At 62.3% G+C, this 56,236-nt stretch carries 55 protein-coding genes and 1 pseudogene (1 of these 56 cut by a window edge); 39 read left to right on the forward strand and 17 right to left on the reverse strand.

Annotated elements, in window-relative coordinates:
- Positions 1-154 precede the first annotated feature (154 nt).
- Genes cobU through cobO form a run of 4 tightly spaced genes read left to right on the forward strand, consistent with a single transcriptional unit; the run spans position 155 to position 6,185 of the window.
- Positions 155-679 carry a bifunctional adenosylcobinamide kinase/adenosylcobinamide-phosphate guanylyltransferase gene (gene cobU / locus BS629_RS28400; RefSeq protein WP_018242398.1) on the forward strand — a complete coding sequence of 175 codons (525 nt, stop codon included), beginning with the start codon at positions 155-157 and terminating at the stop codon, positions 677-679.
- A 4-nt stretch (positions 680-683) separates the two neighbouring features.
- Complete coding sequence (gene cobW / locus BS629_RS28405) at positions 684-1,733, forward strand: cobalamin biosynthesis protein CobW (RefSeq protein ID WP_018242397.1); 1,050 nt, start codon at positions 684-686, stop codon at positions 1,731-1,733.
- Positions 1,734-1,737: 4 nt separating this feature from the next.
- A complete protein-coding gene (gene cobN, locus BS629_RS28410; RefSeq protein WP_018242396.1) occupies positions 1,738-5,538 on the forward strand; it encodes a cobaltochelatase subunit CobN in 3,801 nt (1,266 codons plus the stop codon).
- On the forward strand, positions 5,535-6,185 hold the full coding sequence (gene cobO / locus BS629_RS28415; protein ID WP_018242395.1) for a cob(I)yrinic acid a,c-diamide adenosyltransferase: 651 nt from the start codon (positions 5,535-5,537) through the stop codon (positions 6,183-6,185). Before cobN ends, cobO begins: the two co-directional genes overlap by 4 nt.
- Before the next feature lie 5 nt (positions 6,186-6,190).
- Here the strand turns inward: cobO and BS629_RS28420 are convergent, their stop codons facing one another.
- The 3 genes from BS629_RS28420 to BS629_RS28430 form a co-directional block, all read right to left on the reverse strand.
- Positions 6,191-6,985, reverse strand: a complete 795-nt coding sequence (locus tag BS629_RS28420; RefSeq protein ID WP_018242394.1) for a helix-turn-helix domain-containing protein — start codon at positions 6,983-6,985, stop codon at positions 6,191-6,193.
- Positions 6,985-7,398: a nuclear transport factor 2 family protein gene (locus BS629_RS28425; protein WP_018242393.1), complete on the reverse strand. Its 414-nt coding sequence runs from the start codon at positions 7,396-7,398 to the stop codon at positions 6,985-6,987. The genes BS629_RS28420 and BS629_RS28425 overlap by 1 nt, the downstream gene beginning before the upstream one ends.
- Positions 7,399-7,461: 63 nt before the next feature.
- Positions 7,462-8,247 carry a TSUP family transporter gene (locus tag BS629_RS28430; protein ID WP_018242392.1) on the reverse strand — a complete coding sequence of 262 codons (786 nt, stop codon included), beginning with the start codon at positions 8,245-8,247 and terminating at the stop codon, positions 7,462-7,464.
- A gap of 101 nt (positions 8,248-8,348) precedes the next feature.
- Between BS629_RS28430 and BS629_RS28435 the strand changes: the two genes are divergently transcribed.
- From BS629_RS28435 to BS629_RS28470, 8 genes are all read left to right on the forward strand, one after another.
- On the forward strand, positions 8,349-8,768 hold the full coding sequence (locus tag BS629_RS28435) for a cobalamin biosynthesis protein (protein ID WP_018242391.1): 420 nt from the start codon (positions 8,349-8,351) through the stop codon (positions 8,766-8,768).
- A 70-nt stretch (positions 8,769-8,838) separates the two neighbouring features.
- Complete coding sequence (locus tag BS629_RS28440; RefSeq protein ID WP_018242390.1) at positions 8,839-9,792, forward strand: nucleoside hydrolase; 954 nt, start codon at positions 8,839-8,841, stop codon at positions 9,790-9,792.
- 189 nt (positions 9,793-9,981) lie between these two features.
- Positions 9,982-10,821: a uroporphyrinogen-III C-methyltransferase gene (cobA, locus tag BS629_RS28445; RefSeq protein WP_018242389.1), complete on the forward strand. Its 840-nt coding sequence runs from the start codon at positions 9,982-9,984 to the stop codon at positions 10,819-10,821.
- Positions 10,818-12,125 carry a cobyrinic acid a,c-diamide synthase CobB gene (locus BS629_RS28450; protein ID WP_018242388.1) on the forward strand — a complete coding sequence of 436 codons (1,308 nt, stop codon included), beginning with the start codon at positions 10,818-10,820 and terminating at the stop codon, positions 12,123-12,125. Before cobA ends, BS629_RS28450 begins: the two co-directional genes overlap by 4 nt.
- Positions 12,122-13,207, forward strand: coding sequence for a threonine-phosphate decarboxylase (locus BS629_RS28455; protein ID WP_077988697.1), 1,086 nt, complete (start codon positions 12,122-12,124; stop codon positions 13,205-13,207). Before BS629_RS28450 ends, BS629_RS28455 begins: the two co-directional genes overlap by 4 nt.
- Complete coding sequence (gene cbiB, locus BS629_RS28460) at positions 13,204-14,184, forward strand: adenosylcobinamide-phosphate synthase CbiB (RefSeq protein WP_018242386.1); 981 nt, start codon at positions 13,204-13,206, stop codon at positions 14,182-14,184. Before BS629_RS28455 ends, cbiB begins: the two co-directional genes overlap by 4 nt.
- An 87-nt stretch (positions 14,185-14,271) precedes the next feature.
- Complete coding sequence (locus BS629_RS28465) at positions 14,272-14,472, forward strand: ECs_2282 family putative zinc-binding protein (protein WP_018074603.1); 201 nt, start codon at positions 14,272-14,274, stop codon at positions 14,470-14,472.
- A 145-nt stretch (positions 14,473-14,617) separates the two neighbouring features.
- Positions 14,618-15,049, forward strand: a complete 432-nt coding sequence (locus tag BS629_RS28470) for a L,D-transpeptidase (RefSeq protein WP_184328241.1) — start codon at positions 14,618-14,620, stop codon at positions 15,047-15,049.
- A 97-nt stretch (positions 15,050-15,146) separates the two neighbouring features.
- Here BS629_RS28470 and BS629_RS28475 read toward each other — a convergent pair whose 3' ends face one another.
- Entirely contained in the window at positions 15,147-15,869 is a 723-nt protein-coding gene (locus BS629_RS28475; protein ID WP_018242384.1) for a Crp/Fnr family transcriptional regulator, read from the reverse strand.
- Positions 15,870-16,300: 431 nt separating this feature from the next.
- Between BS629_RS28475 and BS629_RS28480 the strand changes: the two genes are divergently transcribed.
- The 7 genes from BS629_RS28480 to BS629_RS28510 all read left to right on the forward strand — a co-directional run bounded on the left by BS629_RS28480 (position 16,301) and on the right by BS629_RS28510 (position 22,677).
- The gene (locus BS629_RS28480; protein ID WP_003540486.1) at positions 16,301-16,579 is read left to right on the forward strand and encodes an acyl carrier protein; all 279 of its coding nucleotides are present in this window, start codon (positions 16,301-16,303) and stop codon (positions 16,577-16,579) included.
- A 117-nt stretch (positions 16,580-16,696) separates the two neighbouring features.
- Entirely contained in the window at positions 16,697-17,179 is a 483-nt protein-coding gene (locus BS629_RS28485) for a 3-hydroxyacyl-ACP dehydratase FabZ family protein (RefSeq protein ID WP_003540474.1), read from the forward strand.
- Complete coding sequence (locus BS629_RS28490) at positions 17,176-18,381, forward strand: beta-ketoacyl-ACP synthase (RefSeq protein ID WP_018242383.1); 1,206 nt, start codon at positions 17,176-17,178, stop codon at positions 18,379-18,381. Before BS629_RS28485 ends, BS629_RS28490 begins: the two co-directional genes overlap by 4 nt.
- 12 nt (positions 18,382-18,393) lie before the next feature.
- Positions 18,394-19,680, forward strand: coding sequence for a beta-ketoacyl-ACP synthase (locus BS629_RS28495; RefSeq protein ID WP_018242382.1), 1,287 nt, complete (start codon positions 18,394-18,396; stop codon positions 19,678-19,680).
- A 56-nt stretch (positions 19,681-19,736) separates the two neighbouring features.
- Positions 19,737-20,765: a zinc-binding dehydrogenase gene (locus BS629_RS28500; protein WP_077988698.1), complete on the forward strand. Its 1,029-nt coding sequence runs from the start codon at positions 19,737-19,739 to the stop codon at positions 20,763-20,765.
- A 4-nt stretch (positions 20,766-20,769) separates the two neighbouring features.
- Complete coding sequence (locus BS629_RS28505) at positions 20,770-21,705, forward strand: lipid A biosynthesis lauroyl acyltransferase (RefSeq protein WP_018242380.1); 936 nt, start codon at positions 20,770-20,772, stop codon at positions 21,703-21,705.
- A gap of 255 nt (positions 21,706-21,960) precedes the next feature.
- Positions 21,961-22,677, forward strand: coding sequence for a PAS domain-containing protein (locus BS629_RS28510; protein WP_018242379.1), 717 nt, complete (start codon positions 21,961-21,963; stop codon positions 22,675-22,677).
- Positions 22,678-22,732: 55 nt separating this feature from the next.
- Here BS629_RS28510 and BS629_RS28515 read toward each other — a convergent pair whose 3' ends face one another.
- From BS629_RS28515 to BS629_RS28525, 3 genes are all read right to left on the reverse strand, one after another.
- Positions 22,733-23,095 (reverse strand): VOC family protein, encoded by a 363-nt coding sequence (locus BS629_RS28515; RefSeq protein ID WP_018242378.1) that lies wholly within the window; start codon positions 23,093-23,095, stop codon positions 22,733-22,735.
- Entirely contained in the window at positions 23,096-23,494 is a 399-nt protein-coding gene (locus BS629_RS28520; RefSeq protein ID WP_018242377.1) for a polyketide cyclase, read from the reverse strand.
- Between the two features lie 70 nt (positions 23,495-23,564).
- Positions 23,565-24,356: a helix-turn-helix domain-containing protein gene (locus BS629_RS28525; protein WP_018242376.1), complete on the reverse strand. Its 792-nt coding sequence runs from the start codon at positions 24,354-24,356 to the stop codon at positions 23,565-23,567.
- Between the two features lie 208 nt (positions 24,357-24,564).
- Here BS629_RS28525 and gndA point away from each other — a divergent pair, with 208 nt between their 5' ends.
- On the forward strand, positions 24,565-26,016 hold the full coding sequence (gene gndA / locus BS629_RS28530) for an NADP-dependent phosphogluconate dehydrogenase (protein WP_018242375.1): 1,452 nt from the start codon (positions 24,565-24,567) through the stop codon (positions 26,014-26,016).
- A 154-nt stretch (positions 26,017-26,170) separates the two neighbouring features.
- Here gndA and BS629_RS28535 read toward each other — a convergent pair whose 3' ends face one another.
- A complete protein-coding gene (locus tag BS629_RS28535) occupies positions 26,171-26,548 on the reverse strand; it encodes a VOC family protein (protein ID WP_018242374.1) in 378 nt (125 codons plus the stop codon).
- A gap of 238 nt (positions 26,549-26,786) precedes the next feature.
- Here BS629_RS28535 and BS629_RS28540 point away from each other — a divergent pair, with 238 nt between their 5' ends.
- From BS629_RS28540 to BS629_RS28550, 3 genes are all read left to right on the forward strand, one after another.
- Positions 26,787-27,281: a GNAT family N-acetyltransferase gene (locus BS629_RS28540; RefSeq protein ID WP_018242373.1), complete on the forward strand. Its 495-nt coding sequence runs from the start codon at positions 26,787-26,789 to the stop codon at positions 27,279-27,281.
- A gap of 56 nt (positions 27,282-27,337) precedes the next feature.
- The gene (locus BS629_RS28545; protein ID WP_018242372.1) at positions 27,338-27,847 is read left to right on the forward strand and encodes a GNAT family N-acetyltransferase; all 510 of its coding nucleotides are present in this window, start codon (positions 27,338-27,340) and stop codon (positions 27,845-27,847) included.
- Positions 27,848-27,948: 101 nt separating this feature from the next.
- A complete protein-coding gene (locus tag BS629_RS28550) occupies positions 27,949-28,566 on the forward strand; it encodes a class I SAM-dependent methyltransferase (RefSeq protein ID WP_018242371.1) in 618 nt (205 codons plus the stop codon).
- Between the two features lie 45 nt (positions 28,567-28,611).
- Here BS629_RS28550 and BS629_RS28555 read toward each other — a convergent pair.
- The 3 genes and pseudogenes from BS629_RS28555 to BS629_RS28565 form a co-directional block, all read right to left on the reverse strand.
- Positions 28,612-29,153, reverse strand: a pseudogene (locus tag BS629_RS28555) (AAA family ATPase).
- Between the two features lie 14 nt (positions 29,154-29,167).
- A complete protein-coding gene (locus BS629_RS28560; protein ID WP_018242370.1) occupies positions 29,168-30,244 on the reverse strand; it encodes a D-alanine--D-alanine ligase family protein in 1,077 nt (358 codons plus the stop codon).
- A gap of 33 nt (positions 30,245-30,277) precedes the next feature.
- Positions 30,278-30,892, reverse strand: a complete 615-nt coding sequence (locus BS629_RS28565; RefSeq protein ID WP_018242369.1) for a C39 family peptidase — start codon at positions 30,890-30,892, stop codon at positions 30,278-30,280.
- 151 nt (positions 30,893-31,043) lie between these two features.
- Here BS629_RS28565 and BS629_RS28570 point away from each other — a divergent pair, with 151 nt between their 5' ends.
- The gene (locus tag BS629_RS28570) at positions 31,044-31,973 is read left to right on the forward strand and encodes a LysR family transcriptional regulator (RefSeq protein WP_018242368.1); all 930 of its coding nucleotides are present in this window, start codon (positions 31,044-31,046) and stop codon (positions 31,971-31,973) included.
- 394 nt (positions 31,974-32,367) lie between these two features.
- On the forward strand, positions 32,368-34,884 hold the full coding sequence (gene leuS / locus BS629_RS28575) for a leucine--tRNA ligase (protein WP_018516512.1): 2,517 nt from the start codon (positions 32,368-32,370) through the stop codon (positions 34,882-34,884).
- A gap of 57 nt (positions 34,885-34,941) precedes the next feature.
- On the opposite strand, the gene BS629_RS28580 is transcribed toward leuS, so the two are convergent.
- The gene (locus BS629_RS28580; RefSeq protein WP_018242366.1) at positions 34,942-35,985 is read right to left on the reverse strand and encodes a LacI family transcriptional regulator; all 1,044 of its coding nucleotides are present in this window, start codon (positions 35,983-35,985) and stop codon (positions 34,942-34,944) included.
- 455 nt (positions 35,986-36,440) lie between these two features.
- Here BS629_RS28580 and BS629_RS28585 point away from each other — a divergent pair, with 455 nt between their 5' ends.
- The 12 genes from BS629_RS28585 (at position 36,441) to BS629_RS28640 (ending at position 51,229) form a co-directional block, all read left to right on the forward strand.
- Positions 36,441-37,676: an ABC transporter substrate-binding protein gene (locus BS629_RS28585; RefSeq protein WP_018242365.1), complete on the forward strand. Its 1,236-nt coding sequence runs from the start codon at positions 36,441-36,443 to the stop codon at positions 37,674-37,676.
- 181 nt (positions 37,677-37,857) lie between these two features.
- Positions 37,858-38,763 carry a carbohydrate ABC transporter permease gene (locus tag BS629_RS28590; protein ID WP_018242364.1) on the forward strand — a complete coding sequence of 302 codons (906 nt, stop codon included), beginning with the start codon at positions 37,858-37,860 and terminating at the stop codon, positions 38,761-38,763.
- A complete protein-coding gene (locus BS629_RS28595; protein ID WP_018242363.1) occupies positions 38,756-39,700 on the forward strand; it encodes a carbohydrate ABC transporter permease in 945 nt (314 codons plus the stop codon). Before BS629_RS28590 ends, BS629_RS28595 begins: the two co-directional genes overlap by 8 nt.
- A gap of 4 nt (positions 39,701-39,704) precedes the next feature.
- Positions 39,705-40,796 carry an ABC transporter ATP-binding protein gene (locus tag BS629_RS28600; RefSeq protein ID WP_003540428.1) on the forward strand — a complete coding sequence of 364 codons (1,092 nt, stop codon included), beginning with the start codon at positions 39,705-39,707 and terminating at the stop codon, positions 40,794-40,796.
- Positions 40,797-40,919: 123 nt separating this feature from the next.
- Positions 40,920-43,382, forward strand: coding sequence for a beta-mannosidase (locus BS629_RS28605; protein WP_018242362.1), 2,463 nt, complete (start codon positions 40,920-40,922; stop codon positions 43,380-43,382).
- Positions 43,383-43,419: 37 nt separating this feature from the next.
- Positions 43,420-44,181, forward strand: coding sequence for a sugar phosphate isomerase/epimerase family protein (locus BS629_RS28610; RefSeq protein WP_018242361.1), 762 nt, complete (start codon positions 43,420-43,422; stop codon positions 44,179-44,181).
- A 9-nt stretch (positions 44,182-44,190) separates the two neighbouring features.
- Positions 44,191-45,324, forward strand: coding sequence for a Gfo/Idh/MocA family protein (locus BS629_RS28615; RefSeq protein WP_018242360.1), 1,134 nt, complete (start codon positions 44,191-44,193; stop codon positions 45,322-45,324).
- Positions 45,325-45,475: 151 nt separating this feature from the next.
- Positions 45,476-46,507 (forward strand): L-glyceraldehyde 3-phosphate reductase, encoded by a 1,032-nt coding sequence (gene mgrA, locus BS629_RS28620; RefSeq protein WP_018242359.1) that lies wholly within the window; start codon positions 45,476-45,478, stop codon positions 46,505-46,507.
- A 90-nt stretch (positions 46,508-46,597) separates the two neighbouring features.
- Positions 46,598-48,211: a glycoside hydrolase family 43 protein gene (locus BS629_RS28625; RefSeq protein ID WP_018242358.1), complete on the forward strand. Its 1,614-nt coding sequence runs from the start codon at positions 46,598-46,600 to the stop codon at positions 48,209-48,211.
- Between the two features lie 485 nt (positions 48,212-48,696).
- A complete protein-coding gene (locus BS629_RS28630; protein WP_018242357.1) occupies positions 48,697-49,623 on the forward strand; it encodes an ABC transporter ATP-binding protein in 927 nt (308 codons plus the stop codon).
- Complete coding sequence (locus tag BS629_RS28635; RefSeq protein WP_018242356.1) at positions 49,620-50,381, forward strand: ABC transporter permease; 762 nt, start codon at positions 49,620-49,622, stop codon at positions 50,379-50,381. Before BS629_RS28630 ends, BS629_RS28635 begins: the two co-directional genes overlap by 4 nt.
- Positions 50,382-50,491: 110 nt before the next feature.
- Positions 50,492-51,229 carry an SDR family oxidoreductase gene (locus BS629_RS28640; protein ID WP_018242355.1) on the forward strand — a complete coding sequence of 246 codons (738 nt, stop codon included), beginning with the start codon at positions 50,492-50,494 and terminating at the stop codon, positions 51,227-51,229.
- Here the strand turns inward: BS629_RS28640 and BS629_RS28645 are convergent.
- The 5 genes from BS629_RS28645 to BS629_RS28665 form a co-directional block, all read right to left on the reverse strand.
- Positions 51,192-52,115: a LysR family transcriptional regulator gene (locus BS629_RS28645; RefSeq protein ID WP_018242354.1), complete on the reverse strand. Its 924-nt coding sequence runs from the start codon at positions 52,113-52,115 to the stop codon at positions 51,192-51,194. The genes BS629_RS28640 and BS629_RS28645 overlap by 38 nt on opposite strands.
- Before the next feature lie 124 nt (positions 52,116-52,239).
- The gene (locus tag BS629_RS28650) at positions 52,240-52,677 is read right to left on the reverse strand and encodes an EamA family transporter (RefSeq protein WP_018242353.1); all 438 of its coding nucleotides are present in this window, start codon (positions 52,675-52,677) and stop codon (positions 52,240-52,242) included.
- A gap of 165 nt (positions 52,678-52,842) precedes the next feature.
- Complete coding sequence (locus BS629_RS28655) at positions 52,843-53,544, reverse strand: TIGR02281 family clan AA aspartic protease (protein WP_003560075.1); 702 nt, start codon at positions 53,542-53,544, stop codon at positions 52,843-52,845.
- A complete protein-coding gene (locus BS629_RS28660) occupies positions 53,541-53,759 on the reverse strand; it encodes a DUF1289 domain-containing protein (RefSeq protein WP_018242352.1) in 219 nt (72 codons plus the stop codon). The genes BS629_RS28655 and BS629_RS28660 overlap by 4 nt, the downstream gene beginning before the upstream one ends.
- Positions 53,760-53,777: 18 nt before the next feature.
- Positions 53,778-54,560, reverse strand: a complete 783-nt coding sequence (locus BS629_RS28665) for an adenosylcobinamide-GDP ribazoletransferase (RefSeq protein ID WP_018242351.1) — start codon at positions 54,558-54,560, stop codon at positions 53,778-53,780.
- A 160-nt stretch (positions 54,561-54,720) separates the two neighbouring features.
- Between BS629_RS28665 and cobT the strand changes: the two genes are divergently transcribed.
- Both cobT and BS629_RS28675 read left to right on the forward strand, forming a co-directional pair.
- Positions 54,721-55,737 (forward strand): nicotinate-nucleotide--dimethylbenzimidazole phosphoribosyltransferase, encoded by a 1,017-nt coding sequence (gene cobT / locus BS629_RS28670; protein WP_011652311.1) that lies wholly within the window; start codon positions 54,721-54,723, stop codon positions 55,735-55,737.
- A 137-nt stretch (positions 55,738-55,874) separates the two neighbouring features.
- Positions 55,875-56,236 carry the 5' portion of a diacylglycerol kinase gene (locus tag BS629_RS28675; RefSeq protein WP_003560069.1) on the forward strand. The gene runs 28 nt beyond the window's last position, so only the first 362 of its 390 coding nucleotides appear in the window; it begins with the start codon at positions 55,875-55,877; its stop codon lies off the right edge, out of view.

Here is a 56,236-nt window from a genome sequence, read left to right on the forward strand (position 1 = left end):
ACCTGGGCACTATGCCCGTTGCCAGCACGGAGGTTGTCTTGGCTGAACGATTGAATTCAGCGCAGCCTGGTGCGGCGCGATTTGGCGGGGCCTTACAGCCGCCGGCGTCTTCCGTAGCGGCTTGCGCGGCATCTATTAAGAAGGCAACGCCGGCATGACGGCTGCCCCCTCCAACACTGTCTTCATCCTCGGCGGCGCACGTTCCGGCAAGTCCCGGTTCGCCGAAGGCCTCGTCACGGCAACCAGCCTCGATCGCCATTACCTCGCCACCGGCCGCGCCTGGGACGAGGAGATGCAGGCGCGCATCGCGCAACACAAGGCCGATCGCGGTCCGTCCTGGACGACGCATGAGGAGCCGCTCGATCTTGTCGGCAAGCTTACCGCCATCGACGGCGAAGGGCGCATCGTGCTGATCGATTGCCTGACGCTCTGGGTCACCAATCTGATGATCGAGGAGCGCGACATGGCGGCGGAATTTGCCGCACTTGCCGATTTCCTGCCAGCCGCGCAGGCGCGGCTCGTTTTCGTTTCCAACGAGGTCGGTCTCGGCATCGTGCCGGATAATCGTATGGCGCGGGATTTTCGCGATCATGCCGGCCGGCTGCACCAATCGATCGCGGCGAGGGCCGCCGAAGTTTATTTCATCGCGGCAGGCCTGCCGCTGAAAATGAAGGGTTAAGTCCATGAACCAGCAGAAGATTCCCGCAACCGTCATTACCGGCTTCCTCGGTGCCGGCAAAACGACGATGATCCGCAACCTGCTGACCAATGCCGGCGGCAAGAAGATTGCGCTGATTATCAACGAATTCGGCGATCTCGGCGTCGACGGCGACGTGCTGAAGGGCTGCGGTGCAGACAATTGCACCGAGGACGACATTATCGAGCTCACCAATGGCTGCATCTGCTGCACGGTCGCGGACGACTTCATCCCGACGATGACGAAGCTGCTCGAACGCGAACAGCGGCCCGACCATATCGTCATCGAAACCTCGGGCCTTGCTTTGCCGCAGCCGCTGGTCGCCGCCTTCAACTGGCCCGACATTCGCACCCAGGTGACCGTCGACGGTGTCATCACGGTGGTCGATAGTGCTGCCGTTGCCGCCGGCCGTTTCGCCGACGACCATGATGCCGTCGATGCGCGCCGTGCCGAGGATGAATCGCTCGATCACGAAAGCCCGATCGAGGAGCTGTTCGAGGACCAGCTCACCTGCGCCGACCTCATCGTGCTCAACAAGACCGACCTGATCGACGCTGCGGGCCTTATCAGGGTGCGCGACGAGGTCGCCTCCCGCACGGTGCGCAAGCCCGTGATGATCGAGGCGAGAAATGGCGAGGTGTCAGCCGGCATCTTGCTCGGCCTTGGCATCGGCACAGAGGACGATGTCGCCAATCGCAAGTCGCATCACGAGCTGGAGCATGAGGATGGCGCGCCGCACGATCACGACGAATTCGACAGCTTTGTCGTCGATCTCGGAGCCATTGCCGATCCCGCCGGTTTCGTCGAAGCGCTGAAGGACATCATATCAGCCCATGACGTGCTGCGTCTCAAGGGTTTCGTCGACGTTTCAGGCAAGCCGATGCGTTTGCAGCTCCAGGCCGTCGGCAGCCGCATCGACCATTATTTCGACCGCGCCTGGGCAGCCGGAGAAAAGCGCGGCACACGCCTCGTTGTCATTGGCCTGCACGAAATGGACCAGGACGCGGTGAGGGCGGCGATCGAAGCGCTGGCATAGACCGATGCATCTGCTTCTGGCCCAGCAGGGAACGATCAGCGACGGCGAGGAGGCAATCGACCTTGGGCAGACGCCGGGCGATATCCTGTTCCTGTCGGCGGCCGACAGCGAGCTTGCCGCGATCGCAGCCGCCCATCGCGATCGCCGGACAGCACCTTCGCTGAGGCTCGCCAGTCTGATGAGCCTCAAGCATCCGATGTCGGTCGATACCTATGTCGAGCGCACCGCGCGGCATGCGAAGCTGATCATCGTGCGTGCGCTCGGCGGCGCCAGCTATTTCCACTATGCGCTGGAAGCGCTGCATGCGGCTGCGGCTCGCGCCGGTGCACTGATTGCGGTCTTGCCGGGTGATGCCAGGCCAGATGCGGGGCTGGTTCCTTTCTCCAATGTTGATCTCGACGATCTCAACGCGCTCTGGGCCTATCTGATCGAGGGCGGCGATGCTAATGCGCGGGCGTTTCTCGATTATGCCGGGGCGATGCTGTCGGGCACAGAGAAGCCGGCACCGGCTGTGCCTTTGATGAAGGCAGGTATTTGGTGGCCGGGGCGGGGGTTGATCGGGGTCGAGGAGTGGCGGCGGGTCGTTTTAGATATGTCTTCGGGTGCGGGGATGGTAGCGGAGGAGGGATTTGAATCCCCTACAGTCGCCATCAGCTTCTACCGCGCCCTGGTGCAGAGCGGCGAGACCGGGCCGATCGAAGCGCTTGTCGAGGCGCTGGCCGGACTCGGCCTCCGGCCGCTGCCGGTCTTTGCCTATAGCCTCAAGGATCCCATCTCCACCGGCATTCTCGAAAGCGTGTTTTCGGCGCTGAAACCCGACGTTGTCATCAACACGACGGGCTTTGCGGTCTCGGCACCGGGTGCGGACCGGCAGCCGACGGTGCTGGAAGCGAATGAGGCGATCGTGCTGCAGGCGATCCTGTCGGCCTCGTCGAAGGAGGCATGGGCGGCTTCTCCGCAGGGCTTGTCGGCGCGCGATCTCGGCATGAACGTGGCACTGCCTGAAGTCGATGGCCGGGTGCTGGCGCGGGCGGTGTCCTTCAAGACGGCGGCGCGCTACGATGCGCTGGTCGAGACGAATATCGTCGCCAGCCAGGCCGATGCCGGCCGGGTGCGCTATACGGCTGAACTTGCCGCCAATTGGGCGCGGCTGCGGAAGACTTCCGCCGGCCACCGGCGCATCGCGCTCGTCATGGCGAACTATCCGAACCGCGACGGCCGGATCGGCAACGGCGTCGGCTTGGATACGCCGGCCGGCACCGTCGAGGTGCTGAAGGCTATGCGGGTGGCGGGATATCCGGTCGCCGAGATTCCGGCCGACGGCGATGCGCTGATCCGCCACCTGATGGAAGGACCGACCAATTCCGGTTCCGACGGAAAGATCATCCGCGAGACGCTTTCCCTGAGTCTGTACAACAGCTTCCTGGAATCTCTTCCCAGTAAGATTCAGGATGAGGTGAGAGCCCGCTGGGGCAACCCGCAAGACGATCCGTATTTTCGCGAAGGCGTCTTCGCCCTGCCTTTCGCGCGCTTCGGCGAGGTGCTCGTCGGCATCCAGCCAGCACGCGGCTATAATATCGACCCGAAAGAGAGTTATCATTCGCCGGATCTCGTGCCGCCGCACGGTTATCTCGCCTTCTACGCTTTCCTGCGCCGCGCGTTCGGCGCCCATGCCGTCATCCATATGGGCAAGCACGGCAATCTTGAATGGCTGCCGGGCAAGGCGCTAGCGCTGTCAGAAAGCTGCTATCCCGAGGCGATCCTCGGGCCGTTGCCACATCTCTATCCCTTCATCGTCAACGATCCGGGCGAGGGCACGCAAGCCAAGCGCCGAAGTGCGGCCGTCATTATCGATCATCTGACGCCGCCGTTGACGCGGGCAGAAAGCTACGGGCCGCTGAAGGATCTGGAGGCGCTGGTCGACGAATATTACGAGGCGTCGGGCGGTGATCCCCGCCGCATTCGTCTGCTCAGCCGCCAGATCCTCGAGCTCGTTGCCGATATCGGCCTCGACCGTGATGCCGGTATCGCGAGCGGCGAAAGCGAGGGCGAGGCGCTGAAGAAGCTCGACGCCTATCTCTGCGACCTCAAGGAGATGCAGATCCGCGATGGACTGCATGTGTTCGGGGTCTCGCCTGAAGGACGGCTCTTGACTGACCTGACCGTGGCGCTGGCGCGGGTGCCGCGCGGGCTTGGCGAGGGCGGTGATGCGAGTTTGCAGCGGGCGATCGCGGCGGATGCGGGATTGGGCGGCGGCGTGCGGGGTGCCTCCTCCTTCGACCCTCTCGACACCGACATGGCTGCCGTTTGGGCCGGTCCGCGTCCTGATATCCTCGCAGATGTTCTCGATGCCCCATGGCGAACCAACGGCGACGCCGTCGAGCGCATCGAACTGCTGGCAGCGAAGTTCGTTTCCGGCGAAATGGAGTGCCCAGCGGACTGGAAGGCTACGCAGGCTGTACTCTTGGAGATCGAAACCCGCCTCAAACCCTCTATCCTCGCCTGCGGCCCCGCTGAGATCGCAGGTCTGCTCGCTGGCCTCGACGGTCGCTTCGTCGCACCCGGACCCTCCGGTGCACCAACACGCGGGCGGCCCGATGTGCTGCCCACCGGCCGCAATTTCTATTCGGTCGACAGCCGCGCCGTGCCGACGCCGGCCGCCTACGAGCTCGGCAAAAAATCGGCGGAACTGCTGGTGCGCCGCTATGTGCAGGATCATGGCGAGTGGCCTGTCTCCTTCGGGTTGACGGCCTGGGGTACGTCAAACATGCGCACCGGCGGCGACGATATCGCCCAGGCGCTGGCGCTGATCGGCGTCAAGCCGCTGTGGGACATGAGTTCGCGCCGTGTCACCGGCTACGAGATCATTCCGCCGGCGATGCTCGGGCGGCCGCGCGTTGACATGACGCTCCGGATTTCCGGCTTCTTCCGCGATGCCTTTCCCGAGCAGATCGCGCTGTTCGACAAGGCAATCCGTGCCATCGGCGCGCTTGAAGAGGACGAGGCCGACAATCCGATCGCAACACGCATGCGCGGCGAGGCGGCAAGGCTTGGCGCCGCCGGTCTGGACGAAGTCTCGGCAAAGCGCCGGGCGGGTTACCGCGTCTTCGGCTCGAAGCCCGGCGCCTATGGCGCCGGCCTGCAGGCGCTGATCGATGAAAAGGGCTGGGAGCGGCGCGCCGATCTCGCCGAGGCCTATCTCGTCTGGGGCAGCTATGCCTATGGCGCCGGCGAGGAGGGCAGGGCCGAACGCGGCCTGTTCGAGGAGCGGCTGCGCTCGGTGCAGGCTGTGATCCAGAACCAGGACAATCGCGAGCACGACCTGCTCGACAGCGATGACTATTACCAGTTCGAGGGCGGCATGGCCGCCGCCGCCGAGCAGCTCACTGGTGCGCGTCCTTCGATCTATCATAACGACCATTCCAGGCCGGAAAAGCCGGTGATCCGCTCGCTGGAAGAGGAGATCGGCCGCGTCGTGCGCGGACGCGTCGTCAATCCGAAATGGATCGCAGGCGTCATGCGCCATGGCTACAAGGGAGCGGCAGAGATTGCCGCCACCGTCGACTATCTCTTCGCTTTTTCGGCGACGACGGGTGCGGTCGGCGCGCATCATTTCGAGGCCGTTTATCAGGCCTTCGTCGCCGATGCCGGCGTGCGCGATTTCATGATCGAGAAGAATCCGGCTGCATATAACGAGATGAAGGAGCGGCTGCTTGAAGCAATCGACCACAGTCTCTGGACGCCGCGCAGCAATTCGGCCCGGTTCGACCTGGCCGCCAGACAACAGAATGAGGTGAACCAATGAGCGACGAGACCACGAACAGCGAGATCGGAGAAGCCGGGAGCGGCAAGGACGACGCCCGCCACGCCGAGAAGATGGCGAAGAAGAAGGCCGCGCGCGACAAAATCATGGCGACCAAGACCGACGGCAAGGGCCTGATCATCGTCCATACCGGCAAAGGCAAGGGTAAGTCATCAGCCGCCTTCGGGATGATCTTCCGCCATATCGCCCACGGCAAGCCGTCGGCCGTCGTGCAGTTCATCAAGGGCGCGATGTGGACCGGCGAACGCGACCTGATCGAGAAGCATTTCTCCGATCTCTGCCAGTTCCACACGATGGGCGAGGGTTTCACCTGGGAAACGCAGGACCGCGCCCGCGACGTCGCCGCAGCCGCGGCCGCCTGGGAAAAGGCCAAGGAACTGATCCGCGACGAAAGCAACTCCATGGTGCTGCTCGACGAGATCAACATCGCGCTGCGCTACGATTATCTCGACATCAACGACGTCGTCGCCTTCCTGACGAGCGAGAAGCCCGCCATGACGCATGTCGTGCTGACCGGCCGGAACGCCAAGGAGGAATTGATCGAGATCGCCGATCTGGTGACCGAGATGGAACTCGTCAAGCACCCCTTCCGCTCCGGCATCAAGGGCCAGCCGGGCGTGGAGTTCTGAGACGGTCAGTTGAGCGCGAGGCTGCGCAGGATGGCAGCCGTTTCCTCATCCGCCGGAAAGAAAGATTCGACCGCGAGTTCCGACAAAGTGATGTCGACGGGCGTGCCGAAGATCGTTGTTGTCGAGATCAGGGAAAGCAAGCCAGCCTTGGTCCAAAGCTGAAGGGGAACGACGATTCCGGCATAGGCGGTATGGACCTCGCCAGCAGTTTTAGGCGCTGGATAGGACAACAACTCCTTCAAAAGCTTGTCCAACATTGGATCGCCCGAAGCCGAGAACTGTTGGCGCAGCCTGCCGATAAGGTGGGCGCGCCACTCGGAAAGGTTTTTGATATGGGGCGCCAATCCTTGTGGATGCAGGCTGAGGCGCAGTACGTTGACGGGTGCCGTGAGCAGAGACTGGTCAGCAACGGCTGAGAGCAGCGGAGCGATGGCCGCATTGGCCGCGATGAGTGTCCAATGGCGGTCGACGGCGATTGCTGGGAAGGGCTCGTGCCCTTTCAGCACTATGTCGATGGCGAGACGGGCCGGTTCCATAGCGGGATCGTCGAGCGCGCGTTCGGCAAAAACAGGAGCGAAACCCGCCGCGAGCAGCAGCGGGTTCCGATCGCGAAGGGGCACGTCGAGCCGTTCGGCAAGATGCAGCAGCATGTCGCGGCTCGGTGTCGAGCGCCCGCTCTCGATGAAGCTCAGATGGCGCTGCGAGATCTCCGCCTCCAGCGCGAGCTCGAGCTGGCTCATGCGGCGACGTTGGCGCCATTCGCGCAAATGGTCTCCAAGCGAGCGGGCGGTCGGCGTCATCAGGCGGCTTCCGGCAACAAATCTATGAACCCGCGAACGGATTTCAGCTTGCCGCCTTGGAGTTCAGCGAAATCCGTGCCCTTTATCAGCGCTTCGCCATTTTCCGGGCCGAGGCCCCAGGAGAAGCGCAGGTTGTCGCCGTAGCCGTCGGCCGCCCCGATCAGGGCGAAGCGGAAGCCGGGGAAGCGGCTTTGTACGGCCTCGACCAGCGAATTGATCTGCTCATGGCCCTCGCCGCGCATCAGTGGGTCGCTATAGGTTGCGGCTTCGCTCCAGCTCTCGGCGATGAGAGCGCGGCGGCGAGCGGCATCCGTCTCATTCCAGATGGCGAGATAGCGCTCTGCGTTAGTGTTTGCTTCGTTCATCGGGTCATCTCCTTCTGATCGCCCATCAGTTCCAGGCAGCCCGATCATGCGGGAAGGCGGTGCACCTTATCAATTACGCCAGAGGTAATGGAAGATGGTCGAGGGTTTGGGTCAGACGCCGAGCCACAGGCGCAGCGGATTTGCCGGGTCGGCGAGCAGCTTTACCGCAAGGGCGACGCAGACGATCACAAGCAGCGGCTTGATGAGCTTTGCGCCGATGCGTATGGCAAGCCGCGAGCCCAGCTGCGCGCCGAGGAATTGGCAGACACCCATCAACAGGCCGATCTTCCAGAGCATCGCGCCGAAGCTTGCGAAGACGATTAGCGCGCCGAAATTCGAGCCGAGATTGAGAAGCTTGGTGTGGGCCGTCGCCTTCAGCATGCCGAAGCCGGCGAGCGTGACGAAGGCCAACATGAAGAAGGAGCCCGTGCCGGGGCCGAAGACGCCGTCATAAAAGCCGATGACAGGTACCAGCGTCAGACCGAAGGCGAAGGGAGTCATGCGGCGGTGGGTGTCGAGGTCGTTGAGGTTCGGCTTGACGGCGAAGAAGACGGCGATCGCCACCAGGAGTACCGGCATGATGGCCTGCAGCACCTGGCCTGGAACGATCGTCGCGAGTGCCGCGCCGAGCGCGCCGCCCATGGTGGCCATCAGCGCCATCGGCAGTTGTTCGGCAAGTTGCACATGGCCCCTGCGGGCATAGGCTATCGTGGCCGAGGCGGCGCCGAAGAGAGACTGCACCTTGTTGGTGCCGAGGGCCTGGAGTGGTGGAATACCTACGATCAGCATGACGGGAACGGTGATGAGGCCACCGCCGCCGGCAATGGAATCGACGAAACCGGCAAAAAAGGCCGCCGCGCAGAGCAGCGGAAGCAGATGGAAAGCGATATCGGGCAAGGTGGTATTCGGGGGGAGGGACTTCAGACGGCCTTGTTGCATTTGCCGCGCCAAGCTGCAATGGCTGCAACGACACGGGCAGGGCGCATTCGACGGTTTCCATGAGCGATCTCTCTTTCGATACGGCGAGGCACCACGTGCTCGGCCTCGGCTGCGAGCGCGGGACGTCGCCTGCCGAGGTGCTGGCGCTTGCGATCGAGGCGCTCGACGTAGCCGGTATCGGCGCGGCGGAACTCGCAGCCATCGCCTCGATCGACAGCCGAAGACTGGAGCCGGCGATCCTTGCGGTTGCTGCGCATTTTTCCGTGCCTGGCGTCTTCTTCGATGCGCTGCGGCTGGAGGAGGAGACGCCGCGGCTCGCGAATCCCTCTGCGATCGTCTTTGCCCGCGTCGGCTGCCATGGGGTCGCCGAGGCAGCTGCGCTGGCGGCTGCGGGGCCGGATGCCGAGCTTGCTGTCGCCAAGATCAAATCTGCGCATGCGACGGCGGCAGTTGCCCGCAGCGGGTTGCAGAAAGCCTAGTGGGCGTTATGGTGGCGCCAATTCGCGGCACCGTCCGGCAGCTTCACGGTTCACATCTAGAGGATATCTCATGCACAAGGTCATCTATGACACCGACCCTGGCGTCGACGACGCCATGGCGCTTCTCTTCCTGCATCGTCATCCCGAAATCGACCTTCTCGGCATCACCACGGTCTTCGGCAACGCCTCGGTCGAGACGACGACGCGCAATGCGCTCTTCCTCAAGCGTGAATGGAATATACCGGCACCCGTTTCCAAAGGCGCCAGCGTCACTATCGATTCCTCGCGCGCGGAGCGGCCGTGGCCCGCCATAGTGCATGGCGAGAACGGCCTCGGTGATATCGACGTGCCCGAGACGATCGACCTGCCGCTCGATCCGCGCCCGGCGCATCGTTTTATCATCGACACGGTGCGCGCCCACCCGGGCGAAGTGCGACTCGTCGCCGTTGGCCGTATGACCAATCTGGCGCTGGCGCTGAAGGAAGATCCCGAGATTGCGACGCTGGCCAAGGACGTCGTCATCATGGGCGGCAATTTCTATGTGCCGGGAAATGTCTCGCCCGTCGCCGAGGCCAATATCCACGGTGATCCTGAGGCTGCCGACATCGTCATGACCGCGCCCTGGAAGGTGGCCGTCATTGGCCTCGACGTCACCGCGATCACCACGATGAGCCGCAGCTATCTCGGCGATATGGCGGCTAGGGGCGACAAGGCGGTCAAGCAGCTCGACGCACTCTCGCAGTCCTACATCGATTTCTACAAGCACGCGGTTGAAGACGGCATGATGGTGCATGACAGCTGCGCCTGCGTCTATGTCGTGGTGCCGGAGCTGTTCTCGTCAATATCGGGTGCCGTGCGTGTCGTCTGCGGCGGCATCGCCGATGGCCAGACGATCGTCAGGCCAGATGGGCGGCGTTTTCCGCCTGATGGCGCTTGGGATGGCTTGCCGAGCCAGATCGTCTGCACAGGCATCGAGTCGGAAAGGGTCCTGGACCTCATCCGTAATACGCTGCTTGCAGCCTGACACGCTTGAGGGCCGGCAGCATCGCGGCCGGCCTTCGGGATATATTGTAATATATTCATTGCGTTGTGCGGGTTCTCCGAGGATTTGAATCCGACGCTTCACAAAGTGATTCATGATCATCTCAGCAACTTCAAGTGAGGCGATGGGCGCGGCGTTGACCTTGCCCTTTGCGGGGCCTAGATCAGCAGGATGATCGATGCCGCATTCTCCAATCTTCCGGCGCTTGAGCCGGGCAGCGTCTGGCTCGTCGGCGCCGGTCCCGGCGATCCCGGGCTTTTGACGCTGCTCGCCGCCAAGGGGCTTTCCGAGGCCGACGTCATCGTGCACGACGCTTTGGTCAACGAGGAATGCCTGGCGCTGGCGCGGCCGGAAACGCTTGTGGAATATGCCGGTAAACGCGGCGGCAAGCCTTCGGCGAAGCAGCGCGACATCTCGCTGCGGCTGGTGGAGCTTGCGCGCGCCGGCAAGCGAGTGCTGCGGCTGAAGGGCGGCGATCCCTTCGTCTTCGGTCGCGGCGGCGAAGAGGCGCTGACGCTCGTCGAGCACAACATCCCCTTCCGCATCGTGCCCGGCATCACCGCCGGTATCGGCGGGCTCGCCTATGCCGGCATCCCGGTGACGCATCGCGACATCAACCATGCCGTGACCTTCCTCACCGGCCATGATTCGTCCGGCATCGTGCCCGACAGGATCAACTGGGAGGCGATAGGCCAGGGCTCGCCCGTCATCGTTATGTACATGGCGATGAAGCATATCGCCGAGATCAGCGCCCGGCTGATCGCCGCGGGACGGCTGGCGTCGGAACCCGTCGCCTTCGTCTGCAATGCGGCCACTGGCCGGCAACAGGTGCTGGAAACGACGCTCGGGGAGGCGACCGAGGCCGTCGCTGTCTCCGGGCTGGAGCCGCCGGCGGTGGTCGTCGTCGGTGAGGTGGTCCGGCTCCGAGCTTCGCTCGACTGGCTTGGTGCGCTGGCGGGGCGGCGCCTGCAACCCGATCCATTCCGCCGGTCCGGCAAGGTGCGGGCATGAGCGGCCTCCTGATCGCAGCCCCTTCCTCCGGCGCCGGCAAGACGACGGTGACGCTCGGGCTGCTCCGAGCGCTCCGCCGGCGCGGCATCGCGGTCGCGCCCGGCAAGGCCGGCCCTGACTATATCGATCCCGCCTTCCATGCGGCAGCGAGCGGCACGCTCTGTCTGAATTTCGATCCCTGGGCGATGCGCCCGGAGCTGATCTCGGCCAATGCGGCCCTTCACCGTTCCGGCGACCGCATCCTCGTCATCGAGGCGATGATGGGGCTTTTCGACGGGGCGGCTGACGGAAGGGGGACGGCGGCCGATCTGGCGGCCCAGCTTGGGCTTTCCGTGGTGTTGGTCGTCGATGCCTCGCGCATGTCGCAGTCGGTGGCGGCGCTGGTTACTGGTTTTGCCGGTTTCCGTGCCGATGTGCGGGTTGCTGGTGTCATCCTCAACAAGGTCGGCAGCGACCGGCACGAGGCGATGCTGCGGCAGGCGCTCGAAGCTATCCGTATGCCTGTCATCGCCGTCATCGGCAGCGACAAGGCGCTTTCCCTGCCGGAGCGCCATCTCGGCCTCGTCCAGGCCGGCGAACACGCAACCCTCGACAATTTCATCGACCATGCGGCGGATGCCGTCTCCGAGGAATGTAATTTCGAATTCCTGCTGCGCATCGCCAGGCAGGGGCTCAACCGGCCGTCGGCCGCCAATATCGACCGGTTGCCGCCACTGGGTGCCCGCATCGCCGTGGCGCGCGATGTCGCCTTTGCCTTTTCCTACGAGCATATGCTGCTCGGCTGGCGCCGCCGGGGTGCTGCGATTTCCTTCTTCTCGCCGCTTGCCGACGAGGCGCCGGCTGGTGATGCCGATGCGATCTATCTGCCCGGTGGTTATCCCGAGCTGCATGCCGGGCGGCTGGCAGAGGCGCAGAATTTCCGCGCCGGCATGCTCGATGCGGCAGCGCGCGACATCCGGATCTATGGCGAATGCGGCGGCTACATGGTGCTTGGCGAGGGCTTGATCGATGCAAAGGGGCATCGCCATGAAATGCTCGGCCTGCTGCCCGTCGTCACCACCTATGCCGAGCGAAAGCGCCATCTCGGCTATCGCCGTGTTGTGCCCCTCGACGGCGCCTTCTTTGCTCGGATGATGACGGCCCATGAATTCCACTATTCCAGCGTCGTTTCCGAGGGCGAGGGCAAACGGCTTTTTCAGGTGCAGGATGCGCTCGGAACCGATCTGGGCGCCGCCGGTCTCAGGCGCGACCAGGTGGCAGGCTCCTACATGCATCTGATCGATCTTGCCGGAGCTGCTGCATGAGCGCACCGATCGTCCACGGCGGCGGCATCACCGCCGCTGCCGCTACCTTCGGCGGTAGACCGGAAGATTGGCTCGATCTTTCCACGGGCATCAATCCGTGCCCCGTCGCCCTGCCTGACATTCCGGCAAGGGCCTGGCATCGCCTGCCGGACCGGCATCTCATCGATGAGGCAAGGCGTGCGGCGCGAGATCATTACCGCAGCGGCGAGATCTTGCCGCTGCCGGTGCCAGGCACACAATCGGTGATCCAGCTTCTGCCGCGCCTCGTCGAGGCGGATAGGCTGGTTGGCGGCACGGACAACAGTGTCGCGGTGACGGACAACAGGGTTGCCGTGACGGACAACAGGGTTGCCGTGACGGACGAGCGGATCGCCGTGATATCGCCGACCTATGGCGAGTATGCGCGCGCCTTCGCCTCGGCCGGTTTTGCCGTCGATGCGGTCGACGATATTGCCGCGATCGGAGCCGGACATCGGCTGGCTGTCGTCGTCAATCCGAACAATCCTGATGGGTTGATATGGCCGGCCGAAACGCTGATTGCCCTGCACGACAGGATGAAGGCAGCGGACGGACTTCTCGTCGTCGACGAAGCCTTTGGCGATACCGATCCGGCGCTCAGCCTTGCATCCCGCGCGCCGCAGCTTTCCAATCTGGTGATCTTTCGTTCTTTCGGCAAGTTCTTCGGGCTTGCCGGCCTGCGGCTCGGTTTTGCGATTGCGCGCAGCGATATTCTCGCGCGTTTCGACGACTGGCTCGGCCCCTGGGCGGTCTCCGGCCCGGCTCTTTCGATTGCAGATTCGCTGCTGCGCTCGGACGTTTCTCCGATTCGCGGCCGCATCAATGAACGCTGCGCCGGCCTGCATGGGGTGCTGACGGGCGCCGGGTTGCAGCTTTCAGGAGGCACGGCGCTCTTCACCCTTGTCGCCGATTCGAGAGCCGGCGACATTTACACACATCTCTGCCGCCATCATATTCTCGTCCGCAAGTTCGACTATGCGCCGGAGTGGCTGCGTTTCGGGCTGCCGCCCGATCCGGCGGCAGACAGGCGGCTTGGCGAAGCCCTTCAGAGATTTGAGCGATGACGATCGACGAAAACCTTCTCGTACTGCTTCTGGCGCTGCTGCTCGACCGGATTGCCGGCGATCCGCAATGGCTGTGGTCGCGGATGCCGCATCCCGTTGTCATGTTCGGCGCGGCGATCTCCTATGCCGAGCGGCAGCTCAACCCGGCAAGCCTCACGGGCTCGCAACGCCGAATGAACGGTATTGCCGCCATCCTGGCGCTGCTTCTTTTGGCGGTGGCCGCAGGCTTCGTGTTCAACCGGTTCTTCGCGCTGTTCGGCCTTGTCGGCATCTTGCTGGAGACCGGGCTGGTGGCGATCTTCCTGGCGCAAAAAAGCCTTGCCGATCACGTCGCGGCCGTCGCTGTCGCCTTACGCCACGAAGGGCTTGCCGGCGGGCGAGCCGCCGTTTCCCGCATCGTCGGACGCGATCCCGAGACGCTGGACGAGCCGGCCGTCTGCCGCGCGGCGATCGAAAGCCTTGCCGAGAATTTCTCCGACGGCGTCGTGGCGCCGGCGCTCTGGTATGCCATCTTCGGGCTGCCGGGGCTCTTCGCCTACAAGATGCTGAACACGGCGGATTCGATGATCGGCCATAAGTCTGAAAAATACATCGACTTCGGCTGGGCGGCCGCCCGGCTCGACGATGTCGCCAACTGGCCGGCCGCCCGCCTCTCCATCCTGCTGATTGCCGCCGGCGCCTGGATCCGGCGGGGAACAAGCGCCGGCCGTGAAGCGATCCGCGTGGCCATGCGGGACGGGGCCCTGCACCGCTCGCCGAATTCCGGTCGGCCGGAGGCGGCCATGGCGGGTGCGCTGAACGTCCAGCTCGCCGGGCCGCGCATCTATGGCGGCGTCATCGTGCGTGAACCGATGATCAACGACGCCGGCCGCGACGTGGCGACCTCAGGCGACATCGAGGACGGCGTATCGGTGTTCTACGCCAGCTGCATGGTGCTCGCCGGTGTTACGTTCGGGCTGTTTTTGTGTTTTCTGTAGGGTTGTGCCGTGCATGCCCCAGTGGACAGCTCAAGCTCAAACGTTTATTCCGACCGCCTCATATCTCATCAGACCGGAAGCAGAGCGATGACAGTTCAGGTTGAATTACCGTGCCCGAAGTGCAAGAGCACCAAGATGAAGTTCGAGCGGCCCGAGATCCGGGAGACCGACATCATCACCTGTGCGGCCTGCGGGCATAATCTCGGCACGATGGCCTCGATCCGCGAGAAGATGAACAAGGCCTACCAAGGGCTCAAGAAGCCTTCGGCGGCACGCAAGCTCCAGTGAACAGGTGCCACTATCTTCCAGCGCTAGCTCCCGCTTTGGCTCGTTAAAATTGTGATTACCATTCGGATTAAAGCAATATAACAAGTATTGCCGTAGTCTCTCTTTCGTGAGGGCGCAATTAAGCTGCGCGAGTTCGAAGAGGGCTATGATGAAGACGATTTTGGCGGCTGCGGCCGCAAGTTTATTGCTGCAGTTTTCTCCCATTGCCGCTCGGGCAGCAACGCTGGTCGCCAATATCAGCATCGGTAAGCAGATGATGACCGTTTCCGAGAACGGCTTCGTCAAGTATCGCTGGAAGGTTTCGACCGCGCGCAACGGCTATGTCACGCCGACCGGTTCGTGGAGCGCCAAGTGGCTATCGCGCGATCACCGCTCCAGAAAATACGACAACGCGCCGATGCCCTTTGCCGTCTTCTTCAACGGCGGTTACGCCGTTCACGCCACCTTCGACCTAAAACGCCTGGGTCGGCCGGCCTCGCATGGCTGCGTTCGCCTGCATCCCAACAATGCCGCCCAGTTCTTCTCGCTGGCGCGGCAAGCCGGCCTTGCCAATACCCGCGTCGTGATCACACGTTAATCCCAGATCAGCGCCTGAACCCGAATGCGACAGCTGATTCCTTTTACGCGCTAATCCCAGATCAGCGCCGCTCCCGAAATCGGCAGTTGACCCCAGTTTACGCGCTGATCATCCTCTCCAGCTCATCCATGTCGGGGACGATGATATGCCGGAAGTTCTCGATGCGAATGACGCCGCTCTTGCGCAACCTGGTCATCTGGCGGCTGACGGTTTCGATCGTCAGACCGAGGAAATCGGCGATCTCGGCGCGGGATAGCGGCAGGTCGAAGGCGGTGCTTGTGGCCGTTTGCGGTTCGGCATGGGTGGCGATGAGGTGGAGCAGGCTTGCGACCTTCTCCTCGGCGGTGCGCCGGCCGAGCGTCAGCATCCATTCACGCGCGGCATCCAGCTCCTTCAGCGCCTGATCGTGCAGGCTGCGCTGCAGTTCCGGCGTCTCCGATATCATGCGGTCGAGCAGGCTGCGGGGGAAGACGCAGATTTCGGCATCGGTCGCAGCCTCGGCCGACAGCGTGCTTTCGCGCACGAAGGGCCTGCCGACGAAATCGGGAGCGAATTGCAGGCCGACGATCTGCTGGCGCCCGTCCGGCATCACCTTGCAGAGCTTCACCACCCCGCTCATGATGTTCGAATAGAAAGAGCTTTCCGACCCTTGTGCGATGATCTCGCAGCCTGCATCGACCTTGCGGCGCAGGGAGTGGCGGCCGAGGTCCTTCAACTGACCGCTCGACAGTACGCCGCAGACGACGCCGTGCCGCGCCTGGCAGGAACGGCAGGCGACGGGGATGCCAACCTCGAGAACCCCACTATGTGCGACGTCCATATCCTGATCCCTTCGAAATCCGCATGTGCCGGGCGTAGCTGCGCATGCCGGGCATGCCCTAGACGATTACGCCGCGATTGCGGGTTCGGCTATCCCGATTTCTTCCAGCGCGGCTTGATGATTATCAATTTCGCCGGGATCGCGATTTGATCCAGATCAAAGTTTGCGTGCCCTGGCTGTTATTGAAAGTGCGGCGTCGAGATGAGGCCGTCCGCGGGTTGATTCGGACGGCTTCTTCGCCCTCGCTGGCGAGACGGGTTCTCTGCAGCGGCATCGCCTCGCGCCTTGGGTGAGGGCAAAGGCCGGCATTCCATTGCTGTTTAGGCAACACCCAGCCGGCAAATTGCCGCGACGCCGGGACGAAAGCATTGGCTTTTGAAATGGATTTGCCTATGAGGGGGTTTAAATCGTCATTTCATGAGGTACAGCGCGTGACCGCTACATTCGATAAAGTTGCCGACATTATTGCAGAAACCAGCGAGATCGACCGCGCGACGATCACGCCGGAGAGCCATACGATCGACGACCTCGGTATCGACAGCCTCGATTTCCTCGACATCGTCTTCGCGATCGACAAGGAATTCGGCATCAAGATCCCGCTCGAAAAGTGGACGCAGGAAGTCAACGAAGGCAAGGTTTCCACCGAAGAATACTTCGTGCTGAAGAACCTCTGCGCCAAGATCGACGAGCTCAAAGCAGCCAAGGCCTGAGCGATATAACAGTCTTTTTTGAACGCCCTGCCGCCCTGAATATGGCGGCTGGGCGATTTTGTTCCTAAGTAGGCGTCACCGGCGGGCGGATCTGGCCTGTCGGGCCGGAGGATCCGAATGCTGCTGGAATATTTCCAGATGATCGACCGCGTGGAAGCGGTGGACCTGAAGAAGGGCACGCTTAAGGCGCGATCCGTCGTGCCGGCGAAGAGCCCTGTCTTCGAGGGTCATTTTCCCGGCATGCCCCTCGTTCCCGGCGTGCTCCTGATCGAGACCATGGCGCAGGCCTCCGGCATGCTGGTGCTTGCCGTCACCAATTTCGCCGCCATGCCCTTCCTGATGACAGTTGACGGCGCCAAGATGCGCACTTTCGTCGAACCGGAAGCCGTGCTCGACATCGAGGCAGTGCTCGAGCATGACGGTTCGGGTTTCGCGGTCACCAAGGCTAAAATCACCAGCGGCGGCAAGAAGGTCTGCGATGCGCAGCTGAAACTCCGCACCATGCCGTTTTCCGAGGTGCCGCTCGGCGATATCGTGAAGAAACGTGCCGGCGAGATAGGGCTTCTCGAAGCGATCGCGGCGCAGGGAGTGATTGGATGAGCAAGGCTGCAAACGACGTCGTCATCTCGGGCATCGGCATCGTCACCTGTCAGGGCGTCGGCAAGGATGCGCATATCGCGCTGCTTTCGGCCACCAGCACGCCGAAGGCGATCGTCGAGACCGAGAAGTTCAAGCCCTATCCGGTGCACCCGCTGCCGGAGATCGACTGGTCGCAGCAGATCGCCAAGCGCGGTGATCAGCGCCAGATGGAGAACTGGCAGCGCATCGGCGTCTTCGCCGCCGGCCTTGCGCTCGATGATGCCGGTTTCAAGGATGATATCGAAGCCTGCGGCACGATGGACATGATCGTGGCGGCCGGCGGCGGCGAGCGCGACATCAATGTCGACACACTAATCGTCGACGAAGCGCTGAAGCGCAATGACCGCGAGCTGTTGCTCAACGAGAAGCTGACGACCGAGCTGAGGCCAACGCTGTTCCTCGCCCAGCTTTCCAATCTGCTCGCCGGGAATATCTCGATCGTGCACAAGGTCACCGGCTCGTCGCGCACCTTCATGGGCGAGGAAGCGGCCGGCATATCCGCCGTCGAGACCGCCTTCTACCGCATCAAATCAGGCGAATCCTCGCATGCGCTTGTTGGAGGCGCCTTCGCGGCCGAACGGCCGGATATGATCCTGCTCACCGAAGCGATCGGCGCCCATGCGCGCGGCGACTGGGTGCCGCTCTGGTCGCGCAAGCCGAGCGACGGCGGCGGCATGATCACCGGTTCGGCAGGCGCCTTCCTGGTGCTCGAATCGCGCAAACACGCCGAAGCCCGCGGCGCCCATATCTATGCGGTCATCGACGCGGTCGAGGGTGACCGTGGCAACCGCAATTCCGGCAATCTCGAAGTCCGGCTGGAGCGGCTTTTGGCACCGGCTGCCGGGCTTGCGGCCGAAAGCACGGCGATCTTTTCCGGATCGACCGGCATGCACGATCTTGCCGCCCGTGAGCGGGCGGTGCTCGAACATCAATTGCCGGACTTTGCGATCCGCGGCTTCGGCGGCGTCACCGGCCATACGATTGAGACGCAGTTTACGCTGGGTCTTGCGCTCGCCGCCCTTGCCGTCGACGGCAAGGCCAAGGTTCCGCCCTTCGATGCCGCCCATGAGGCGCCGATGCGGGCAGGGGCCACCGCCGCCGTCGTGACCACGGTCGGACACCAGCGCGGCGAGGGCGTTGCCGTTCTTTCCGCAGATGCGTGAGGAGTGAGAGATATGACAGCTTCCGCTTATAGAGATCACCTCGGCCGTCCGATCGTGGCGGTTACCGGCATGGGCATCATCACCTCGCTCGGCCAGGGCCTCAGCGACAACTGGGCAGCGCTTTCGTCAGGCACGTCGGGCATCCACGAGATCAACCGCTTCCCGACCGAGGGCCTGTCGACGCGGATCGCCGGCACCGTCGATTTCATCGGCATTCCGGTGCCGAACGCCGTCGAGCGCTCCTATGCCTTTGCGCGCGAGACGACGATCGAGGCGCTGGCCGATGCCGGCCTTTCCGGTGATTTCAACGGTCCGCTATTCCTCGCCGCCCCGCCGATCGAGCCGGAATGGAGCGCGCGCTTCGAGCTTGCCGACCGTTCGCCGGCCTCCGACCATCCGGGTGATGCCTATGAGCGTTTCCTGACGGCGCTGCGCCAGCGTCCGGACCCAGCCTTCCATGAGGCGGCTCTGTTCGGCGCGATTTCCGAGCGCCTTGCCGACCGGTTCGGCACCCGCGGCCTTCCCGTGACGCTGTCGACAGCCTGTGCCTCCGGCGTCACGGCGATCCAGCTTGGCATCGAGGCAATCCGCCAAGGCCGCACGGATCGCGCGCTGACGGTCGCGACCGACGGATCGCTGAGTGCCGAAGCACTGATCCGATTCTCGTTGCTGTCAGCCCTTTCGACGCAGAACGATCCGCCGACCAAGGCTTCCAAGCCATTCAGCAAGGATCGTGACGGCTTCGTCATCGCCGAGGGTGCGGCGACCCTGGTGCTGGAATCGCTGGAATCAGCTGTCGCCCGCGGCGCCAAGGTGCTCGGCATCATGAAAGGCGCCGGCGACAAGGCCGACAGCTTCCACCGCACCCGGTCGTCGCCCGATGGCGGCCCGGCAATCGCGACGATCCGTGCAGCCCTTGCCGATGCCGGCATCGACGAGAGCGGCATCGGCTACATCAATGCGCACGGCACCTCGACGCCGGAGAATGACAAGATGGAGTATGGCGCGATGTCGGCTGTGTTCGGCGAGCGGCTGGTCGGGATTCCGGTTTCGTCGAACAAGTCAATGATCGGCCATACGCTGACGGCGGCGGGCGCCGTCGAGGCGGTGTTCTCGCTGCAGACGATGTTGACCGGAACGCTGCCGCCGACCATCAACTACAACAACCCCGATCCGTCGATCGTTCTCGATGTCGTGCCGAACAAGAAGCGGGAAGCACAGGTTTCAGCCGTGCTTTCCAACTCCTTCGGCTTCGGCGGGCAGAATGCCAGCCTTGTCATGGCGCTCGAACCGGCTTAAGCGGTTCCCGACAAATTTTCGAGACGAGATGACGCCTTCAGGCGAGGGATTTTGCCATGCGCGCTTTGCAACTGATCGACGACCGCAAGCTTGAGATCACCGATCTGCCGGAACCGGATGCTCCAGCCGCTGGCGAGGTGACGCTGCGCGTCAAGGCGGTGGCGCTCAACCATATCGACGTCTGGGGCTGGCGCGGCATGGCATTCGCCAAGCGCAAGATGCCGCTGGTCATCGGTGCGGAAGCCTCCGGCGTGGTGCAATCGATCGGCCCGGGCGTCGCCAACGTGCTGCCGGGCCAGCTCGTCTCCATCTACGGCGCGCGCACCTGCGGCCTCTGCCGCCCCTGCCGCGAAGGCCGCGATAATCTCTGCGAACATGTCTCGGGCGTGCACGGCTTCCATCTCGACGGCTTTGCGCAGGAGAAGGTCAACCTGCCGGCGCGCCTGCTGGTGCCGGCTCCTCCCGGCGTCGACGCGATCGGCGCGGCGCTTGCTCCGGTCACTTTCGGCACGGTCGAGCACATGCTGTTCGACAATGCCAAGCTTGAGCCGGGCGAGACGATCCTCGTCCATGCCGGCGGCTCCGGCATCGGCACGGCGGCAATCCAGCTTGCCAAGAAGATCGGCTGCACCGTCATCACCACGGTCGGCTCGGACGACAAGATCGAGAAGGCCAAGGCGCTCGGCGCCGATCACGTCATCAACTACCGCACCGACCGTTTCGAGGGCGTGGTGCGCAAACTCACCAAGAAGAAGGGCGTTGACGTCGTCTTCGAACATGTCGGCAAGGACACCTGGGCAGGCTCGATGCTCTGCATGAAGCGGGGCGGGCGGCTCGTCACCTGCGGCTCGACCTCGGGTGTTTCCACAGAGATGAACCTGATGATGCTGTTCCAGCAGCAGCTGAAGCTCTTCGGCTCGTTCGGCTGCCGCATGGAGAACATGGCGGATGCGATGCAGAAGATGGGCCGCGGGCTCGTCCATCCGGTCATCGATACCGAGGTCAGTTTCGGCGATATCGATCGGGCACTGGAGCGGATGGAATCGCGCCAGATCTTCGGCAAGATCATCCTGAAGATGGATTGACCGCGTGAAGCTGTTCATCACCCGGATCGTTCTGGCGCTCAGGAATTTCCAGCAATGGCTGGTGGCGCAGATGATGTTCGGCTTTCTGAATTTCCTGAAGCTGTTTCCGGCCGATGGCGCGATCCGCTTCGCCGACAGGATGATGCGCCGCCTCGGCCGGCTGACCAGCCGCCACAGACTGATGCTGACCAATCTGCGCAACGCCTTTCCTGAGAAGAGCGAGGCCGAGATCGAGGAGATCGCGCTCGCCAGTTGGGGCAATATGGGCCGGCTTGCTGCGGAATACGTCTTCCTCGACCAGCTGTTCGACTATGATCCCGAAAAGTCGGAGCCGGGCAGGGTGGAGGTGTCGGGCATCCCTATCTTCCTCGACCTGCGCGACAATCCGCGCCCCTTCATCGTCTTTACCGGCCATACCGCCAATTTTGAGCTGCTGCCGGTGGCGGGTGCCGCCTTCGGGCTCACGGTAACCGTGCTCTTTCGGCCGCCGAATAATCCTTATGTCGCCAAGAAAGTGTTCGACTTCCGGAGCGCGCGCATGGGCAAGCTGGTGCCCTCGCATGCCGGCTCCTCCTTCGCGCTCGCCCGTCAGCTGGAAGCAGGTCAGGGCGTCGGCGTGCTGGTCGATCAGAAATTCCGCAAGGGGCTGAAGGGCACCTTCTTTGGCCGCGACGTGAAGACCAATCCGCTGCTGCCAAAGCTGGTGCGCCAGTTCAACTGCGAAGTCTATCCGGCGCGTTGCATCCGTCTGCCGGGAAATCGCTACCGGCTGGAAATCGAGCCACGGCTAGACATGCCGCGCGACGCCAATGGCAATCTCGACCTGCCGGCGGCCGCCCAGCTGCTCAACGACAAGGTGGAAAGCTGGGTGCGGGAATATCCGGAACAGTGGCTCTGGTATCACGACCGCTGGCAAATCAAGCAGACGCTCGCGCCTTAGAGCAGGATGATTAAATAATTAGAGCACGATGTCGCGTGAAAACCGCTCACACTTTCGGCATCATGCTCCAAAAACGTCCACCCTCATTTATCAGCGGTGAAAAGCGGCAGGTGCTCTCGGATTGAAACTGAGGGCACTTCATGTTACCCGTCACCACCAAGACGCGAATAATGTCTACCGGAAGGCGCATTTTTGGGAAATGCAGCCATATGAGGTTTCGGACTCGTCTCTTGGGAAAATGGGAGTGGAGGCGTCTTGCTGGAGCTTTTTCGAGCTTTTTCCTTGCGTTGCGTGCAAATTGAGGAAGCCATACGCCTGGGCGACGACCAGCGCGTCACGGCGCTCGACCGCCATGTCGAGCCGCTGGTCGAGGCAATCCTCGCCTACCGGGCAGTCAATCTGCTCGAAGTTTACATGCAACTGCAGTTTGTGAGCCATCTGATCAACCAGGATGCCGACGACAGCGCCAGCGTCACGGAGCACACGTCGGTGCTTTCCTACCTGCTCGACCGCTATTTCGGGGCGCATGGGCCGGACTGGCGCGTGCCTTCGCCGCAGGATGTGCGCATCGAGCCGCCGCCGGCTTATGTGCCTGATACCGACAATGGCCAGTTCCTCAACGCGGTAATCCTTGAAAGCCTGCCGGATCGCGTGGCGGTGCTGACAAGGGACTATCGCTACCTCTATTCCAATCCAGCCAACAGCGCCCATCTCAACAGGAAGCCGATGGAGCTCATCGGCCGCCACCTTTCCGAATTCATCGGCGAGGAGCGGTTTGCCGAATGCGCCAAGCATAAGCTCGATGCCTGTTTTGCCGGCGAACAGATCGACTATTCCTATGAGCGCTCGGCCGGCAGCGGCAAATCGCGGCAGGTGCGCTGTCGCATGTCGCCGCTGCGCGATGCGGGCGGTACGGTGATTGGCGCCCTGCTCGTCATGGAAGATCTCGATCGGCTGTCGCAGGCTGCCTGATCCCGGTCGGCAGCCTTAGGCAGCCTGACCAACTCGGCTGCCTTGGGTAGTCTGGCTAAGCCGCCGCCCAGACGGCGAGCTCGTAACCATCGCGGTCAAGGAAGTGGAAGCGACGGCCGCCGGGAAAATCGGTGATCGGCCGGCAGATCGTGCCGCCGGCTCTTTCGACTGAGGTCAGCACTTCTTCCAGATCGCTGGCATAGACGACGACCAGCGGGCCGCCGCCCGGCCGCACGGGTCCGAAATCGGTAAAGCCGCCCTTCAGCCGGCCATCGTCGAATTCGCAATAATTGGGGCCGTAATCGGTGAAGCGCCAGCCGAAGGCCGAGCCGTAAAAGGCTTTGGCGGCGGCGATGTCGGCGACGTTGAATTCGACATAGTCGATGCGGCGGTCGTGGTTTTCTGTCTTCTCGGCCATCTATCTCTCCATCAGGGCTTTCAGCATGGCGAGATCCTTCTCGACATGGGCGGCATCGGCGGAAAACTGTGTGTCGGTCATGCCGGGCAGACGCAGCAGCGTGAACATGACCTCGCAACCATCGCCGTTCGGCACGATGCGCAGGGCATTATAAACCCTCAGGCCGGATTCGATGGTCACCGTATGGTCGATCACGCCGAATTCATTGGCAGGAACGAAGCTCACCTTGACGCTGCCGAGAGTGCCGTGGGCGATCCAGTCGGCGCCGTGAGGCTCTAAGCCGGTCGCAAGGCCGGAGGCCCAGAGCGGCATGTTCTCCGGCTTGCCGGCGAAGTCATAGACGTCGCGCCAGTCGCGCTCTATCGACAGGTGGATGATTTTCGCGGGCATTGTCGACATGGCTTGCAGGTCCCTGGCATTTGGTTTGGTCAGAATAACAGACCGGCCAGCAGCGTCTTGAACAAAACGGTCAATCGGCTCTTTGCCGTATACTGAGCTGGTCGAGAATGACGGCAGGTGTCAGCGTCGAGAGCTCGCCGACCTCGCGTGTCATGTGGGGCTGGTCGGCAAAGCCCGCTTCGAGCGCAAGGCGGGCAAGCGGCATCGCGCCCGACCTGTGGCAGAGGTCGAGGAAACGCTGGAACCGGCGAATCCGTTCCAGCGTCTTTGCGCCGTAGCCGAAATGGTGGTGGCAGCGGCGGCGCAGCTGCCTCTCACTCATGCCGAGGTGCTCGAGCAGGCTGGACGCCGGGCGAGAGCTGTCGGCGGCGGCGAAGATCATGGCGGCATCGCGGGCGGGCTCCTCCTCATCGCGCGCGGTCTCTTCGAGCAGGCGGCTAAACAGCGCCCTGGCGGCCGAGGGGTCGGGACAATCCGCAAGCCGCGCTTCGAATTCGGCGGTGTCCTTCCGGCCGATGTCAGCGAGGGGCACCGAGCAGCCGACCAGAGCCGAAAGCGGCGTCTTCAGCCAGGGTGCTGCGGCGCCGGGCGCAAAACGTGCGCCGATGACTGTCGCGCCCGGCCGGATGACGGGAAAGGACGCTGTCCTGTCGGGACCGGCGACAACCAGCCGGCCGTCGATCCAGAGGAGATCGCAATAGCCGTCAGGCACGATCGCCACCATTGCCGGCGGTCCGTCATGAAGCGCATGCGACCAGAGGCGGCTGAAATGGCGTCGCAGCGCCGGCGGCGGCATAGACTCGCGGTAGCAGCCGGCGCGGGCCGCCAGGAGAGCCGTATCTTTTCGTCTTCCCGATGCCAATGCGATATCTCCCGAGGCACTGATGATAACAGATAGGGCATTGCGGGCGGGGCGCACGAAAAAACTAGGGCTTCCGGAGTAGGCGCCAGCCGGCGGGTTGTCGGACAAGCGGCGATATTGCAAGCTTCATTTCATTGGCTTTTGCGAACCGATTAGACCCTTGCGAGACTTGCCGTTTGACCGAGACAGTGCCACAACACCGGTCCAAATGACACATCGGAGGTTTGTCGTGGAAAAGGCAGAAATCGGACTGATCGGTCTTGCGGTCATGGGCTCCAACCTGGCGCTCAACATCGCGGAGAAAGGCAATAAAATCGCGGTGTTCAACCGCACGCCGGAGAAAACCGACGAATTCTACGAAAGCGCCGGCGATCTGAAGAAGCAGATTATTCCCTGCAAGACGATCGAAGAGTTCGTCGATGCGATCCGGCCGCCGCGTCCGATCATCATCATGATCAAGGCGGGCGAGCCTGTCGACCAGCAGATGGAGCTGCTGCGCCCGCATCTCTCCAAGGGCGACATCATGATCGATGCCGGCAACGCCAATTTCCGCGACACCGTCGCCCGCTTCGACCGGCTGAAGAATACCGATCTGACCTTCATCGGCATGGGTGTTTCCGGCGGCGAAGAAGGTGCGCGCCACGGCCCGTCGATCATGGTCGGCGGCACAGAAGAGTCCTGGAAGCGCGTCGAGAAGGTGCTGACATCGATTGCCGCCCGCTACAATGACGAGCCCTGCGTCGCCTGGCTCGGCAATGACGGCGCCGGCCATTTCGTCAAGACCATCCATAACGGCATCGAATATGCCGACATGCAGATGATCGCCGAAATCTACGGCATCCTGCGCGACGGCCTCGGCAAGAGCGCCTCCGAAATCTCCGGCATCTTCGGCGAATGGAACAAGGGCCGGCTGAACTCCTACCTGATTGAAATCTCCGAGAAGGTGCTTGCGGCCACTGATCCGGTCTCCGGCGGGCCGATGGTCGACATGATCCTCGACAAGGCAGGCCAGAAGGGCACCGGCAAGTGGTCGGCGATCGAGGCGCAGAATATGGGCATTCCGGCAACGGCGATCGAAGCCGCCGTCGCCGCCCGCAGCCTCTCTTCGATGAAGTCGCAGCGCGAAGCCGCTGAAAAGATCTTCGGCACGCAGGCTGTGTCCTTCCCGATCGCTTACGGCCCCGAACTCAACAAGGATCTGGAACTGGCGCTGTTTGCCGCCAAGATCGGCGCCTATGCGCAGGGCTTTGCGGTGATGGCGGAAGCATCGCGCGAGTTCAACTGGTCGCTGCCGATGCCGACGATTGCCAGGATTTGGCGCGCCGGCTGCATCATCCGCTCGCAGTTCCTCGACGAGATCACCTCGGCCTTCACCAAGGCGCCGGATGCTGCCAACCTGATCGTCACGCCTGCCTTCTCCGACATGGTCAAGGAATCGATCCCGGCGCTACGCCGCGTCGTCGGTGCCGCGATTGCCGCCGGCTTGCCGATTCCGGCGCTGACCTCGGCGCTGACCTATTTCGACGCCTATCGCCAGGGCAGGGGAACGGCAAACCTCATCCAGGCGCAGCGCGACTTCTTCGGCGCCCACGGTTTCGACCGCCTGGACGGCAAGGATTTTCACCACGGCCCCTGGGGCAGCGGTGCGTCAACCTTCTGAGGTCGCTGAGAAGAGATCGAGGAAAAGCCCGGCCGTCGCGCCGGGCTTTTTCGTCATTGTGCCCTCAAATTCTCCATCTACGATCCGCTGGGGTGGCGCTCCCTGCGCAGGCCCGATCGGATAGTCTGCAAGGCATCCAATTGCGGCGATCGGGCTAGATCGGTTGACCGACGTCGATGCGGTTCCCGTCGGGATCTTCAAACACGAATGCCCGCAATCCGTAGTTCTTGTGCTGAAGGCTTTTGATGATTCTTAACCCGTATTGCCGGCAAACCGTGTGCAGGGCATCGACATCGTCCACCATCAGGTGCGCAACATTGAAGTCCGCAGCCTTGTGGCTCGGCTGCAAGGTGAGATGCAGCTCCCCACGATCACGCTTCAGGATCATGAAGCCGACAGGATTTCCGTTCTCGAATATTTTCTGGAAGCCGAGGACATTGGCATAAAAATCGTAGGCTTTGGTCATGTCCTTGACTGGCAGCATGGCGGCAATTCGTCCGAAACGAACACCGTGATCGGCGATATTATTCATCGCAGAACCTCTGGTTGCGAAGACGCTCACACCCTTCGGACGGTGCCGGCAGAAATTTCACGCTTCGATGTTTCGATCAGCAGGACGGTGCCCACGCCTCTCCGTCTATAGCCTCGGAAAATCCTCTGCGGAAGAGGGGCAACCGATTCGCGCGAGATTCGCGTGGGTCTACGACACTTCGTTTCAATAGGATAAGACGTTATTTATACGCGACAACGCGCCCGAGGAATTGACCGTGATGCTTATCCGAGACGAAACGCCGGAGGATTTCGACGCGATCCATGATCTGACCTCGACCGCCTTCAAGCCGATGTCTTACAGCGACGGGACGGAAGCGGAGATTGTTCGAAGACTTCGTGAAAACGGTGATCTGACAATATCGCTGGTCGCAGAGCAGCACGGCGAGATCCTGGGGCATGTCGCGTTTTCCCCGGTGACGATCGACGGCGCGCATGATGGCTGGTTCGGGCTGGGGCCGATATCGGTCAAGCCGGAGAGACAACGGCAAGGCATCGGTAAGGCGATGATTGCAAGAGGTCTCGAACTGCTGAACGAGATGGGTGCCAGCGGATGCGCGTTGATCGGCAATCCCGACATCTATAGCCGTGTCGGTTTCAGCAGCGACGGGCAACTGAAGTATCTCGACCTCGATACGCGGCTCGTGCAGCGGATTGTTTTTCGCGGATCCCGGCCAAGCGGGACGTTGCAATTCGCCCCGGCATTTGAAAGCTAGGATATTCCGTTCAACGGCCGAAACTTCAAAACCAAGCTGACAGAGAAGGCGGCGACATGTCCGAAACGGGCGCGATGACCATCCGAACCGAGCGTCTCAGGCTCCGCATGCCAGATATCGACGATTTCGCCGCCTATGCGCAGTTGATGGCGTCGCCGCGATCGCTCGGAATGGGCGGCCCGTTCGATCTGCGCGCGGCGTGGGGGATGTTCTGTCACGACGTCGCTCTCTGGCAGCTTTTCGGCCACGGAGCGCTGACGATGGAGCTCAGCGAAACTGGCGAATGCGTCGGTCAGGTAGGGATCAATCACGGGCCGCTCTTTCCAGAGAAGGAGCTCGGCTGGTTCGTCTATGCGGAATATGAGCGCAAGGGCTATGCTACCGAAGCGGCCTTGGCGCTGCGCGACTGGGCCTTTGCGACACTCAAGCTGCCATCGCTTGTCAGCTATATCGCTCCCGGCAATGCCGCATCCGTTGCGGTTGCGGAACGGCTGGGAGCGCGTCTCGATCCCGCAGCACCCCGAACCGATCCCGCCGATCTCGTTTACCGGCACCTCCCTTCCTGAAATGCGGAAGTGGTCTTGGGAACTGCATTGGTTGCGGACGTCTCAGTCCCTACATGTTGATCTGTTAGGATGTCGGGCTCCGCAAGAGATGGGGATATCGGATGACAGGCGCGAAGCGGGAACACTGGGACGAGGTCTACCGCACGAAAGCTGCCGACAGCGTCAGTTGGTATCAGCCGACGCCCGGGCCTTCCTTGCGAGCGCTTGACGAGCTGCAACTGCCGGTCACGGCCTCGCTGATCGATGTGGGCGGCGGCGCATCGAACCTTGTCGACCGTCTTATTGAGCGCGGGTGGTCCGACCTCACCGTCGTCGACATCGCCGCGCCGGCGCTCGAGGTCGCCAAGGCGCGGCTACGGGATGAAGCCGGCCGGATCGCCTGGGTGGTTGCTGACGTCACTTCATGGCAACCCGACCGGCATTACGATGTGTGGCACGACCGCGCCGTCTTTCACTTCCTCACCGAGCCCGAGCAGCGGCTGGCCTATCGGCATGCGCTCGAAACCGGCACGGCGCCGGACAGCGCCGTGATCATCGCCACCTTCGCGCCGGACGGGCCGGAACGGTGCAGCGGCCTGCCGGTCCAGCGCTACGACGCGGTAGCGCTTGCGAGTGAATTCTCGTCCACCTTCGCGCTTCAGCGCGACTGGCGCGAGGAGCACACGACACCCGCTGGTGGCCGGCAGTCGTTCCAGTGGTGCGTCTTTCGCAGGCGCTGAGCCCTCGGAGAGGGCGGCCGAGAGGCACGACCCTGATGATCGCGTCTACTGCTGCCTCGTTTCCCGAGAGAGGCAGTCGAGGATGAAATCCGCCCGGTCTGCGACCGCGATTTTCGGCAGTATGATGATGTCGTAGCCGAGCGTCGGATAGATCGCGGCCAACCATATTCGTCGACAGCCTCGTCGAAGCCATGGCGCCGCTCGGGATCGGTCGTGTAGATTTCGGGCCATGGCGGGGTCAGAAAAACCGTCTGGTGACAGCGGTGGGCTACGCTCAATTTTTCCAGGATAGGTTCTCCGGTGAGGTGCTGAAGCGCTGCCGCCGCATCGACCAGCCCGCGATCGAAAAACATCCAGCCGGTCTGCTCACACGCCGCTGCATGGTCGGCGATCGCCATCTCGATCGCGCGGCGCGCAAAGGCCACCATGTCGACCCAGGACAGGGCTGCGCCGTCGCCTTCAAGTTCTTGCTTGACGATGCGCCGGCCGGGCTCTTCGACGACGGCATGACCGCGGGCAACAAGCTCCTGAAGCAGCGTCGATTTCCCGCCGCCGGAACATCCCGACATCAAGACCGACCTGTTCATGTTCGAGCTCCCGCCTAGGCGACGCGTCCGGCGCGCGCCAGGCCGTGGTCGACGAGCCTGTCGATGATTTCGGCGTATCCGACGCCGCTTGCCGCCATCGCTTTGGAATACATGCTGATATTGGTGAAGCCGGGGATGGTGTTGATTTCATTGACCAGGAACTGCATGTCATCAGTCAGGAAGAAGTCGATGCGGGCCATGCCGTCGCAACCGACGGCCCGGAAGGCTCTTGCGGCCGCGTCGTGCATGGCAGCCTCGACTTCCTCAGGCAGTTCGGCCGGCACTTTCAGCGCCGCACCTTTCTCGTCGATATATTTGGCATCGTAACTATAGAAGCCGTGGCTTTCCGCCGGCACGATCTCGCCCGGCCGGGAGACGAAGAGTTCTCCTGCCGCATCCTCCAGCACGCTGAATTCGATCTCGCGGCCGCGCACGAATTCTTCGGCGAGCAGCGTGCGATCGTGGCGGAACGCCTCAGTAAGGGCGGGCGCGAATTCCTGGCTGGCATGGACCTTGGCGACACCGACCGACGATCCCTGCCGCGCCGGCTTGATGAAGAGCGGCAGGCCGAGTTCACCTTCGAGGGCTGCCAGCGAAGGGGCAGCACCCTGATGGATCGTCACCGCACGCGCTACCGGCAGGCCCGCCGCCCTCAGCAGGCGCTTGGCGATGTCCTTATCGAGTGCTGCGGCGGAGCCGAGAATGCCGCAGCCGGCGAGCGGAACGCGGGCCACCTCCGCTACCCCCTGCACCGAGCCGTCTTCGCCGTGGGGTCCGTGCAACACGGGAAACAGGATGTCGATCCTTGCCAGTTCATGCGGCGCGCCGTGGGCCGGGATCGCCAGCATCCGGCCCCGTCCGCCCGGCACGAGGCAGATTCCCGTGCCTGATGAAGGTGTCGCCAATATGCCGTCTTCGAAACTGCTCAGCAGCCATTGTCCCGCGCGGGTGATGAAGATGGGGACGGCATCGTATTTTTCGGGCTTGAGCGCGCCCATGACATTGGTTGCCGAGAGCACGGAAACCTCATGCTCGGCCGAGCGTCCGCCGAAGAGCACGGCAATGCGCAGCCTGTGTGGGGAAGGGGTCATGAAAGCCTCCGAAACGATCTGGTGTTGAAAAGGTCAGGCGTCGACCGATATGCCGCGATTGGCGAAGAAGCGGTCGAAGACGGCAAGCGGCAGCGTCACATCGGCCTGGCTCGCCGCGTCGTGGCCGGACGGGTTGTGGAATCGGATTGCCCCCTGCGAGGCCGCCGTCACCAGCACCAGATGCCCGCCCTTCGACGGCGGCTCGCGCTCCGGCCAGCGGATGCCCGAGTTCACCGAGGCGATGAAGAACCGGCGCTTCGACAGAAGCTCGGGAATGGCTGATGTCTCGACGCCGGTCATCGTCTCCGCGCTAAGTGCGAAACGGTCGGTGGCGAAGCGGACGAAGGGCGCGTAGATCAGCCCTTTGATCGAGGCATCGATTTCGTTGACGACATAACCGCCATAGGCGGTGCAGGCGCGGGCAAGCTCGAGTGTCGGATGGATCTCGCCGCGTGCGGCAAGAATCATCTTCAGGCAGGCCATGCCGCAGACATTGACTGCCCAGCGCGCATATTCCTCGATCGTTGCGGCCCCCGATTGATGCCAGAGCGGGTCGCCGAGCAGGGCCTGTTGTCCCTCGGCAAGCACCGGCAACGTCATGCCGGGTGTTTCCCATTGGCTGAAATAGGGCACGCCGCTTTGCTGCATCCTGTCGATATCCCCCTGGTTCGTCTCATGAGATGGCCGGCAATCTTGGCTTTTTTCGAACCGATGCCCGCTTGCGAATCCAAGGCTAAGGTGCAGCTTTCTTCAGGTCCACTTAATTAAAGTAAGTATATAGGTTAGAAATTATGGCCAAATGATCGGCCGGGGAAACAGGCCGGATTTCTTCCGATTGCGCACACTTCGCGAGCTTTCGCGCCGCGAGACGATGGCGGCGGTCGCCGACGCACTGGGTATTTCCTCATCGGCCGTTTCTCAGCAGATCGCCCAACTGGAGGACGAAGTGGGAATCCCGCTCGTCGAGCGGCGCGGGCGAGGGGTGATGCTGACACCGGCCGGCCAGAGGCTCGTCCTGCATGCCGACCGGATATTCGCCGTCGTCGAGGAAGCCAAAACCGATATTGCCGAGCTGCAGAACATCGTCGCCGGCGACTTGAGGATCGCCGCCCAACCCTCCGCGGCGTCCTCCTTCATCCCGGCCGCGATGCGCGAGCTCGCGATCCACCATCCGCATCTCAACATCGTCATGACGACGATGGGACCTGCCGAAGGCGTGGCCGCGCTCCGGGCCTGGCAGGCCGACATCGTCGTTGCCGACGACATATCCTTCGATCCGCATACGCTGGAGGGCACGGCCGACACGTTGTTCCTCTGCCGCGACCAGCTCTTCGTGCTGCTGCCCGCTGGCCACAGGTTGGAGAGCGAGCCCGTCATCGAACTTGCCCAGCTGAGGGATGAACATTGGGCGCTCGACGTCGCCTCCAGCGCCTATTCCATGACCATCCGCAAGGCTTGCCGCGACATTGGTTTCGAGCCCGTCATCAATGGCTTCAGCGACAGTTTCGAAGTCGTGTTCGCGCTTGTCGAAGCCGGATGCTCGATTTCGGTGATGCCCGGACTGGCGCTTCGAGATTTTCGCGAAGGCCTGACCGTCAAGCCGCTGGCGCCAGCCGCCTACCGCGGCATCCATGCGATTAGCCGGCGCGGCGAGGTGCGCAACCCGAAGGTCGCGGCGGTGCTCGATCAACTGGTAAAGAGCGCGCCGCGGGATTTGAACAGATCCTGATTTTCGCGCGAATGCACTCTTGGCAGAAGCGATCATATCGGGCACTCTTGGTTGATGGTTATGGCAACTCAAGCAGCAGACGTTCGCGCACGCGACGCACGACTTACCACCACGGCCTCCTGATCGGAGCCGGGTTAACACGTCGTTTGCTTTCTCCTTATTTGCCTTGAGTCACCGTCCATGGACACCAGATCGTTTCCAAAGCCACATCGCGCTTTTTTCGTCCGGAGCGTCGCGCGGACGTTCTGCGTCGCAACTCCGCACGCGTTTCGACTTAGCTGCGGCTGCCGGACGTCACCGGAGCACCGGCAGCCGTAGCTGCTCCTGAACCAAAGAACGCCTCCACTTTTCAGGACACGCCGCCGCCAGAGCCGGTCGGCGCCAGGAGTGATGCATGCCTTATGATCCCAGGACGATCGAACCGAAGTGGCAGGCCTATTGGGCCGATCACCATATTTTTCGCGCGGAAATCGATCCCGCCAGGCCGAAATTCTACGCGCTCGACATGTTTCCGTATCCTTCGGGCGCGGGCCTGCATGTTGGCCATCCCCTTGGCTACACTGCCACTGATATAATGTGCCGCTACAAACGCATGCGCGGCTTCAACGTCCTGCATCCGATGGGATGGGACAGTTTCGGCCTGCCGGCGGAGCGCCACGCCATGCGGACCGGTGTGCATCCCGATGTCACGACGAAGCGCAATATCGAGACGTTTCGCGGACAGGTGCAAAGGTTGGGTTTCTCCTATGACTGGAGCCGCGAGTTCGCCACCACCGATCCTGCCTACTTGCGCTGGACACAGTGGATATTCCTGAAGCTGTTCGAGAAGGGCCTCGCCTATCAAGCCGAGGTCGCAGTCAACTGGTGCCCGGCACAGAACGCCGTGCTCGCCGACGAGGAGGTCAAGGACGGGTGTTACGTCGAGACCGGCGATCCCGTCATCCGCCGCAGGATGCGCCAGTGGATGCTGCGCATCACGGCTTATGCTGACCGACTGCTGGAGGGACTGGATGGCCTCGATTGGCCCGAAAGCCTGAAAACCATGCAGCGCAACTGGATCGGGCGTTCTGAAGGGGCCGAAATCCGTTTTTCGCTCGAGCATGGCACGGAGGGCATTACCGTCTTCACGACGCGCCCCGAAACCCTATTCGGAGCAAGCTATATCGTGCTCCCACCGGAGCATCCCGCTGTCGCCACCACCGTCACGCCCGAAGCAAGAGAGGCGGTTGCCGCCTATATTGCCGAGGCCGAGGCATTGGAGGAAACGACGCGTACCGATGCTGGACGCGAGAAGACCGGCGTCTTCACCGGCGCCTATGCCGTCAATCCCGCAACCGGCGCCCGGCTACCGATCTGGGTGGCCGATTACGTCCTGGCGGGCTACGGCACCGGCGCCTTGATGGCGGTGCCGGCCCATGACGCGCGGGACTACACCTTTGCCTGCGCGCACGGCCTGCCGATCATTCGCGTGATCGACAGTGCGGACGACATCGAAAAGGCGGCCTTTGAGGGCGAGGGGAGGATGGTTAATTCCGACTTCCTGAATGGTCTGGCCGCGCCGGAGGCCAGGAAAGCCATGATTGCTTGGCTGCAGGCGAGTGGCGCAGGCTGGCCTAAAGTCACCTATCGCCTACGCGATTGGCTGTTTTCCCGCCAGCGCTACTGGGGCGAGCCGATACCGGTGCTGCATCTGGCGGATGGCTCGGTGATGCCGCTGCCCGAGGAATGCCTGCCGCTGCTGCCGCCTGAGCTGGACGACTACGCCCCGACGCCGGACGGCGAACCGCCGCTTGCCCGTGCGCATGCCTGGGTCGAAACGATCGTGCCGGCCACCGAGATTCCGGCACGGCGGGAGACTAACACGATGCCGCAATGGGCGGGCTCCTGCTGGTATTTTCTCAGATTCCTCGATCCCGGCAACGCCCGCGAGCCCGTCGGGCGCGAGGCCGAGCGCTATTGGATGCCGGTTGATCTCTACGTCGGCGGTGCCGAGCATGCGGTCCTGCATCTGCTCTATGCCCGCTTCTGGCACAAGGTTCTCTACGATATCAGGGTCGTTTCGACGGAAGAGCCGTTCCAGCGTCTGTTCAACCAGGGCATGATCCTTGCTCATTCCTACCGCGATGCGGCGGGCCGGTATTACGCGCCGTCTTCCGTCGTCGAAGAGCAGGGCAGATGGTTCGCTGGGCCGGTCGAAGTGCAGCGCGCCGTCGAGAAGATGTCGAAGTCGCGGTTGAACGTCGTCAATCCCGACGATGTCGTCGATCAGTTCGGGGCCGACGCCTTGCGGTTGTACGAAATGTTCATGGGGCCTCTGGATGCGGCAAAACCCTGGCAGACCGCTGGCGTGATCGGTGTGCGCCGGTTTCTAGAGCGCGCCTGGCGTATTGTTTGCGACGAGAGCGACGGACTCTCCTCAGCGGTGCAGGAGGCGGCCCCGAGCCCGCAGCTTCTGTGCTTGCGCCACCAGACGGTGAAGACCGTGACGGCGGATATCGACGCAATGCGGTTCAACACCGCGGTTTCCCGGCTGATGGAACTGGCCAATGCACTGACGGTAGAAGCCGCGCGTCCGCGCGAAGTGGTGGAGACATTCGTGTTGCTACTGGCACCCTTTGCGCCTCACATCGCGGAGGAGTTATGGAGCAAGCTTGGTCACCGGGAAACACTGACATGGGTTTCCTGGCCGACCTTCGACCCTGCGATGATCGATATGGAAACCCGCAAATATGTGGTGCAGATCAACGGCAAGGTTCGCCACCGCTTCGAAGCTGCAGCCGACCTCGGCGAGGCGCTGCTGGCGGCGGCGCGATCGGAACCCGCTGTCATGGCCTTGCTCGACGGCAGAATGGTGGTCAAGGAAGTTCTGGTCCCGGGGCGACTGGTGAATTTCGTCGTCGCAGACCTGTGATGATCCAAAGCTGATCGTCGGATTTGAGCCCGACGGTCCGTTCCCTCAACCGACCGCCTACCTGCCGCTCTCCGGCCAAGTCGGCTGGCTGACGCTCTGCAGCAGTTCCGGTTCGACGCCGTCGATGCGGGCGATGACGGCTTTGGCCATTTCGCGGCCGGCCTGGCGCACGTCTTCCTGGGCGGTGATGATCTCGGGGCGGATCCAGTTCAGGATCGGTACCGATTGCTTGGAGACCATGTCGAGATCGCGGCCGAGCGCCTTGCCGGCGGCTTCGATGCCGGCATTGACGGCGATTGCCGCGCTACCGGCCGAACAGACGATGCCGTCGGGGGCGTTGGCCGAGCGCATCATCACCTCGACGATGTCGCGGATGTCGGCGAGCGGGGCGTCGGTGTTGACGCGCAGCGGCACTTCCTCGGCGCCGTAATCATGCAGGCCGGTCTGGAAGCCGATGCGGATATGGGCGTAGTAGGTGAGCTTGCTCGGCGGCTGCAGCAAGGCAATGCGGCGCCGGCCGCGCTTGACGAGCTTTTCCACCGCCTGATGCGCGAAGGCCTCGTTGTCGAAATCGTGGAACGGGTGCGTGAGACCCGCATCGGTGCGCCCATGCGTGGCGAAGGGCATGCCGCGCTCGCTCAGCAGCCGCACGCGCGGATCATCCGGCTCGATGCGGGAGATGATGACGCCGTCCGCCGAGCCGGTATCAAGGATATAGCGCACCGGCAGCATCGGGTCCTTGCTGTGGGAATGCGGCGTGATGACGATATGATAAGGCGTGCCGGATAGCACCTCGGAGATGCCGAAGACCATCTGGCTCGAGAAGCCCATGATCTCCTCGTCGATGCTGAGAACGAGGGCAATGACGTTGGTCTTGCCGGTGCGCAGGCGCACACCTGCTCTGTTCGGCTGGTAGCCGAGCTGGCGGGCGACCATGCGCACCCGCTCCTTGGTTTCCGCTCCGATATCCGGCGCATCCTTCAGCGCGCGCGACACCGTCGTCACGCCAAGGCCGGTCATGTAGGCGATCGTCTTCAACGTCGGGCGCTCGCGCGCTGCCGGCGTCGATGCCGTGTTCTCGAAATTTCCCTTGTTTTCCATCCCTTTAGGCCTGCCTCGCGCGAATTGGTGTCGCTTATAGAGGCTTTTTCCAGCGTCGTAAGCCCGCCGCCTGCCAAAATCGCGCCTCCCTGAGGAATGCAATCTGTAACGATACAGTAGAAATGTCGAGTGCTTTTTGTTGTGTGCGTTGCAACATTGTACGCATAGGTTGAATCGGCAATTCGTGCTCTGTTTTTTTGCGATTGCGAAGAGGCTGAATCGCACGGCTCAATTTATCGTGTAAAATTATTATGTTTATTCAAGTAGATAAATTGAAAAACGCATGTGCGAGAATGGCCGACTGTATTTCGCTTCAGGGGATGCGGCGCTTCCGATGGAAACAGGCAGAAGTAGCATTTCCCGTTATCGCGGAAAAATTTGCCTGCGGGCAGTTGCGTGGAGAAATCGATTGATCTAAGTTTTTCCGGCAACGTTTCAGTGAGGGAGGAGAACTCATGAAAATCCGTATAATGGCGGCCGTGCTTGCCGCTTCGGTCGCGCTTCCGTTCGGCGCCGCCAACGCCACCGATCTCGAAGTCACGCACTGGTGGACCTCGGGCGGCGAATCCGCTGCCGTCGCCGAGCTGGCAAAGGCATTCGACGCCACCGGCAACCACTGGGTCGACGGTGCTATCGCCGGTTCCGGCGGCACTGCACGTCCGATCATGATCAGCCGCATCACCGGCGGCGATCCGATGGGCGCCACCCAGTTCAACCATGGCCGCCAGGCCGAGGAACTCGTCCAGGCCGGCCTGATGCGCGACCTGACCGATGTGGCGACCGCCGAGCACTGGAAGGATATCATTCGTCCGTCGAGCCTGCTCGATTCCTGCACCATCGACGGCAAGATCTACTGCGCTCCCGTCAACATCCACTCCTGGCAGTGGCTGTGGCTTTCGAACGCCGCCTTCAAGAAGGCCGGCGTCGAGGTTCCGAAGAACTGGGATGAATTCGTCGCTGCGGCTCCGGCACTCGAAAAGGCCGGCATCATTCCGCTCGCCGTCGGCGGTCAGCCGTGGCAGGCGACAGGCGCCTTCGACGTGCTGATGGTTGCGGTTGCCGGCAAGGATACCTTCAACAAGGTCTTCAAGGACAAGGACGCGGAAGTTGCCGCCGGGCCCGAAATCGCCAAGGTGTTCAAGGCGGCCGACGACGCTCGGCGCATGGCCAAAGGCAGCAACGTCCAGGATTGGAACCAGGCCACCAACCTTGTCATCACAGGCAAGGCCGGCGGCCAGATCATGGGCGACTGGGCGCAGGGTGAGTTCGCGCTCGCCGGTCAGAAGGCCGGTACCGACTATACCTGCCTGCCGGGCCTCGGCGTGAACGAGATCATCTCGACTGGCGGCGACGCCTTCTACTTCCCGCTGCTGAAGGACGAAGAAAAGTCCAAGGCGCAGGCCGTGCTTGCCAAGACCCTGCTCGATCCCAAGACCCAGGTTGCCTTTAACCTGAAGAAGGGTTCGCTGCCGGTTCGCGGCGACGTCGATCTCGCTGCCGCCAACGATTGCATGAAGAAGGGTCTCGATATCCTGGCCAAGGGCAACGTGATCCAAGGCACCGACCAGCTGCTTTCGGCCGACAGCCAGAAGCAGAAGGAAGACCTTTTCTCCGAATTCTTCGCCAATCCGTCGATGACGCCGGAAGACGCTCAGAAGCGTTTCGCCGGGATCATCGCTTCAGCTGACTGATCAGCAGATTCGCTGCCCTTGCGGTCCGGCTCCCATTCGGGGCCGGATCGTTCCGGACGGTCGGTGTCCGGCGGGCGGCGGCGTCTCTCTGGTATCTTCAGCAGGTTTCAGAGGTGGAGACGACAGGCGGCGCCTTGCCGATCTGTCACTGGTCGCAGCTGCGATTTGAGGAGAAGTATTCATGACGGGTCAAGCGCGAGCAGGCCGGCCAAATAAGTTACTGCGCAATCTGAATGCCAAGATTGCGTCCATTCCGATGATCCTGACGGCGCTGGTGATCTTTGTCGGCGGCACGTTTTGGACGGTCTTTTATTCATTCACTAATTCCAAGCTCCTTCCGCGGTTGAGCTTTGTCGGCTTCGATCAGTACCAGCGCCTTTGGGCGGCACCCCGCTGGGTGACGGCGATCGAGAATCTGGCTGTCTACGGCATCCTCTCGCTGATTTTCAGCCTGGTCATCGGTTTCATGCTCGCGGCACTGATGGACCAGAAGATCCGTTTCGAAAACACTTTCCGCACCATCTTTCTTTATCCCTTCGCGCTGTCCTTCATCGTGACGGGCCTCGTCTGGCAATGGGTTCTGAACCCCGATTTCGGCATTCAGGCGGTGGTGCGCTCGATGGGGTGGACAAGTTTCACCTTCAATCCGCTCTATACGCCTGAAATCGTCATCTACGGCATTCTGATCGCGGCGCTGTGGCAGGGAACGGGCCTCGTCATGTGCCTGATGCTTGCCGGCCTGCGTGGGATCGACGAGGACATCTGGAAAGCGGCGCGCGTGGACGGCATTCCGATGTGGAGGACCTATCTCTTCATCGTGATCCCGATGATGCGGCCGGTCTTTATCACGACGATCGTGATCATCGCCTCCGGCATCGTCAAGGTCTACGACCTCGTGGTCGCGCAGACATCGGGCGGACCGGGCATCTCCTCGGAAGTGCCGGCGAAATATGTCTACGATTACATGTTCCAGGCGCAGAACCTGGGGCAGGGCTTTGCTGCCTCGACCATGATGCTCGTCACAGTCGCGATCATTATCGTTCCGTGGGCCTATCTGGAATTCGGCGGAGGGCGCAAGCGTGGCTGATGTAGGAACTCTCAACACCACCGCGGCCGGCATCGACGCCGTCGCGCCTAAACTCGCCGAAGGCCCCAGCGGCCCCAGGCCGCGCCCGGCGGTGTCGGCGCGCAACATCATGCTCTACGGCACGCTTATCATTGCAGCGCTCTACTATCTGTTGCCGCTCTACGTGATGGTGGTGACGTCGCTGAAGGGTATGCCCGAGATCCGGCTCGGCAACATCTTTTCGCCGCCGGTAGAGATCACCTTCGAGCCCTGGGTGAAAGCCTGGGCGCAGGCTTGTACCGGGCTCAACTGCGATGGCCTGTCGCGCGGTTTCTGGAATTCGGTGCGCATCACGGTGCCATCGGTCATCATCTCGATCGCGATCGCCTCGGTGAACGGCTACGCGCTGGCAAACTGGCGCTTCAGAGGATCTGAGCTTTTCTTCTCGATCCTGATCATCGGCGCATTCATTCCCTATCAGGTGATGATCTATCCGATCGTCATCATCCTGCGCGAAATCGGCATCTACGGCACGCTGAGCGGCCTCGTGATCGTGCATTCGATCTTCGGCATGCCGATCCTGACGCTGCTCTTCCGAAACTATTTCGTGTCGCTGCCGGAGGAACTGTTCAAGGCGGCGCGTGTCGACGGGGCGGGCTTCTGGCAGATCTTCCTGCGGATCATGCTGCCGATGTCGCTGCCGATCTTCGTGGTCGCGATGATCCTGCAGGTAACCGGCATCTGGAACGACTTCCTGTTTGGCGTGGTGTTCACCCGGCCGGATACCTATCCGATGACCGTGCAGCTCAACAACATCGTCAATTCCGTCCAGGGCGTGAAGGAATACAACGTCAACATGGCGGCAACGATCCTGACGGGTCTCGTGCCGCTCATCGTCTACTTCGTGTCGGGACGGCTTTTCGTCCGCGGCATCGCCGCCGGCGCAGTGAAGGGTTGATCTCATGAATATGAATGCAAGCGTTTCCATCAAGGATCTGTCCCTGAACTTCGGTGCGGTGAGCGTGCTGAAGGATCTCAACCTCGACATCAACGACGGCGAATTCCTCGTGCTGCTCGGCTCGTCCGGCTGCGGCAAGTCGACCTTGCTGAATTGCATCGCCGGCCTGCTCGATGCGTCGGAAGGGCAGATCTTCATCAAGGGCAAGAACGTTACCTGGGAAGAGCCTAAGGACCGCGGCATCGGCATGGTGTTCCAGTCCTATGCGCTCTATCCGCAGATGACCGTCGAGAAGAACCTGTCCTTCGGTCTTCGCGTCGCCAAGGTGCCGCAGGCTGAGATCGACAAGCGCGTGGCGCGCGCCTCCGAAATCCTGCAGATTCAGCCGCTCCTGAAGCGCAAGCCGGCCGAGCTTTCTGGCGGCCAGCGCCAGCGCGTGGCGATCGGCCGGGCGCTGGTGCGCGACGTCGACGTCTTCCTGTTCGACGAGCCTCTGTCCAACCTCGACGCCAAGCTTCGCTCGGAGTTGCGCGTTGAGATCAAGCGCCTGCACCAGTCGCTGAAGAACACGATGATCTACGTCACCCACGACCAGATCGAGGCGCTGACGCTGGCCGACCGCATCGCCATCATGAAGAGCGGCATCATCCAGCAGCTCGACGATCCGACGACGATCTACAACAGGCCGCGCAATCTGTTCGTCGCCGGCTTCATCGGTTCGCCGTCAATGAATTTCCTGCATGGCGAGCTGGTCAAATCAGGCGACGGCATTGCCTTTTTGGCCAACGGCGTCATTTTCTCGCTCGCTGCCTACGACGCTAGCGAGACGCTGCAGCCCGGCCGCAAAGTGGTGCTCGGGGTCCGTCCAGAACACATCAAGGTCAACGAGAATACCGGCGGCGAAGAACATGACGCCACCGTCGATATCGAGGAGCCGATGGGCGCGGACAATCTGCTGTGGCTGAAACATGCCGGTCACACGATGTCGGTACGTGTCAACGGCGCACGCCGCTTCAACGTCGGAGCCAAGGTGAAGCTCAGCTTCGACATGACGGTCGCCTCGGTCTTCGATGCCGAAAGCGAGCTGCGTCTCTAGAGAACTCTGCGGGCGGAGCCGAAATGGCGCCGCCCTACCTCCAATCGGCCATCAGGCCAGCCAAATTCGGCCGCGGTCCGGCTTGTCCGGCGATCCCAGGAGCGGCCCGATCGGGATACGACTATGACATCCTTGCCGAAGAACGGTTTCAACATCGACCTTTCCGGTTCGTGGCAGCTTGCCTCTGTCGATGGCGAGATCCGCACTACAATCATCTTGCCGGGCGACGTGCACACCGCGCTCCACCGGGCAGGACTGATCCCCGATCCCTATTTCGGCCGCAACGAGGAAAAGGTGCAGTGGGTCGCCGAGCGCGAATGGGCGGTCGAGCGCAGCTTCACGCTTGCTGAGGTCGAAGGCGACTGGTATCTCGATATCGACTATCTCGACACGGTCGCCAGCGTCCACGTCAACGGCTTCCTGGCGCTCGAAGCCGATAATAGCTTCCGCCGCTACCGGCCCGATATCTCCAGCATGCTGAAATCAGGCGACAACAGCATTCGCATCGTCTTTGCCTCCAGCATCGCTGTTGCTGCTGCGCGGCAGAAGCAGCAGCCCTTCTACATTCCCTACAGCACCGGAAATTCGCCAATCCCCGACGGCAACATGTTGCGCAAGCCGCAATGCCATTTCGGCTGGGACTGGAACATCGCCATTGCGCCGCTCGGCCTTTACGGGACGATCGCGCTGAAAAAGCTCGAAACGGCGCGCATCGAACACGTCGTCACCCGCCAGACCCACAATAATGACGGTTCGGTCGATCTCAAAGTGACGGCGACGCTGTTTTCCAAGGGGCCGGACATTGCCCAGGTCTATTTTGAGCTCGACGGCGAGCGCGTGCGCCTGGATGTCGGCGTCAATGGCGAGACCCATGTCAACCATCTCTTCCATATCGACAATCCACGCCTCTGGTGGCCGTCTGGCAGCGGTGAGCAGGCGCTCTACAGGCTATCCGTCGAATTGCCGACGGATCAGGTGGCCAAGCAGATCGGTCTTCGCACCATCGAACTGATCACCACGCCGGATGCATCAGGCAGCCGCTTCGCTTTCAAGGTCAACGGCCGCGAGATCTTCTGCCGCGGCGCCAACTGGATCCCGGCCGACGCGCTATTTTCGCTGTCTTCGCCCGAGAAGACCGAGGACCTGCTGCAATCGGCCAAAGCCGCCAATATGAACATGATCCGCGTCTGGGGCGGCGGCTTCTACGAGCAGGATCATTTCTACGATCTCTGCGACCGGCTGGGCCTCATGGTCTGGCAGGACTTCATGTTCGCTTGCAACCTCTATCCCTCGACCGAGGACTTCCTCGACAATGTAACGATCGAGGTCGATTACCATGTGCGCCGGCTCTCCTCGCATGCCTCGATCGTGCTCTGGTGCGGCGACAACGAGCTGGTCGGGGCGCTCACCTGGTTCGAGGAATCCCGCAAGGACCGCGACCGTTATCTCGTCTCCTATGATCGCCTCAACCGCACGATCGAGCAGGCGGTGAAGAAGGCGTTGCCCGGCGCGCTCTGGTGGCCGTCGAGCCCGGCGTCCGGCTATCTCGATTTCGGCGATGCCTGGCATGCGGACGGGTCCGGCGACATGCACTACTGGTCGGTCTGGCACGAGAACAAGTCGTTCGACAATTACCGTTCGGTGCGTCCGCGCTTCTGCTCGGAATTCGGCTTCCAGTCCTATACGTCGCTGCCTGTGATCAGGACCTATGCCGAGGAGAAGGACATGAACGTCGCTTCCCCCGTCATGGAGCTGCACCAGAAGAATGCCGGCGGTAACGAGCGCATCGCCGGCACGATGTTCCGCTATTTCCGCTTCCCCAAGGATTTTCCGAACTTCGTCTATCTCTCCCAGATCCAGCAGGGGCTGGCGATTAAGACGGCGGTGGAATACTGGCGGTCGCTCAAACCCCATTGCATGGGCACGATCTACTGGCAGCTCAACGACACCTGGCCGGTCGCCTCCTGGTCGAGCCTCGACTATGGCGGCCGCTGGAAGGCGATGCACTATCTCGTCAAGCGCTTCTTCCAACCGGTCGCGGTCGCTGCCATTCCTTCCGATGACGGAAAGACGATCCGCTTCTCGCTGGTCAACGACACGCTTGCCGATGTCAGCGTTGATCTTGCAGTCTCGATCCTGACGGTAAAGGGCGAACGCCGGCACCTGAAGGACGTGCAGGCCGTGTGTTCGCCGGATGCGGCCGTCACTGCCGCGAGCATCGACGTTTCCGATATTCCCGAGGGAACGCTGCTTGCCTGGCACTTCACCGCGTCGAACGGCACGGGCGGCGAGGGGCATTACGTCAACGGTACCTACAAGGCGCTGGAGCTGGAGCCCGCGGGGCTTGCTGTCACCCACGAATATGTCGAGGAGAATGGCTCCGTCGACATCAACGTCACCGCTAGGGGACTTGCGCTCTTCGTGATGATCGAGACCGAGACGGACGGAAAATATTCCGACAATGCCTTCGATCTCGCGGCCGGCGAGAGCCGCCGCATCACCTTTACCCCGGCACGGCCGCTTGATCGTGGCGCGCTTCCGGAGTTCCGATTCTACGACCTGTATTCCTGCCAGTCGGCGGATTGATCTTGCAAGAATGGGCACGAGGCCCAAGGAGAACATAATGACGAAACTCAGCTACCAGCTCTATAGCGCCCGCAACTTCCAGCCTTATTCGGCGATTTTCGAAAAACTTGGCAAATCAGGCTATGCCGAAGTCGAGGGCTTCGGCGGTATCTATGCCGATCTCGACGATGCCGGGCTGAAGAGCCTTCGCGCTGAGCTCGACAAGAATGGCCTGGTTATGGCGAGCGGCCATTTCAGCCCCGACTTCCTCGAGAAGGAGGTTGAGAAGTCGCTGAACATTGCCAAGATCCTCGGCATGGATTCGATTTATGCGCCGCATCTGGCGGCCGAGGAACGCCCGTCCGACGCTGCCGGCTGGGCGGCCTTCGGCAAACGCCTGCAGGAGATCAGCAAGCCCTACAAGGCTGCCGGCTACGAATTCGGCTGGCACAATCATGATTTCGAATTCTTCAAGCTGCAGGATGGCTCGCGGCCGATCGAGCACATCTTCGAAGGCGCGCCCGACATTTCCTGGGAAGCCGATATCGCCTGGGTTATCCGCGGCGGCGCCGATCCCTTCGCCTGGATCGAGAAGCTCGGACCGCGCATCACCGCGGTCCATGTCAAGGACATCGCACCGGCCGGCGAGGCGACGGATGAGAGCGGCTGGGCAGATGTCGGTCACGGCAAGGTCGAGTGGGCCAGGCTGATGACGGCGTTGCGCGCCACCAAGGCCAAGCACTACGTCGTCGAACACGATAACCCGAATGACATCGACCGCAATATCAGCCGCTCGATCGCATCCTTCCAGACCTACTGAGGCTTCATCATGACCAGGGAACTTGGCGTCGGCATCATCGGATGCGGCAACATCTCCACCACTTACTTCTCACTGGCACCGCTCTTCAAGGGGCTGAAGGTGCTGGCCTGCGCCGATATCAACGCGCAGGCGGCTGAGGCGCGCGCTAAGGAATATGGCGTCAAAGCGCAGACGATCGACGCGCTTCTCGTCAATGACGAGATCGACGTTGTCGTCAACCTGACGATCCCGGATGCGCATTTCCGGGTATCGAAGGCGATCCTCGAGGCCGGAAAACATGTCTACTCGGAAAAGCCGCTGGTGCTTTCGCTCGAAGAGGGCGAGGAGCTTCGCCGCATCGCCAAGCAGAAGAACCTTGCCGTCGGCTGCGCGCCCGACACTTTCCTCGGCGGCGCCCATCAACTCGCCCGCAAGTTCATCGATGACGGCGGCATTGGCCGGGTGACCTCGGGCGCCTGCTACGTCATGAGCCCCGGCATGGAGATGTGGCATCCGAACCCGGATTTCTTCTTCCTGCCAGGCGGCGGCCCGATCCTCGATCTCGGCCCCTATTACATCGCTAATCTGATCAATCTGATCGGCCCGGTCAAACGTGTCGGCGGCATGACCTCGATGGCGTCGCCCACCCGCACGATCACCAGCGAGCCGCGCAATGGCGAGATCATCCCGGTCAAGACGCCGACGACGATCCAGGCGCTGCTCGAATTCGTCAACGGTGCCACGGTGACGCTGACGGCGAGCTGGGATGTGTGGTCGCACCGCCATGCCAATATGGAGCTCTACGGCACCGATGGCTCGCTCTATGTGCCGGACCCGAACTTCTTCGGCGGCACCGTCGAGGCCAGCGGCCGCGACAAGGACATCAAGCCGCTTGAGGCTTGGGAGCATCCGTTCGGCAAGATCAACCAGGAAAACCCGAACGGCGCGCGCGCCAACTACCGCACTGCCGGCCTTGCCGACATGGTGATGGCGCTGATCGAGGGGCGCGATGCGCGCTGCTCGCTCGACCGCACGCTGCACGGCGTCGACGTCATGACCTCGATCCTGAAGTCGGGCGAGGAGGGCCGTTTCATCGACCTGACGACGACCTGCACGCAGCCGGCCGCCCTCGGTATCGAAGAGGCGCAGGCGCTCTTGAAGTAACAGGAAGAATGCCTGTATCTCGTTGGACCGCGAGACATACCGTCAAAGTCGTTATCCTCGGCCTTGTGCCGAGGATCTACAGGCAGGGCGGCAGATGCTCGGCACAAGGCGAGCATGACGACTGTATAGATATTTTAGCAAGGAGAGTCTTATGAGCTGGCAACCAGCCGCAGACCGCTATTCGAAAATGAAATATAACCGCACGGGCCGTTCCGGCCTGAAGCTGCCGGCCGTCTCCCTCGGCCTCTGGCACAATTTCGGCGGCGACACGCCGCATGACCGCAAGATCGACATGTGCCGCACGGCCTTCGACCTCGGCATCACCCATTTCGACCTCGCCAACAATTACGGCCCGCCGCCCGGCAGTGCCGAAACCGCCTTTGGCGAGATTCTGCGCACCGAATTCGCTGGGCTTCGCGACGAGCTGATCATCTCGTCGAAGGCCGGCTACGACATGTGGCCGGGACCCTATGGCGAATGGGGCAGCCGCAAATACCTGATCGCCTCCTGCGACCAGAGCCTGAAGCGTATGGGCCTCAATTATGTCGACATCTTCTATTCGCACCGCTTCGACCCGGAAACGCCATTGGAAGAGACCTGCGGCGCGCTCGATCATATCGTCCGTTCCGGCCGGGCACTCTATGTCGGCATTTCCTCCTATAATTCGCAGCGATCGCGCGAAGCCGCAAAGATCCTTAAGGATCTCGGCACACCGTGCCTGATTCACCAGCCGAGCTATTCGATGCTCAACCGCTGGGTTGAGGACGACAGGCTGCTCGATACGCTGGATGAGGTCGGCATGGGCTCGATCGTGTTCTCGCCGCTTGCCCAGGGCATGCTGACGACGAAATATCTCGGTGGCATTCCCGAAGACAGCCGCGCGGCGCAGAACCACTTTCTCAAGCGCGACTACATCCGCCCCTCGATCATCGACAATATCCGCAAGCTCAACGAGATCGCCGAAAGGCGCGGCCAGACGCTGGCGCAGATGGCGATCGCCTGGGTACTGCGCGGCGGCCGCGTGACCTCGGCGCTGATCGGCGCCAGCCGCTCGTCGCAGATCGTCGATTGCGTCAAGGCGCTCGACAATCTCGAATTCAGTGTCGAGGAGCTTGCCGAGATCGACGTCTATGCCCGCGAGGCCGACATCAACCTCTGGGCCAAGTCCGCCGAACGCGAGTAGTCACGTCAGGCCCGGAGGCAAGTCTTCCGGGCCTTTTTCTGCTATAATCTGATGTACGTACAGCAAAAAGCGGTCGGAGGAGACCCTGTCATGATCCGCAACCCCATCTTGCCCGGGTTTAACCCCGATCCGTCGATCTGCCGCGTCGGCGCGGATTATTACATCGCCACCTCAACCTTCGAATGGTATCCCGGCGTGCAGATCCACCATTCGCGGGACCTGGTGAACTGGACACTGGTGCGCCGGCCGCTAGAGCGGAAATCGCAGCTCGACATGCGCGGCAATCCGGATAGCTGCGGCATCTGGGCGCCGTGCCTGTCCTATGCCGACGGGCAGTTCTGGCTGGTCTATACCGACGTCAAGCGTTACGACGGCAATTTCAAGGATGCGCCGAACTACATCGTCACGGCACCTACGATCGAGGCCGATTGGTCCGAGCCGGTCTATGTCAATTCCTCCGGCTTCGATCCCTCGCTCTTCCATGACGATGACGGCCGCAAGTGGTTCGTCAACATGCAGTGGAACCACCGCACCGAAAGCTATGGCGGCTCGCCGAAATCGCCGGCCTTCGACGGCATCCTGCTGCAGGAATGGGATCCGGCGGCAAAGGCGCTGAAGGGGCCGATCAAGAACATCTTCGCAGGCAGCCCGCTCGGCCTCGTCGAGGGCCCGCATCTCTTCAAGCGCAATGGCTGGTATTATCTGACGACCGCCGAGGGCGGCACCGGCTACGACCATGCCGTCACCATGGCGCGGTCGCGAAAGATCGACGGACCCTATGAGATGCATCCGAACATGCATCTCATCACCTCCAAGGATCATCCGGGCGCAGTGCTGCAGCGAGCAGGGCATGGCCAATATGTCGAGACGCCGGAGGGCGAGGCCTATCACACCCATCTCTGCGGCCGGCCACTACCGCCGAAACGGCGCTGCACGCTGGGGCGCGAGACATCCTTACAGAAATGCGTCTGGCGCGACGATGACTGGCTCTATCTTGAAAACGGCACCTCGGTGCCGGATGTCGATGTGCCGGGCCTCTTTGGCGCGGTTCCCGTGGAAAAGCCGATGCGCAGCGAATACAACTTCGACGGCGGCACATTGCCTGCCGATTTCCAGTGGCTGCGCACGCCCGAGCCCAAGCGCATCTTTAACCTCACGGATCGTCCCGGCCATCTGCGCCTGATTGCGCGCGAAAGCATCGGCTCCTGGTTCGAACAGTCGCTGGTCGCCCGCCGCCAGGAACACCACAGTTTCCGCGCCGAGACCGTGATCGAGTTCTCGCCCGACACCTATCAGCAGGTGGCGGGGCTGACGCATTACTACAACCGTCACAAGTTCCACGCGGTTGCTGTGACGCTGCACGAAACACTCGGCCGCTGCGTGACGATCCTCTCCTGCAACGGCGACTACCCGAACGGACGCCTGAGCTTTCCCGCCGACAGCGGGGTTTCGATCGCCGCCGAGGGCCGCGTTCAGCTCGCCATGGAAATCCGCGAGAACGACCTGCAATTCTTCTGGCAGACAGAAGGCAAGGGCGCCTGGCAGCCGATCGGCCCGATCCTTGACGCCGGCGTGATTTCCGACGAGGGCGGACGTGGCGAACACGGCTCCTTCACCGGCGCCTTCGCTGGCGTATTCGCTTTCGATACGTCGGGTCGGGCGAAGGCAGCGGATTTCGATTGGTTCAATTACGACGAGCTGTAAGGGTGCACCCTTGGTCGCTTTCATCCGCAATGGATCACGGAAAGAGCGAGGAGCGGAGAAGAGGCACATAAAAAGAAAGCCGGCGCAGGGCCGGCTAAGACGGAACGCGGGTGAACAGGGGATACTGGCCGGTTCCAAGCACTTCGTGACTGAACAATAACTTTGACTACATGCCGAGGCAGCGAAAAAGGGGCGCAACGAGAACACCCGGAGACGGCTCCGCAAAGGGGTGGGCGGCGGGGCGGATGCCGGTGCTGGCCTCGGCTCCCTTATCGGGCATGAATATCACCGGATGATGACATCTGAAGCCGGCGCTGCCTTTCTTTCGCAAAACCCGATGCCGGCTACTTCGCCCGCGTCAGCAGGTCAGCGGGCCAACTGTGTTAGCAGCGTGAATGCAGTGTTCATGGCTTAAGGATGTTAAAGCGTTACAAAGGGACTATATAGCGGCCGAAGTAACTTCCAAGAATCCGCAAGAGTCCCGCATGGCCCCCATCATTTCCGTTCAGAACCTCACCAAGACCTATGCCAATGGGTTCGAGGCCCTGAAGGGCATCAATCTCGACGTCGAAAAGGGTGAGATCCTGGCGCTGCTCGGGCCAAACGGTGCAGGCAAGACGACGCTGATCTCGATCATCTGCGGCATCGCCAATCCGAGCGGCGGCCGGGTGTTGGTCGCCGGCCACGACGTCGTGAAGGATTTCCGCGCCACCCGCGGGATGATCGGGCTGGTGCCGCAGGAGCTGACCACCGACCAGTTCGAGACGGTGTTCAATACCGTGAGCTTTTCGCGCGGTCTGCACGGCAAGAAAGCCAATCCGGCCCATATCGAGAAGGTGCTGCGCGCACTCTCGCTCTGGGACAAAAAGGACAATATGCTGCGCCAACTCTCCGGTGGCATGAAGCGACGGGTACTGATCGCCAAGGCGCTCTCGCATGAGCCGGATATTCTTTTCCTTGACGAGCCGACCGCCGGCGTCGACGTGACGCTGCGCAAGGACATGTGGCATGTCGTCGAAGAGCTTAGGGCCTCCGGCGTCACCATCATCCTGACCACTCATTATATCGAAGAGGCGGAGGAAATCGCCGACCGCGTCGGAGTCATCAATGGCGGCGAATTGCTGCTCGTCGAGGACAAGGCGGCGCTGATGGCCAAGCTCGGCCGCAAGCAGCTCATTCTCGATCTCACCGAACCGCTCAGCCGACTGCCGGACTGTTTTGCCGGCAATGGACTGACGCTGGAAGCGGACGGGAATCGGCTGACCTATGATTTCGATACTGACAACGAGCAGGAAAGCATCGCCGCACTGCTGACCCGACTCGGCGAGAACAACATCCATTTCAAGGATCTCTCGACGCGGCAAAGCTCGCTCGAGGACATCTTCGTGGCGCTGGTGGGAGCGGGCAAATGAACGTTGAAGCGGTCAAATCGATCTATTTCTTCGAGATGGCGCGTACGCGCCGCACTCTGCTGCAGAGCGTCATCTCGCCCGTGATCTCAACCTCGCTTTATTTCATCGTCTTCGGTGCCGCGGTCGGTTCACGTATCCAGGAGGTAGAGGGCGTGTCCTACGGCGCCTTCATCACACCCGGCTTGATCATGCTGACGCTGCTTGGCCAGTGCATCAGCAATGGCTCCTTCGGCATTTATTTCCCGAAATTCACCGGCACGATCTACGAGGTACTTTCGGCGCCGGTGGCGATGACGGAGATCCTGCTCGGTTATGTCGGGGCGGCGGCGACCAAGGGGATGCTGATCGGCTTCATCATTCTCTTGACAGCCAATCTTTTCGTCGACGTCAGGATCGAGCATCCCTTCATGATGATCCTGTTCTTCCTGCTGACAGCGATCACCTTCAGTCTGTTCGGCTTCATGATCGGCATCTGGGCCGGCAATTTCGAACAGCTGAACCTCATTCCCATGCTGGTCGTGCCGCCGCTGACCTTCCTCGGCGGGAGTTTCTATTCGGTCAGCATGCTGCCGCCCTTCTGGCAGGTGGTCAGCCACCTCAATCCGGTGCTCTATCTCGTCAGCGGCTTCCGCTGGAGCTTTTACGGGATCGCCGATGTCAATCCGGCGATCAGCCTGGCGATGATCACGGTATTCCTGGTGATCTGCCTGGGAACACTCGCCTGGATCTTCAAGACCGGTTACCGGCTGCGCAACTGATCGTTTTCTGAAACAACCATCGGAAAACTCGATGACGTCATCGGTTTCTTCCGTTTTTCTTCCGCTCCGGCCTGAGGCATCTGCTGCGTCAGCCAAGAAGGAGACGGCAGATGACGGGTATCAGGATCGAAGGCGCGAAGATCATTATTGTTGGCGGCAGTTCCGGAATGGGGCTGGCGCTGGCGAGGCGTTTGCTCGGGGAAGGGGCGGCGGTGACGATTGCAGGACGCAGCGAAGATAGGCTTGCGGCGGCCCGCCGCGCTCTCGGTGACCATCCTGGAGTGGCGACGATTGCTGTCGACATATCGCGGGAGGAAGAGGTCGCGGCGCTGTTCCGCAATGGCGGGCCGGTCGATCACATCGTCAGCACGGCGGCAGATATCGGAGGAGCCTATCAGCTGCTGCCTTCGATTGAGCTTGCGGCGGCGCAAAGAGTGGTCGAGAGCAAGTTCTACGGGCCGCTGATGCTGGCGAAATATGGTGCCGCCCATTTGCCGCCCTCAGGATCGATCACCTATACGTCAGGTGTTGCGGCCTACCGGCCCGCGGCGCGTGGATCGGTGGTCGCCGCCGTCAATGCGGCACTGGAGGGCCTGGTCAGGGCACTTGCAGTCGAACTAGCGCCGATCCGGATCAACGCGGTGTCGCCCGGATGGGTGGATACACCGATCTGGAGCTTCGTCGCCGGCGACGCCAAGCAGGCGACGCTCGACGCGATGGCGCAGCGCCTGCCGGCGGGGCGCGTTGGACGGCCTGATGATATTGCCGATGCGATCCGCTTCCTGATCGGCAACGGATTCACGACAGGCACTATCCTGCATGTCGAAGGCGGGCATCGGCTGATCTGAGCGGCGAGAGTTCTTCGCTCGCAGATTGCAGCAGGATGGTAAGCGCCGGCGGCTGCACGTGCCTGCGCCGCCACATCATCACCAGCGAGGCTGCGGGTGGTTTGCCCGGCCAGGGCAGTTCGACGACGTCGCCCCGTGTGGCGGCCGGGCCGAGCGCAAGGCGCGGCACGAGGCCATAACCGGGGCCGGATGCAACGAGTCGGATGATCGTCGCGATGCTGTCAGCTTCCGTGACGATTGATGGTGCTGCAATGTTTGCTTCGGCAAAGGCGGTGTCGAACAGGTGACGGTAGACGCAACCGGTTTCGGTGGCGACGAAGGGCACGGTGCTGAGTGCCGTGAGGCTTTCCGGCGGCCGGGCTTGCGCATCGCGGCCGGCAATCAGCACCAGCGGTTCGCTGCAGATGCGGCGCGTCAAGAAGCGTTCATCCTGCTGCTCGCGATCGAAGGTGAAGGCGACGTCGATCGAGCCGTGCTGCAATTGCGCAAGCAATTCGCCGCTGCCGTTGACCTTAAGCTTGAGACCGACGCGTGGGTTCTTCTTGCGAAAGAGTGACAGCCAGGGCGCTAGCCTTTCGGCGGCTATGGTTTCGAGCGTGCCCAAGGTGATGGACTGTCCGGCGCTGCCGGCTGCGGCGCTGACGGCGGCCTTCGCCTCGTCGTTCAGCGCCAGTATCTCCTCGGCATAAGCCTTGAGGACCGCACCTGCGGGTGTCGGGACGACGCCCTGCCGGGAGCGGAGGAAGAGTTCCGCGCCCAATTCCTCTTCCAGCGCCTGGATCTGGTCGCTGAGGCTTGACTGAGCGAGATTGACCTCGGCAGCGGCGCGCGTGAGATTTTCGTGCCGGATCACTGCGAGGAATGTCTTCAATTGTCGTGGGTTCATATCGGGCTCCAGTATGGCGCGCCGAGACGCCTTGAACGCAGGATAGCAACAAAGCAGAACACGCTGCAACGCAGGAGCATTTGGCGGCGAACTGCTTATCTTATGTTGCTGCGTGCGTCTCCCGTCAGGCGCTGCTGACGAGAAGGGCGCCCGAGATGATGAGGAGGGTGCCGGCGACGAGCTTCATTGTGTCGAGCTCGGAGGCTTCGCCGAGAAAGACGGCGCCGATTGCCAGCGTCACCAGCACGTTGCAGCTCCAGATCGGCGCGAGTTTCGAGACGGGGACACCGTAAGTGAAAAGCGCAAAGCTGATGAGGCCGGTGCCGACGGCAAAGCAGGCGCCTGATGTGGCAGCAAAACCGAGACCTTCGGCGGTCCATGGGGCAGGGCGCCAGATCAGTGCTGCGATCAGGCCGGCGAGCGCGCAGGCAGCGCCAAAGGCGATCAGATAGACGGCGGAGCCGGTGGCTGATGTGGCGCTCTGCTTCTGGAAGATGGCGGTGATGCCCCAGAACAGGGCGGGCAGAACGCCGCCGATGACGATCGGCCAGACTGAATTCATTGCGAAACTCCTGTCGCACCCATGGATCAAGGCCTCGCCCAAGGCGAAGGCCGGTCGAACATGCGGTGCCACCAGACTAGGAGTTTCTTTTTGCTCTTTGTGGTCTTGTTGTTCTTGCGCCCAAGCTGCCAGATCCGGTTGCCGCCGTAAAGCGGCGGAGCCGTATTAATCGCGCATGCGGAGTTCGTCGGTCTGCATCTGCAGCGAGCCCAGCGTTTCCAGGAAGCTCATGCCAAGCAGGCTCTGGTCGAGCCGGCCGTCTTCGGCGACACTGGCTGTGACATTGTTGCGGATGATCGGGCCGATCGCCACCTGGTCGAGGGTGACGGGTGCTGCACGGCCGCGGCCGTTGGCGGTCATGACGGTCATAGAATAGGTGAGGCGGGAGAGGTCGATGCCGATCCGTTCGGCATCTTCGCGCGACAGCGCCACCATGCTGGCGCCGGTATCGACGAGCATCTCGATCGTCTGGCCATTGACCGCGACATCGGCTTCGAAATGGCCGTTCAGTAGCTTGTGCAGAATGATCTCCTGGCCGCCCTCACTTGTGGTGACGACGACGGCGTGGCCGGGAACCAAGCCGGCGAGCAGCCTGTTGCCGACGCCGAGCGCTTCCTGGCGATAGAGATAGACAGTCACGAGCGCCAGGATGATGACCAGCCAGATCATCATCTGGCGCATCGTTTCGCCGACGCTGCGCCGGCTCGCCCAGATGCCAGCCGACAGCATCAGCGCGATCGGCAGTAGATAGACGACGCGTCCGAAGTCATCGCTCTGCAGGCCGAGGATGCGGCCGCTGTCATTGTTGACGATCAGCACGGCAAGGCCGATGCCGATCACGACGAGGAAGACGGTCAAACGGATCATAAAGGCCGCTCCGGCCCGCGGGCGAGGCTTGGTTTCATGTGGTTCGACACACTGACGGCGCCTGCAAGCCTTGCCGGCAGCAGGGCCATGATCCGTCTTCGCTCGGTGTCGGAGTAGCTCATCCAGCTGCCGATTTCCTGAAGAGTCCGGCCGCATCCGGCGCAAAATCCGGTGGCTGAAACCAGGGAGCAGACGTGAACGCAGGGTGTTTGCATGGTGGATATATCGGAGTTTCAAAGAGCCGTGGCAAGGGCGCAAAGGGTAGCGATCTCGCAAATCTGCTGCGTTGCGCCCAGCGTGTCGCCAGTGTGGCCGGCAAGCTTGCGGCGGATGAAGGCGGTGAAGGCAAACCCTGCGATGCCGGTGGCGAGCAGGCTTGCGACCAGCGGCCGCAGGCCGAAGGCCGGCCAGATCAGAAGTGCTGCGACGAGGCCGGCTGAGGCGAGCGCAAACTGCATCGCTGCCTCGTCCGGCTGGCCGGTCGAGGCGGCCACGCCATCGGCCTTTGCCGGCGCCAACCGCTGCCAGTGCCAGGCGACGGCGCCGCGGCTCAGCGCCGCGACAGCGGGAATGGCAAGCGCGGCAGTGAGGGGCGCAGAATGGCGGGCGATGGCGGCAAGCGCGGCTGCGCGGATCGCGAAGGAGAGGATCAGCGCTATCGCGCCATAGGTGCCGATCCGGCTGTCCTTCATGATGAGGAGGCTCTGCTCGCGGCTCTTGCCGCCGCCGATGCCGTCGGCCGTATCGGCCAGGCCGTCCTCGTGCAGCGCGCCGGTGACGAAGACCTGGATGGAAAGCGCGATCAGGGCTGCCATCAGCGGATCGGCGCGCAGCCCCAAAAGCAGGAGGAGGGCGAGTGCAGGGATGAAGCCGATGACGATGCCGGCGAAGGGAAAGGCGCGCACCAGCGGGCCGAGCCTGCCGTCATAGCCCTTGAACAGCGATTGCGGCATGGGAATGCGGCTGAGGAAGGCGACGGCGCGGGCGGTATCGACCGCATAGTCCTTGATCTTCATTCTGCTTCGTTCTGCCGGAGGTCATCTCGGCTTATGGTCGCGGCTGCGCTTTTGGAGTTGTTCGCCTCGTCCGCCCGCTTTAAGAGAGTTGCCATCCGCAAAGAAGCTGATTTGCGTGGAAAAAACAAGAAATACCCGGATTTATAGGAAAACCGCACAGATGAGCGTTTCAGGCCTGCCGTTCGACGATTTCCGTACCCTGCTTCGTGACCTGCCGGGGCCGGATGCCCGCGCGCTGGTGGCCGCGCGCGAACGTGACGCGCAGCTGACCAAGCCGCCGGGCGCGCTCGGACGGCTCGAGGAGATCGCCTTCTGGCTTGCCGCCTGGACCGGCCGCACACCTGCCGTCAACCGGCCGCTGGTGGCGATCTTTGCCGGCAATCACGGCGTCACCAAGCAGGGCATCACGCCCTTTCCACCAACGGTGACGCAACAGATGGTCGAGAACTTCGCAGCGGGTGGTGCTGCGATCAATCAGATCTGTGTCGCCTATGATCTCGGACTGAAAGTCTTCGATCTGGCGCTCGATTATCCTACCGGTGATATCACCGAGGAGGCAGCACTTTCCGAGCGCGATTGCGCCGCGACCATGGCCTTCGGCATGGAGGCGATCGCCGGCGGCACCGACTTGCTCTGCATCGGCGAGATGGGCATCGGCAATACGACGATTGCGGCGGCGATCAACTATGCGCTCTACGGCGGTTCGGCGCGTGACTGGGTGGGACCCGGCACCGGTTCGGAAGGTGAGATGCTCGAGCGCAAAATCGCGGCGGTGGAAAAGGCGGTGGCGCTGCATGGTGACCATCTCGACGATCCGCTCGAGATCATGCGCCGGCTCGGCGGCCGCGAGATCGCGGCGATGGCCGGCGCCATTCTTGCTGCTCGCATGGAGCGCATCCCGGTGCTGATCGACGGTTATGTCGCGACCGCGGCGGCAGCGATCCTGAAGGCCGCCAATCCGTCCGCGCTCGATCATTGCCTGATCGGCCATGTCTCCGGCGAGCCCGGACATCTTCGCGCAATCGAGATGCTCGGCAAGACGCCGCTTCTGGCGCTCGGCATGCGGCTTGGCGAAGGCACCGGTGCGGCGCTTGCCGCCGGCATCGTCAAGGCCGCCGCCGCCTGCCATTCCGGCATGGCGACCTTCGCCCAGGCGGGTGTGTCGAATAAGCATTAAGGCCGCGGCCGCCGCCGTCGATCCGCACGCGTTCGCTTGCGCCGCCCAAATGGATTCGGTATTTGCGTATTCGCTCATCGAAGGGGAGGCGGCAAAGCCTCTCCCGGTCTGTGATGCAGGGAAGAGGAGAGGGCATCTTGACGAAGCCTGCGGTGACGAAAGAGACCGGACTTCGGCATTTCATCGCCGCCGCCAGCTACTCCTGGGCGGGCTTCCTGCGAGTGCTGAAAGAGGCAGCCTTCCGCCAGGAACTTGGCTTCTTCATCGTTTCGATCGCTGCGCTGGCGTTGGTGGGAGCCACTGCAGGCGAGATCGTCGTCGCGGTGCTTCTGTTTCTCGGGCTCTTTTCGATGGAGGCGATGAACACCGCCGTTGAAGAGGTGATCGACCGGATTTCGCCGGAGATTTCGATCGTCGGCAAACACGCCAAGGATCTCGGCTCCTTCGCGGTAACCTGCATGATTGCCGCCTGCTGCCTCTATCTAGGCTTCGTCCTCGG

It is taken from the genome of Rhizobium leguminosarum bv. viciae USDA 2370 (assembly GCF_002008365.1).
GTDB classification, from domain to species: domain Bacteria; phylum Pseudomonadota; class Alphaproteobacteria; order Rhizobiales; family Rhizobiaceae; genus Rhizobium; species Rhizobium leguminosarum.

What these genes read in the sequence shown, in the direction of transcription:
- BS629_RS28485 (WP_003540474.1), top strand. Translation starts at nt 16,697, where the DNA reads ATGCTGCTGGAATATTTCCAGATGATCGACCGCGTGGAAGCGGTGGAC.
- cobA (WP_018242389.1), top strand. Translation starts at nt 9,982, where the DNA reads ATGATCGATGCCGCATTCTCCAATCTTCCGGCGCTTGAGCCGGGCAGC.
- BS629_RS28535 (WP_018242374.1), bottom strand. Translation starts at nt 26,548, where the DNA reads ATGAATAATATCGCCGATCACGGTGTTCGTTTCGGACGAATTGCCGCC.
- BS629_RS28600 (WP_003540428.1), top strand. Translation starts at nt 39,705, where the DNA reads ATGAATATGAATGCAAGCGTTTCCATCAAGGATCTGTCCCTGAACTTC.
- mgrA (WP_018242359.1), top strand. Translation starts at nt 45,476, where the DNA reads ATGAGCTGGCAACCAGCCGCAGACCGCTATTCGAAAATGAAATATAAC.
- BS629_RS28450 (WP_018242388.1), top strand. Translation starts at nt 10,818, where the DNA reads ATGAGCGGCCTCCTGATCGCAGCCCCTTCCTCCGGCGCCGGCAAGACG.
- BS629_RS28625 (WP_018242358.1), top strand. Translation starts at nt 46,598, where the DNA reads ATGATCCGCAACCCCATCTTGCCCGGGTTTAACCCCGATCCGTCGATC.
- BS629_RS28515 (WP_018242378.1), bottom strand. Translation starts at nt 23,095, where the DNA reads ATGGCCGAGAAGACAGAAAACCACGACCGCCGCATCGACTATGTCGAA.
- BS629_RS28495 (WP_018242382.1), top strand. Translation starts at nt 18,394, where the DNA reads ATGACAGCTTCCGCTTATAGAGATCACCTCGGCCGTCCGATCGTGGCG.
- BS629_RS28605 (WP_018242362.1), top strand. Translation starts at nt 40,920, where the DNA reads ATGACATCCTTGCCGAAGAACGGTTTCAACATCGACCTTTCCGGTTCG.
- BS629_RS28580 (WP_018242366.1), bottom strand. Translation starts at nt 35,985, where the DNA reads ATGGAAAACAAGGGAAATTTCGAGAACACGGCATCGACGCCGGCAGCG.
- BS629_RS28465 (WP_018074603.1), top strand. Translation starts at nt 14,272, where the DNA reads ATGACAGTTCAGGTTGAATTACCGTGCCCGAAGTGCAAGAGCACCAAG.
- cobU (WP_018242398.1), top strand. Translation starts at nt 155, where the DNA reads ATGACGGCTGCCCCCTCCAACACTGTCTTCATCCTCGGCGGCGCACGT.
- BS629_RS28640 (WP_018242355.1), top strand. Translation starts at nt 50,492, where the DNA reads ATGACGGGTATCAGGATCGAAGGCGCGAAGATCATTATTGTTGGCGGC.
- leuS (WP_018516512.1), top strand. Translation starts at nt 32,368, where the DNA reads ATGCCTTATGATCCCAGGACGATCGAACCGAAGTGGCAGGCCTATTGG.
- BS629_RS28585 (WP_018242365.1), top strand. Translation starts at nt 36,441, where the DNA reads ATGAAAATCCGTATAATGGCGGCCGTGCTTGCCGCTTCGGTCGCGCTT.
- cobN (WP_018242396.1), top strand. Translation starts at nt 1,738, where the DNA reads ATGCATCTGCTTCTGGCCCAGCAGGGAACGATCAGCGACGGCGAGGAG.
- BS629_RS28570 (WP_018242368.1), top strand. Translation starts at nt 31,044, where the DNA reads ATGATCGGCCGGGGAAACAGGCCGGATTTCTTCCGATTGCGCACACTT.
- BS629_RS28610 (WP_018242361.1), top strand. Translation starts at nt 43,420, where the DNA reads ATGACGAAACTCAGCTACCAGCTCTATAGCGCCCGCAACTTCCAGCCT.
- BS629_RS28470 (WP_184328241.1), top strand. Translation starts at nt 14,618, where the DNA reads ATGATGAAGACGATTTTGGCGGCTGCGGCCGCAAGTTTATTGCTGCAG.
- BS629_RS28560 (WP_018242370.1), bottom strand. Translation starts at nt 30,244, where the DNA reads ATGACCCCTTCCCCACACAGGCTGCGCATTGCCGTGCTCTTCGGCGGA.
- BS629_RS28630 (WP_018242357.1), top strand. Translation starts at nt 48,697, where the DNA reads ATGGCCCCCATCATTTCCGTTCAGAACCTCACCAAGACCTATGCCAAT.
- BS629_RS28660 (WP_018242352.1), bottom strand. Translation starts at nt 53,759, where the DNA reads ATGCAAACACCCTGCGTTCACGTCTGCTCCCTGGTTTCAGCCACCGGA.
- BS629_RS28545 (WP_018242372.1), top strand. Translation starts at nt 27,338, where the DNA reads ATGTCCGAAACGGGCGCGATGACCATCCGAACCGAGCGTCTCAGGCTC.
- cbiB (WP_018242386.1), top strand. Translation starts at nt 13,204, where the DNA reads ATGACGATCGACGAAAACCTTCTCGTACTGCTTCTGGCGCTGCTGCTC.
- BS629_RS28420 (WP_018242394.1), bottom strand. Translation starts at nt 6,985, where the DNA reads ATGACGCCGACCGCCCGCTCGCTTGGAGACCATTTGCGCGAATGGCGC.
- BS629_RS28475 (WP_018242384.1), bottom strand. Translation starts at nt 15,869, where the DNA reads ATGGACGTCGCACATAGTGGGGTTCTCGAGGTTGGCATCCCCGTCGCC.
- BS629_RS28440 (WP_018242390.1), top strand. Translation starts at nt 8,839, where the DNA reads ATGCACAAGGTCATCTATGACACCGACCCTGGCGTCGACGACGCCATG.
- BS629_RS28540 (WP_018242373.1), top strand. Translation starts at nt 26,787, where the DNA reads ATGCTTATCCGAGACGAAACGCCGGAGGATTTCGACGCGATCCATGAT.
- BS629_RS28650 (WP_018242353.1), bottom strand. Translation starts at nt 52,677, where the DNA reads ATGAATTCAGTCTGGCCGATCGTCATCGGCGGCGTTCTGCCCGCCCTG.
- gndA (WP_018242375.1), top strand. Translation starts at nt 24,565, where the DNA reads ATGACACATCGGAGGTTTGTCGTGGAAAAGGCAGAAATCGGACTGATC.
- BS629_RS28435 (WP_018242391.1), top strand. Translation starts at nt 8,349, where the DNA reads ATGAGCGATCTCTCTTTCGATACGGCGAGGCACCACGTGCTCGGCCTC.
- BS629_RS28565 (WP_018242369.1), bottom strand. Translation starts at nt 30,892, where the DNA reads ATGCAGCAAAGCGGCGTGCCCTATTTCAGCCAATGGGAAACACCCGGC.
- BS629_RS28425 (WP_018242393.1), bottom strand. Translation starts at nt 7,398, where the DNA reads ATGATCGGGCTGCCTGGAACTGATGGGCGATCAGAAGGAGATGACCCG.
- BS629_RS28520 (WP_018242377.1), bottom strand. Translation starts at nt 23,494, where the DNA reads ATGTCGACAATGCCCGCGAAAATCATCCACCTGTCGATAGAGCGCGAC.
- BS629_RS28550 (WP_018242371.1), top strand. Translation starts at nt 27,949, where the DNA reads ATGACAGGCGCGAAGCGGGAACACTGGGACGAGGTCTACCGCACGAAA.
- BS629_RS28635 (WP_018242356.1), top strand. Translation starts at nt 49,620, where the DNA reads ATGAACGTTGAAGCGGTCAAATCGATCTATTTCTTCGAGATGGCGCGT.
- BS629_RS28455 (WP_077988697.1), top strand. Translation starts at nt 12,122, where the DNA reads ATGAGCGCACCGATCGTCCACGGCGGCGGCATCACCGCCGCTGCCGCT.
- cobW (WP_018242397.1), top strand. Translation starts at nt 684, where the DNA reads ATGAACCAGCAGAAGATTCCCGCAACCGTCATTACCGGCTTCCTCGGT.
- cobO (WP_018242395.1), top strand. Translation starts at nt 5,535, where the DNA reads ATGAGCGACGAGACCACGAACAGCGAGATCGGAGAAGCCGGGAGCGGC.
- BS629_RS28500 (WP_077988698.1), top strand. Translation starts at nt 19,737, where the DNA reads ATGCGCGCTTTGCAACTGATCGACGACCGCAAGCTTGAGATCACCGAT.
- BS629_RS28590 (WP_018242364.1), top strand. Translation starts at nt 37,858, where the DNA reads ATGACGGGTCAAGCGCGAGCAGGCCGGCCAAATAAGTTACTGCGCAAT.
- BS629_RS28490 (WP_018242383.1), top strand. Translation starts at nt 17,176, where the DNA reads ATGAGCAAGGCTGCAAACGACGTCGTCATCTCGGGCATCGGCATCGTC.
- BS629_RS28645 (WP_018242354.1), bottom strand. Translation starts at nt 52,115, where the DNA reads ATGAACCCACGACAATTGAAGACATTCCTCGCAGTGATCCGGCACGAA.
- BS629_RS28655 (WP_003560075.1), bottom strand. Translation starts at nt 53,544, where the DNA reads ATGATCCGTTTGACCGTCTTCCTCGTCGTGATCGGCATCGGCCTTGCC.
- cobT (WP_011652311.1), top strand. Translation starts at nt 54,721, where the DNA reads ATGAGCGTTTCAGGCCTGCCGTTCGACGATTTCCGTACCCTGCTTCGT.
- BS629_RS28665 (WP_018242351.1), bottom strand. Translation starts at nt 54,560, where the DNA reads ATGAAGATCAAGGACTATGCGGTCGATACCGCCCGCGCCGTCGCCTTC.
- BS629_RS28615 (WP_018242360.1), top strand. Translation starts at nt 44,191, where the DNA reads ATGACCAGGGAACTTGGCGTCGGCATCATCGGATGCGGCAACATCTCC.